We start from the raw sequence: 57671 nt of genomic DNA, 5'->3' as shown, positions 1-57671 counted from the left end.
ACGTCGCGACGACGCGTGAGGCGAGCTCCTGGCCCCCGAAAGGCGTGTTCGTGCTCGCGCTGAGCAGGCCGCGGGGGTCGACGGTCCACCGCGCGGCGGGGTCGACGAGCGTGACGTTGGCGGGCTCCCCGACCGCGAGCGGGCGGCCCTGTGCGAGCGGGCCGGAGTCGATGCGCCCGATGCGCGCGGGCGTCGCCGACAGCACGCGGGCGACCTCGGCCCACGTCATGCGGCCGGTCTCGACCATGGTCGTCGCGACGACGGGCAGCGCGGTCTCGAGCCCGGTCATCCCGAACGCCGCGGCGGCCCACTCGCAGTCCTTGTCCTCACGCGTGTGCGGCGCGTGGTCGGTCGCGACGACGTCGATCGTGCCGTCGGCGAGCGCGGCGCGCAGCGCCTCGACGTCCTCGGCGGTGCGCAGCGGCGGGTTGACCTTGTACAGCGGGTCGTAGGTGCGGGCGAGCCCGTCGGTGAGCAGCAGGTGGTGGGGCGTGACCTCGGCCGTGACGTCGATCCCGCGTGCCTTGGCCCAGCGCACGATCTCGACGGACCCGGCGGTCGACAGGTGGCACACGTGCAGGCGCGACCCGACGTGCTCGGCGAGCAGGACGTCGCGCGCGATGATCGCCTCCTCCGCCACCGCGGGCCAGCCCGCGAGCCCGACCTCGGCCGACACGACGCCCTCGTGCATCTGGGCGCCCTGCGTGAGGCGCGGCTCCTGCGCGTGCTGTGCGATGACGCCGTCGAACGCCTTGACGTACTCGAGCGCCCGGCGCATGAGGACCGGGTCGTGCACGCAGTGGCCGTCGTCCGAGAACACGCGCACACGGGCGGCCGAGTGCGCCATCGCGCCGAGCTCCGCGAGCTGCGTGCCCGCGAGACCCACGCTCACCGCGCCGACCGGCAGCACGTCGACCCAGCCGGCGTCGCGGCCGAGGCGCCACACCTGCTCGACGACGCCGGCGGTGTCGGCGACGGGCGACGTGTTCGCCATCGCGTGGACCGCGGTGAAGCCCCCGGCCGCCGCGGCACGCGTGCCGCTCGCGACGGTCTCGGCGTCCTCGCGGCCGGGCTCGCGCAGGTGGGTGTGCAGGTCGACCAGACCCGGGAGCGCGACGAGGCCCTCGGCGTCGACCGTGACGGTCCGGGCGTCCGCGCCGGATGCGGCGTCGGCGCCCGTCGCGGCGATGCGGCCGTCGGCGAGCAGCAGGTCGGTCGGAGCGCCGCCGAGGGGCGCCGCTCCGCGCAGCAGGTACGTCGTCATCCCCAGGTCTCCCTCTCCCCCGCGAGCAGCAGGTACAGCACGGCCATGCGGACCGCGACGCCGTTGGCCACCTGCTCGACGATCACGGCGCGGTCCGAGTCGGCGGCGTCGGCCGAGATCTCCAGGCCGCGGTTCATCGGCCCGGGGTGCAGGACGATCGCGTGCTCCGGGAGCATCCGCAGCCGGCGGGCGTCGAGACCGAACGTGCGCGTGTACTCCAGCGGGCTCGGGAAGAACCCCGTCGCGCCGTGACGCGCCGACCCTGCGGCCTGCTCGCCCGACCCGCCCATCCTCTCGCGCTGGACGCGCAGCATCATGATCGCGTCCGGCTGCTGGTCGGCGATGACCTCGTCCAGGTGGTACGACACCGCGCACGGCCACGCCTCGACGCCGACCGGCACGAGCGTCGGCGGCGCGACGAGCGTGACCCGCGCACCGAGCGTGGTCAGCAGCGCCACGTTGGACCGGGCGACGCGCGAGTGCAGGACGTCGCCCACGATCGCGACGTGCGTGCCCGTGAGGTCGCGGCCGACGCCCTCGGGCTCGTCGGCCGTCCGGACGAGGTGCCGACGCAGCGTGAAGGCGTCGAGCAGCGCCTGCGTGGGGTGCTGGTGCGTCCCGTCGCCCGCGTTGACGACCGCGGCGTCGACCCAGCCCGCGTGCGCGAGGCGGTGCGGCGCACCCGAGGCGTGGTGGCGCACGACGACGGCGTCGGCGCCCATGGCCTGCAGCGTCAGTGCGGTGTCCTTGAGCGACTCGCCCTTGGACACGCTCGATCCCTTGGCGGCGAAGTTGATGACGTCGGCCGAGAGCCGCTTGGCCGCGGCCTCGAACGAGATGCGCGTCCGGGTCGAGTCCTCGAAGAACAGGTTGACGACGGTCCGCCCGCGCAGCGTGGGCAGCTTCTTGATCTCGCGCGACTGCGTCGCGGCCATCTGCGCGGCGGTGTCGAGGATCGCGACGGCGGCGTCGCGGTCCAGGTCGGACGCGCTGAGCAGGTGCCTCATCGCGCACCTCCCGTGATGCGCACCGAGTCGACGCCGTCGGTCTCGGCGAGGCGGACCCGCACCTGCTCGGCGAGCGACGTCGGCAGGTTCTTGCCGACGTAGTCGGCGCGGATCGGCAGCTCGCGGTGGCCGCGGTCGACGAGGACCGCGAGCTGGACCGAACGCGGCCGGCCGAGGTCGTTGAGGGCGTCGAGCGCGGCCCGGACGGTCCGTCCGGAGAACAGCACGTCGTCGACCAGGACGACGACCCGGTCGTCGACCGAGCGACCCGGTGGCAGCTCGGTCGCGCCGATGCTGCGCGTCGGGTGCCGGTGGAGGTCGTCGCGGTACATCGTCACGTCGAGCGACCCGACGAGGCGCTCGGCGTCGGCGCCGGGCTCGACCTCGGCGATGCGCTGCGCGAGGCGGCGGGCGAGCGGGAGCCCGCGGGTCGGGATGCCCAGCAGGAGGAGGTCGTCCGCGCCCTTCGAGCGCTCGAGGATCTCGTGGGCGATGCGGGTCAGCGACCGGTTCACCTCGGCGGGGCCGAGGACCTCGGTCCCCTCGTGGTCGTCCCCTGCGGGGACGGCGGGACCGGGCGTGGGCACAGCAGGGCCAGAGGACATCTGGCGACCTCCTTCCCCGCCTCACAGGACGGGTCTTAAAGGATGTCCGACGGCGCCGACCCTACTGCACGGCCCGGCGCCGCGGGACGCGTGTCCACGGGCCGCTCGACCGCGCGGCGGAACTGGGCGGGCGTCTGCCCCGTGAGGTGTCCGAACGTCCGCGTGAACACCGCCTGGTCGTAGAAGCCCACCGCGGTCGCGACCTCGGCGATCGGGACGGACGTCGTCGTGAGGAGCACCGCGGCGCGGTCGATCCGGGCACGCAGGACGTACCGCCGCGGCGAGAGCGAGAAGACGCGCCGCATGCGCCGGTCGAGCACCGCGGTCGAGCACCCGGCGACGTCTGCCATCTCCGCGACGGACGGGGGGTCCGCGAGCCGCTCCTGGACCAGCGCGACCACGCGCGAGAGCGAGCTCACCGCGACGTCCGCCGGGTCGGACGTGCGCAGGTCCTCGGAGGTGCTCACCAGCCCGACGACGACGTCGTCGACCCGGACGGGCTCCTTGGACGTCAGGTACCAGCCGGGCGACCCGCCGGGCCGCAGGATGAGCTCGAGCTCGTGGTGCAGCGGCTCCCCCGTCGTCAGCACGTGCTCGTCCTGCGCGTCGTAGTGCTGCGCGAGCACGGGGTCGAACAGGTCCTCGGCGCGGCGGCCGACGACCGCGCGGCGCGAGCGCTCGTTGGTCCGGTCCACGAACACCTGGTTCACCGCGACGTACCGCCCGGTCGTGTCCTTGGCGCAGAACATCGTGCCGGTCAGGCCGTCCATGAGCCGCAGCAGCTCGGGGCTGAGTGCGCCGAGCAGGCGCGCGCCCTCGGGCCACAGGACGGAGGACGCGACGGTGGACATCGGGCCGAGCCTAGGACCGTCCGGCACGTCCCCTCGCGTGCGGCGGGTCGAGTTCGTACAAGACACGGCGCTCGCCGTGGGAACAGGATCGCCGGATGGACGTCACCGACCTGACCGACGGCGCGGTCGCGCTCGCGCACCGCTGGCTCGCCGCGACGAGCGCGGGCGAGACCGACGCCGAGCGCCGCACCACGGGTCGCCTCGCGGCCCTGGTCGGCGACCCCGACGGGCTCGAGCTCGCGCTGCGCTTCGTCGACCGCGTCGCCCGGCCCGAGGACGTGCGCGTCGCGGCGGCCGAGCTCGCCGCGCTGCGCCCGTGGACGCGCGCGGCGGGCTCCTTCCTCGGTCCGGTGGACCGCGCGATGCTGCTGGCCGGCACCGCGGTCGCCCCCGTCCTGCCGCACGTCGTCGTGCCCGCGGCCCGCGCACGACTGCGCCAGCTCGTCGGGCACCTCGTCGCGGACGCCGGGCCCGGGCTCGCACGGCACGTCGCGTCGCTGCGGTCCCAGGGGTTCCGCCTCAACCTCAACCTCCTGGGCGAAGCCGTGCTCGGCGAGCAGGAGGCCACCGCGCGGCTGGCCCGGGTGCGCGCCCTCGTCGAGCGCGACGACGTCGACTACGTGTCGGTCAAGGTCTCGTCGGTCGCGAGTCAGCTGTCGACGTGGGACACGGCCGGCTCACGCGACCGTGTCGTCGACCGGCTCCGGCCGCTCTACCTGACCGCGCTCGAGCACGGGACGTTCCTCAACCTCGACATGGAGGAGTACCGCGACCTCCAGCTGACGACCGCGGTGTTCGCGGAGCTGCTCGCCGACCACGCGCTGCACGGCGCCGAGATGGGCATCGTGCTCCAGGCGTACCTGCCCGACGCGCAGGCCGCGCTCGACGAGCTCACCGACCTCGCGCGACGGCGACGCGCCGCGGGCGGGGCGCGCATCAAGATCCGCCTCGTCAAGGGCGCCAACCTCGCGATGGAGCAGGTCGAGGCCGAGCTGCACGGCTGGCCGCAGGCGCCCTACCCCGACAAGCCGTCCGTCGACGCCGCGTACGTCCGCCTGCTCGACCGCGCCATGGACCCCGCGCGCACCGCGGACGTCCGCGTCGGCGTGGCGAGCCACAACGTGTTCCACCTCGCGCTCGCGCACCTGCTGGCCGAGGCGCGCGGCGTCCAGGACGACGTCGACGTCGAGATGCTCCAGGGCATGGCCCCGGCGCAGGCCCGCGCGGTGCAGGAGACGGTCGGCCGCGAGGTGCTCCTGTACACACCCGTCGTCGCACGCGACGACTTCGACGTGGCGATCTCGTACCTCGTGCGGCGGCTCGAGGAGAACGCCGCCGAGCAGAACTTCCTGCACGCGCTGTTCGCCGGCGGCCACGGCGGCGGGGACGGCATCGCCGCGCAGGAGAAGGCGTTCCTCGCGTCGGTCGAGGGCTCGGCGGTCGTGGACCCGACGCCGCGACGTCGGCCGCGACCCGCCGTCGACCTCGAGTCCCCCGGAGAGCCCGGCTTCACCAACGCGCCCGACACCGACCCGGCCGTCGAGGAGTCGCGCCGCTGGGCCGCCGAGCTCCTGACGCGACGCGTCGAGGCACCCGCGGCCGTCCCCGTGCACAGCGAGGCCGCCGCGGACGCGGTCGTGGGGCGGGCTGCGGCGGTCGCGGCCGCCTGGGCGTCCACGCCGCCCGCACGCCGCGGGGCCGTGCTGCGCCGCGCCGCGGTGCTGCTCGAGGCCGCACGCGGCGACCTCGTCGCCACCATGGTCGACGAGGCCGGCAAGACCGTCCCCGAGGCCGACCCCGAGGTGAGCGAGGCCGTCGACTTCGCGCGGTACTACGCGGTCCGCGCCGAGGAGCTCGAGGACGGTCACGACCCGCACGCGGTGTTCCGGCCCGACGGCGTCACGGTCGTCACGCCGCCGTGGAACTTCCCGGTGGCGATCCCCGTCGGCTCGGTGCTCGCCGCGCTCGCGGCGGGGTCCCCCGTCGTCGTCAAGCCCGCCCCGCAGACGCCGCGGTGCGTGCGCGTCGCGATGGCGGCCGTGCACCGCGCGATGGACGAGCTCGGCGTGCCCCGCGACGTGCTGCAGGTGGTCGACGCCCCCGAGGGTGAGGTCGGACGCCGCCTGGTGAGCCACCCGTCGGTCGCCCGGGTCCTCCTGACGGGCTCGATCGAGACCGCGCGCCTGTTCGAGGGCTGGCGGCCCGACCTCGACGTGATGGCGGAGACATCGGGCAAGAACGCGATCGTCGTGACGCCGTCCGCCGACGTCGACCTCGCGGTCGCCGACGTCGTGCGGTCCGCGTTCGGCCACGCGGGCCAGAAGTGCTCGGCCGGGTCGCTGCTCATCCTCGTCGGCTCGGCTGGTCGGTCGGCGCGCCTGCGTCGCCAGCTCGCCGACGCGGTGTCGTCCCTGCACGTCGGTCCGCCGAGCGACCTCTCGACGGCCGTCGGTCCGCTCACCGAGCCGGCGAGCGGCAAGCTGCTCGACGCGCTCACGACGCTCGGCCCGGGTGAGCGGTGGCTCGTCCGTCCGCGCCGGCTCGACGCCGAGGGCCGGCTCTGGACGCCGGGCGTCAAGCACGGCGTCCGTCCCGGGTCCGCGTTCCACCTGACCGAGTACTTCGGGCCGGTGCTCGGCGTCCTGCGCGCCGAGACGCTCGACGAGGCGATCGATCTGCAGAACGCCGTGCCCTTCGGCCTCACTGGAGGTCTGCACTCGCTCGACGAGCGCGAGATCGAGCACTGGCTCGACCGCGTCGAGGTCGGCAACGCCTACGTCAACCGGCACATCACGGGGGCGATCGTGCAGCGCCAGCCGTTCGGCGGCTGGAAGGCGTCGGTCGTGGGCCCGGGCGCCAAGGCCGGCGGACCGCACTACGTCGCACAGCTCGGACGGTGGGAGGACGCGGCCGACGCGCCGGGCGACGAGGCGGCGTGGCTCGCCGCCGCACGCGCCGACGACGCGCGCGTCTGGGCGTCGGTCTTCGCCGCCGAGCACGACCCCAGCGGGCTGCGCGCCGAGGCCGACGTCCTGCGGTACCGACCGGTCCCCCAGCTCACTGTCCGCGTCGGCGACGACGCGCGCGGCCGGGACGTCACGCGGGTCCTGGACGCCGCCGCGACGGCGGGCGTCCCGGTGACCGTGAGCACCGCGGCGCAGGAGGACCACGCGGCGTTCGCCCAGCGGGTCGCCGCGGGCGAGGTCACCGGCCGGGTGCGCGTCGTCGGCACGGCACCGGGGCTCCGCGAGGCCGCCCGGCGGCGTACCGGCGAGGTGACCGTGCTCGACGGGCCCGTGCTCCTCAGCGCGCGGCGCGAGCTGCTCACGGTCGTGCGCGAGCAGGCGGTCAGCCGCACGCTCCACCGGTTCGGCCACGTCGCCGCTGCGCGGCACTAGGCCGTTCGGGTCACGTACGGCACGCGTGGGGCTCGTGTGACGGGTGAACAGGACGGACGTCCTCAAGAATCGCCGGGAGCACCCCGATACTCCCGCTTGTGACCGGTTTCGTCCTGCTCACCCAGATCCTCGCCGTCGTGGGTCTCGGATCCCTGCTCGTGGGGATCCCGGTCATCACGGGCATGAGGTCGCTGGGCTCCCGCCGCGAGAGCGCACGCTCCGCCCGCATGCGCTCGGCGGTCGAGTCCGTCGCCGAGGCCGCGTGGTCCGCACCGTCGGCCGACGCGATCCTCGAGCACGCGCTCGCGCAGTGCCGCGCGGTCACCGCGGGCGACGTCGACGGCGAGCTCGAGCGCCTCGCGGGCGGCCGGTTCCGGGCGCGGATCACGACGAGCCGCCGCCTCACCGCCGACGCGCACCAGTTCCTGCGTGAGCTCGAGCGCGTCGTCGCCGACGCCGCCGAGCGGCACACCCTCAGCGCGCGCCTGCGTGCGGTCTCCTCGACCGACGCCCTGACCGGCCTGCCGAACGGCCAGGCCCTCGAGCACCACCTCGCCCGCGCCCTCGCCCGGGCCGCCGCCGGCACGCACCCCGTCGCTCTGCTGGCGTGCGACGTCGCGGGGCTCGCACGCGTCAACGAGCTGCACGGCCGCTCGGCCGGGGACCGCCTCCTCCTGCGCCTCGCCGAGCACGTCGGCGAGACGACGCGCGACATCGGCTTCGTCGCCCGCACGGGCGGCGACCAGTTCGTCGTCGTCGTCGAGGCGCCGCCGGACGAGACGACGCTCATCGAGCTCGCCCGCCGCCTGCGCCGCGGCGCGGGGGTCCGCGGTGAGGCCGGGCTGTCCGGCCGGCTCGCGATCGGCCTCACGGTGTGGGAGCCGGGCGACCCCACCGTCGTCGAGGACGTCCTGCGGGACGCGCACGTCGCGCTCGCCGTCGCCCGCTCCAACGCCTCGGGGCTCGCCGTCTTCGACGCCGAGCTGCGTTCGCGCACGCTCGCGGAGACCGAGCGCCGTGACGCGCTCGCCCAGGCCGTCGACGCCGGGCGCATCGTCACCGTGCTCCAGCCGCTCGTCGACGCGCGGACCCTGAGCGTCGTGGGCGTCGAGGTGCTCGCGCGCTGGCACTCGGGCGACCGCCTCGTCGGGCCGGCCGAGTGGCTCGACGTCGCCGAGGACACCGGGTTGATCGTCCCGCTCGGCGCCGACGTGCTGCGTCAGGCGCGCGCCGCGAGCGAGCGGTGGCGCGTCGACGTCGCCGTCAACGTCTCGGCGCGCCAGCTCGACCTGCCCGACTTCGCCGAGCGCCTCGAGGAGGCGTGGGGCGACGACCGCTGGGACATGCTGACCATCGAGGTGACCGAGAGCGCGCTGCTGTTCGACGCGGCCCACGTGCGCGACACCCTCGAGACGCTCGCCGCGCGTGGCGTGCGCATCTCGATCGACGACTTCGGGACGGGCTACAACTCGCTCGCGCGGCTCGGCCAGCTGCCGCTGCACGAGCTGAAGATCGACAAGTCCTTCGTCGACGAGGTCACGACCGTCGAGGGCGCAGCCGTGGTGCGCGCGATCGTGGGTCTCGCGGAGGCGCACGGGCTCGACGTCGTCGCCGAGGGCGTCGAGCGTCCCGCGCAGCTCGCGGCGCTCGTCGCCCTGGGCGTCCCGACCGTCCAGGGCTACATGTTCGGCCGGCCCCGCCGGGACATCAGCGACGTCGTCGACGGGCGCGCCCGCCCTCGGCGAGCGGCGGCGCGGATCCCGCAGCAGCGGCCTGCGGGCCCGGACGCCGAGCCGGCGCTCCGGGTGGTCCGGCCGGTCGCGTCCGCCTGAGCGAAGGCGGTCAGGCGAGCAGCGTCGGCTTCAGCTCGACGACGCGGCCGAGGAGGCCGTTCACGAACGTCGGCGAGTCGTCGGTCGAGAGCGCACGGGCGAGCTCGACGGCCTCGTCGACGGCCACCGCGTCAGGCACCTCGGTGTTCCAGAGGATCTCCCACACGCCGACGCGCAGCACCGCGCGGTCCACCGCGGGCATGCGCGCGACGGTCCAGCCGTGCGAGTAGGTCGTGAGGATCTCCTCGATCTGACCGGCGTGGTCGACGACCCCCTCGACCAGGTCGACCGAGTACTGCGGGAGTGCAGCCTCGGTGCCGGGCTCCTCGATGCGCTGCCGGAGCAGGTCGATCGGGTCCAGGCCGCGCTGGTCCGCCTCGAAGAGGACGTCGACGGCGCGCTTGCGCGCCTTGGTGCGAGCGCCCAACTCAGTCGTTCACGCGGCCCAGGTAGGACCCGTCGCGCGTGTCCACCTTGACCTTCGTGCCGGTCTCGAGGAACAGCGGGACCTGGATCTCGGCGCCGGTCTCGAGGGTCGCGGGCTTGGTGCCACCGGTCGAGCGGTCGCCCTGGAGGCCTGGCTCGGTGTAGGTGATCTCGAGGACGACCGACGGCGGGAGCTCGACGTAGAGGGGGTTGCCCTCGTGCGTCGCGACGAGCGCGTTCTGGTTCTCGAGGAGGTAGTTCACGGCGTCGCCGACGACGGCCTCGGAGACGTGCAGCTGGTCGTACGTCGACGTGTCCATGAAGACGAAGTCGGCGCCGTCCTTGTACAGGTACTGCATGTCGCGCTTGTCGACGTTGGCCGTCTCGACCTTGGTGCCCGCGTTGAAGGTCTTGTCGACGACCTTGCCGGACAGGACGTTCTTGAGCTTGGTGCGCACGAACGCGCCACCCTTGCCCGGCTTGACGTGCTGGAACTCGACGACGGCCCAGAGCTGGCCGTCGAGGTTGAGCACCGTGCCGTTCTTGAGGTCGTTCGTGGTCGCCACAGCTGTCCTTCGGTCGGGTTCGCGGGTGCCGGTCGGGCGGTACCCCGGTGCCGGCGTCGTGCGGCCCGGCCGCGCGACGCTCCCGCTCGCGGGGCCGTCGTCCTGCGCCGGCCCGGTCGGGCCCGCGCGGAGCGCCGCTCAGTCTAGCGGCCCGACGGCGGGCCGCCGCACGCGCCGCGGGTGCGGGTGCACCTGGTGCGCACGGCGCCTCAGACGACGAGCGCGCGTCCCGCGACCCCCACCGCGACCGCCCAGCCGAGCGACGCGAGCGTCCCGATGACGAACCGCTCGCTCAGGCCCGGATGCTCGCGGAGCTCGGGGTACCGGCCGAGCCCCTTGATCGCGATGACGTAGGCGATCGCGGACGGGTCGCCGAGCACGAGCGCTCCCGTGGTGCCGAGCCGCTCGAGGACGCCGATCCAGACGCCGCCGCGCAGCACCGCGCGGTCGGGGACGGGCTCGTCGTCCGTCGTGCGGGCCCCCTGGACCGCGCCGGGCGGCGGCGGCACGGGGGCCTCGTCGCGTCGGTGCCCGTGGCCCGACGGCGCCGGGCGCGAGGGCGTCTCAGGGGTGAGGGGCTCCTCGACGGGGCCGGTCTCGGCGTCGCTCGACCGGGCCGCCCAGCGCAGGATCGCCGCGGTGAGCGGCCACCCGCCGAGCGCGCTCAGCAGCAGCGCGCCGAGTCCGACGAGCACGTCCACCCACGTCATACGGCCTCCTCGAGCAGTCGTGCGGCGGCGGGACGCGCGTCCCGCTCCTCGGCCCACAGGGCCGTGCGCAGCCGTTGGCTCACGGCCTGCTGGGTGATGCCGAGCCGCTCGGCGACGGCGTCCTGCGTCGCCCCGTCCTCGACCGCGTCGACGACCGCCCACCCCGCGTCCGTCCGTCGGGCGCGCACCGAGGCGACGAGCGTGAGCACGCCCTCGCACAGCTCCGCGCGGTCGGCGGTCTCGCCCTCGACCGCCACGGCGGCAGGGCGGGTGCGCGTCTTGGCGCGCTCGACGGCGCGCCGTGCGTGCACGAAGGCCGGTCCGGAGCCTGCGCGGGCGGCGGCCGGCAGCGGCTCGTCGACCGCTCCTGCGCCGATGCCGACGGTCCACCCGCCGAGGCGGAGCAGATCGAGCGTCAGCCGCACGACCACGTCGGCGTCGTCGAGGACGCCCTGGACCTCGTCGCCGACGGTGCGGTCGAAGCCGATGCGCACACCGGGGCTTCCGGGCGCAGCCCACACCGCGAGCCGGTCGAGCAGCGCAGGCACCGCGTCGCCGCGCGTGCGGCTCCCCTGCTGGTCCACGGTCATCACGAACATAGGACAAGCCTAGCGGCTTGTTTCACTCAGAACCAGGTTGCAGGCTTGTGGGTGCCGGAACAAGGGCTGCCAGGGCCAGACGGTAGGAGTCCAGCCCGAAGCCGGCGATCGTGCCGGTCGCGACGGCCGACACGACGCTCGTGTGGCGGAACTGCTCGCGCGCCGCGGGGTTGGAGATGTGGACCTCGACCAGCGGGAGTCCCGCCGTACCGAGCTGCGCGGCGGCGTCCCGGAGCGCGTACGAGTAGTGCGTGAAAGCCGCGGGGTTGATCACGACGGCGCACCGAGTGTCGACCGCCTCGTGGAGCCAGCCGACGATCTCCGACTCGTCGTCCGTCTGGCGCACGTCGACCTCGAGGCCGAGCGCCTCGCCCCACTCACGGACGTGGGCGGACAGGTCCGCGAACGTCGCCGACCCGTAGACCTCGGGCTCACGGACGCCGAGACGGCCGAGGTTGGGTCCGTTGAGCACCAGGACACGCGTCATGGCGGCAAGGCTAGGCGATCCCCTCCGGTCGTCGGCGGACCGTGCCACGGACAGTCGGCCGCTCGGCGTCCCCTGGGTCCGCGGTGGGCGGAGGCGTCCGGTTTCACCCGTCTCGCGCCTCATGTCGGTCAGTCGTGGGACCGATGCCCTGGTGGTCGCGACCAGGCGGGACGGCCCGCCCCGGAGAAGGGTGCCCTGTGGAGCCGCACGACGACGACGTCCGAGGCCGTGTCCCGTCCGACCCCGTGGCGCCGCCGCCTCCCGACGCCGTGGCGGCCGACCACCTGCCCGACGACCGGATGCTCCCCGCCGCGGAGGCCTTCGCGGCCCTGCGCGAGTCCGCCGGTGCCGCGTCGGCGCTCCGGAGGGCGTCCGCGACGGCGGGGGCGGGTGGCTGGGCGCCGACGGAGGTGGAGCACGTCGCCGTGGGCTCGAACCCGGACGCGGCACGCACCTTCGCCGAGCTCGCGGCGGCTCGTCCGCGCACGGCCCACCGCACGGGCGCGGGCGCGCTCGCGCCCCCCACGGCGACGGGCTCCCCCGGGGCGGCTGGGACCGGGACGGGCGGTCCGGACGGTGCGGCGACGGGCGGTGCGGACGGTGCGGCACCCGCACCGGTCCCCGCGGGCACGGTGTTCCTGCCGTCCGACGACGCCTCGGCGCCACCCGTCCCCGGACCTCGTGCGCCGATGGAGCCCCCGCTCGGCGACCCGCTCGGTCACCCGCTGGGTGCGCCCTCCGCGCCGGCGACGCCGTCCTTCAGCGCGGATGGCAGGTGGTGGTGGGACGGGTCGCGCTGGCAGGAGGTGGCGGTCGCGGAGAGGCCGACGTCGGCGTCGGGTCGTCGCCGGCGCCCGTCGGTGCGGACGGTCCTCGTCGTCGCGGCGGTGGTCGTGGTCGTCGGCGTGGTGGCAGGGGCGGTCCGCTCGGTCGCGACGGGTGCCGGGCGCACGGACCCGGCGCGGGGTGGGCTGTCGGGGCTGGCCGCGGCGCAGGACGCGCACCGGTCGACGACCGGTGCGTACGCGTCATCGGTCGACGAGCTCGTGCGCGACTCGACGTGGTACGCGCCGGACGGTGTGGTGGTCGAGGTGCTGCGGGCCGGCGACGACGGCTTCTGCGCGTCGGCGTCGTCGCGCGGCCGGGTGACGCTCTACGTCACCGAAGCGGGCGAGGTCTCGCGCGACGCGTGCGCGTGAGCGCTCGTCAGAGGAGCACGGGTGCTGGAGCGCCGGCGACGTCGCGGCTGACCTCGGCGTAGGCGGCGGCGAGGAGCGTCGGGTCGGGGCCCTCGAGGCGCGTGGGCCGTGCGACGTCCTCGAGGACGACGAACCGCAGCAGGTCCCCGCGGGTCTTCTTGTCGCGGCGCATCGCGCCGAGCAGCTGTTCCCACTTGTCGCCGCGGTACGTCACGGGCAGGCCGAGCGACGTGAGGACGGACCGGTGACGGTCGGCGACGTCGTCGGCGAGCCGGCCGGCGAGGCGGGCCAGCTCGGCGGCGAACACCATGCCGACGGAGACGGCGGCGCCGTGGCGCCACTGGTAGCGCTCGACGAGCTCGATCGCGTGGCCGAACGTGTGGCCGTAGTTGAGGATCTCGCGCAGGTCGGCCTCGCGGAGGTCCTCCCCCACGACGCGTGCCTTGACGGCGACGGACCGCTCGACGAGCTCGCGCAGCGTCGCCCAGGCGGCGTCGTCGGGCTGCTCGGCGGTGAGGGCGGCGGGGTCGGCCTCGACGAGCTCGAGGATGCGCGGGTCGGCGATGAAGCCGGTCTTGACGACCTCCGCGAGCCCCGCGGTGCGGTCGTGGCGGGGCAGCGAGCGCAGCGTCTCGAGGTCGCACAGGACGCCTGCGGGCGGGTGGAACGCTCCGACGAGGTTCTTGCCCTCGGCCGTGTTGATGCCGGTCTTGCCGCCGACGGCGGCGTCGACCATCGCGAGCAGGGTCGTGGGCACCTGGACGACGCGGACCCCGCGGAGCCACGTGGCGGCGACGAACCCGGCGAGGTCGGTGGTGGCCCCGCCGCCCAGCCCGACGACGGCGTCGGAGCGCGTGAAGTCCGCCTGGCCGAGCACCTGCCAGCAGAAGGCGGCGACCTGCGCGGTCTTGGACTCCTCGGCCTCGGGCACCTCAGCCAGGTAGACCTGGTAGCCCTGCGCGGCGAGGTCCTCGCGGACGGCTTCCGCGGACGTGGCGAGCGCGCCCGGGTGGATCACGAGGACCCGGCGCACGCCGTCGCCGAGCAGGCGAGGGAGCTCGCCGAGCAGGTGGCGGCCGACGACGACGTCGTACGGGCGGTCGCCGGCGACGGTGATCGTCGTGGGGGCGTCGGTCACGGGGTCCCTCCGGGTCGAGTGCTGCTCGACGGCACCAGGCGCGAGACCTGCTGCACGACGCTCTCCGCGGCTGCCCGGGGCGTGAGGCCGTCGGTGAGGACGTGCACCGAGGCCAGCCGCTCGTAGACGGGTCGACGGGCCTGCATGAGCGCCTGCCACTGCGCGCGAGGGTTGCCGAGCAGGAGCGGCCGCGACTGGTTGAAGCCGACGCGGGGCGCCGCGTGGCTGAGGGAGACGTCGAGGAAGACGACGGCACCTCCACCCGCGCGGTAGTCCTCGAGGAGGGCCTGCGTCGCTGGGTCGAGCACGGCTCCCCCGCCCAGCGCGAGGATCCCGGTGTGCTCGGCCAGCGCGGTCGCGACGGCGTCGCGTTCGAGGGCCCGGAAGTGGGGCTCGCCGTGGTCGACGAAGATGTCGGACACGGATGCGCCGGCCGCGCGCTCGACGTCGCGGTCGGTGTCGCGGACGTCGAGCCCGGTGATTCCGGCGAGCGCGCGGGCGACGGTCGACTTGCCGGCTCCCGGCGGGCCCATCAGGACGACCGCGGGGCCGGACGGGGTGGTCTGGTCGGGGTGGGGCGCGTCCGTCACCGGAGGAGCTCCGGGACGGCGTCGAGGTAGGCGGCGACGTTCCGGGCGACCTCGCCGACGCTGTCGCCGCCGAACTTCTCGACGACGGCGTCCGCGAGGACGAGCGCGACCATCGCCTCGGCGACGACGGCGGCCGGCGGCACGGCGCACACGTCGCTGCGCTGGTGCTGGGCGCGCGCGGGCTCGCCGCTGGTGGTGTCGATCGTGCTGAGTGCGCGGGGCACGGTCGAGATGGGCTTCATGGCGGCGCGGACGCGGAGCACCTCGCCGTTGGTCATGCCGCCCTCGATGCCACCCGCGCGGTTGCTGAGGCGCCGGATGCGCCCGGTCGTGGGGTCGCGCTCGATCTCGTCGTGGGCCTGCGACCCACGTCGGGTCGCGGTGCGGAAGCCGTCGCCGACCTCGGTGCCCTTGATGGCCTGGATCCCCATGAGCGCGGCGGACAGGCGCGCGTCGAGGCGACGGTCCCAGTGGGTGTAGCTGCCGATGCCGCTGGGCAGGCCGTAGGCGAGGACCTCGACCACTCCCCCGAGCGTGTCGCCGTCCTTGTGGCACTGGTCGATCTCGGCGACCATCGCGGCCGACGTGGCGACGTCGGCGCAGCGCACCGGGTCCGCGTCGAGCCGCGGGACGTCGTCGGGCGTGGGCAGCGGGGCGTCGTCGGGGACGGTCACCGGGCCGATGCCGACGACGTGCGCCACGAGCCGGACCCCGACCGCCTGCTCGAGGAACTTCGCCGCCACGGTGCCGAGCGCGACACGCGTCGCGGTCTCCCGGGCCGAGGCCCGCTCGAGCACGGGACGCGCGTCGTCGAAGCCGTACTTGCGCATGCCGACGAGGTCGGCGTGACCGGGCCGGGGACGCGTCAGGGGACGGTTGCGCGCGATCTCGCGCTGGTCGCCCGTGCCGGCGTCGACCGCGAGCCGCTCGGGGTCCACGGGTTCGGCGCTCATGACGTCGACCCACTTGGGCCACTCGGAGTTCGCGATCTCGATCGCGACCGGGCCGCCCTGCGTCACGCCGTGGCGCAGACCGCCGAGGATGCGCACCTCGTCCTGCTCGAACTTCATGCGTGCGCCGCGGCCATGGCCCAGGCGGCGTCGCGCGAGCGCGTCGCGCACGTCCGCCGTGGTCACCTCGACGCCGGCCGGGAGCCCCTCGAGGATGCCGACGAGCGCCTCGCCGTGGGACTCACCTGCGGTCAACCAGCGCACCATGGTCGCGATCCTCCCATGAGCGACCGACACGACCCGGCCCCCGTCCGGGCAGCGGACGGGGGCCGGGTGTGGTGGTGCTGGTGGTGCTGGTGGTCAGCCGGCGGTGCCGCCGACCGGGATCAGCGGGTTCTTGCCGGGCACCGCGCCGGGCAGCGGCGTCGGTGCGGCCTCACCCTCGCCAGGGGCTGCTGCCGGTGTCGTGGTGTCCTGCAGGACGTAGACGTAGCCGGCGATCGCCATCTCGAGATCCCCGGGGACTGTGGCCGGTCGGCCGCCGCTCTCGGCCACCTCGGTCTGGGCCTGACCCACGAACGAGGCCACGAGGAAGAGGCGCGACGTGCCGGTCTGCGCGGCGTCGAGGAACGCCACAACGTTCTCGTAGGAGCCGAGCGCCGAGAATCCGACCGGGATGGCGACGAAGCCAGGTGGTGCCGGAACGGGCACGGGCTCCGCGGTCGTCGGTGCTGGTGCTGGCTCGGTGGTCGCAGGAGCCTGTTCGGAGGCGGCCTCGCCCGTCGTGCCGGACTCGGCGGCAGCGGTCGCGTCCGTGGTGGCGGCCTCGGCGGGTGGCGCGACCGGCGTCACAGGGACCACCGCCGGGAGCGCGGCACCGACCTCGGACTGGAAGGCGGTGATGGTCACCGACCGCTCGGCCGCGATCCGCTCGAGATCACGTAGGTACGCCGACAGCTGCGCGTCGGTCGGAACCTGGACCTGGAGCGAGGCGAGCTCGGCACGCATCGCCGGCAGCTCCTCGAACTGCTTGGCCAGCCGGTCGATCTTGATCTGCTGGAGGTCGTTGGCCTGCTCGACCGACTCGGCCTGGGCCTGGGCCTGGGCCGCCTCGTCGAGCACCGGTCCGATGCCGAGGAACCAGGACCCCGCGCCCATCGCGGCGACGAGAGCCACGGTGCCAAGCACCCAGCCGGTCGCCTTGGGGCCGGTGTTGCGTGCAGCCATGTCAGCTCTCCTCCTCTGCGTCGGCCGCGGCGAACCGCTGCGCGAGGGCCGCGTCGGTGATCTGCACCGAGGACGTCACGGCGTAGTACCGGCTGCCGGCCTCGGCCCCATCGAGCGTGGCCGTCGTGACCCACGCGTCGGCGAACCCGGGGACGGACTCAAGCGCGTCGACCCACGCCGCGACGTCCGGCACGGTCGCCGTGCGCCCGGTGAACGTCAGGCGACCGATCGACGGCTCCTCGAGCGGCCCGGCAGGAAGAGGCGCAGGCTCGGTGGGCGTCGCGCTCGTGAGCGACACGTTCTCGAAGCTCACGTCAGCGGGTAGCACCGCGGTGATCGCATCGAGGTACGGCTTCCACAGGACCTCGGTCGACATGCCCAACTCCCTTGCGGTGCGCGTCGCTTCGAGCTGGGTCTGCACCTGGGGCACCTCGGCGTACTTTGCCTCCTCCGCCTGGAGGCGCGCCGTCTCCTGCTGGGCCTGGGCGAGCTGGTCCTGCGCCGAGGAGCGCTGCATCACGCTCCACACGAAGACGAGCACGATCACGAGGGCCACGACGCCGACGGCGAGCGCGAGCATGCGCTTGACGACACGGAGCCCCCGAGCGGCCTTGACCTCGGGCGGGAGAAGGTTGACCTGCGGCAGGCCGCCGACGAGTGCGGCGCCCTTCGGTGCACGCGGCGTCTTCTTGGCCTGAGCCCCGGTGGCGCGGTCGATGGTCGCGGTCATGCTGCCACTCCGTACGCCAGGCCCACCGGCATCGCCGCGAGGGACTCGGCCCCCGCGAGCTGCGACCGGTCGAGCGACTTGTTGAGCTTGACGCCCGCGAGCGGGTCGCCGAGGGTGACGGGCAGCCGGCTCGCGCTCGCGAGGTACTGACCCAGACCCGCCAGGTGGCAGCCGCCGCCCGTCAGGACGACGACCTCGATGCCGGCACCCGGGTGGTTGCCCTGGTAGTAGACGAACGTGTTCCGGATCGCCTCGACGAGCGCACGGGTCGGCGTGGCCACGGCGTCCGCGGCGGCCTGGCGCTCGGGAGCCACCTGGAGGCCGACACCCGTCTCACGCTTGACGCGCTCGGCGTCCATCGCCGAGATCTGCATCGCGCTGGCGACGGCGTCGGTCGCATCCTGACCGCCCGACGGCAGCGTCCGGATGAACCGCGGGACGCCGTGCGCGGCGACGACGACGTTCGAGACGCGCGCACCGATGTCGACGAAGGCGACGACCTGCTCGGCGAGCGGGCCGCGAGCCATCGCCCGAAGCAGCGCGAAGGCGTTGAGGTCGACCATGGTGGGCCGCAAGCCAGCACCCTCCACGGCCAGGACGTTCGCCGTGACCGTGTCTCGCTGAGCGGCGACGAGCATCCCCGTGATCATGCGACCGGCGGGGCCCTGGCTCTCGCCGGTCGGGAAGTAGTCGAGCAGTGCCTCGTCGACCGACATGGGCAGTAGCTCCTGGACCTGGAACGCCAGTGAGCCGCGGATCTGCGCCGCGGGCATCCAGGGCAGCTCGAGCTCACGCACGAGCACCCGCTGGTTGCCCACCCCGATGACGACGTCGCGCGTGCTGAACTTGGTTCGCGCCCACAGGTCTCGCAGCGCGGCGGAGACGATCGCTGACTCGGCGACCTCGCCGCCCCGGACCGCGCCGAGGGGCAGCGGGACCTGGCCGTAGCGCACGAGCGTCGGCGTCTGGCGGGTCGTGCGCGGACCGCGACCGAACTCGAGCTCGGCGGCGCGGATGAAGGTCGTTCCGATGTCGAGCCCGACGACTCGCGATGTGGCCACAGACGGGTCCTCTCTTCGAAGAGTGCGTCTGACCTATCGACAGCGGTCGGCACCTTCTTGAGCATTTGCGGCGACCGCGACCACGTTCCCCTTCGCGAGGCGGAGGCGCGTCCCGCTCTTCACAGGACGAGGTCGAGATATGCGCGGAACAGCGCCTCTCCGGCGCCCATCCCGACCGCCGCGCCGAGCAGCATCCACGGGCCGAACGGGATCCCCGACTTCCGGGTCGCCCGCCGCGTCGCGAGCAGCCCGAGCGAGTACAGACCACCGAGCAGGAATGCGGCGAACCCCCCGATCGCGAGCGACCCCCAGCCCAGCCACGCGAGCCCCATGCCGAGGACCCCGGCGAGCTTCACATCGCCGAACCCCATGCCGGCCGGGTAGGCGACCGCGAGCGCGAAGTACGCGACGAAGAGCACGACGCCCCCGATCGCGGCACGCAGGAGCGCGGGCCAGTCCGTCTCTCCCCCGGGGTTCCACGACGCGAGCGCGAGCAGCGCGAGCACCACCGGGTACGACGGGAGCACGATCGCGTCCGGCAGGCGGTGTACGTCAAGGTCGATCAGCGCGAGGGCGACGGCGACCGCGCCGAGGTACAGGTACGCCGCGAGCGCCCATGACGGCCCGACGTGCCACGCGACCAGCCCGAAGACGACTGCGGTCCCCGCCTCGACGAGCGGGTACCGCGCCGCGATCGGCGCACCGCAGTCCCGGCACCGTCCGCGCAGCACGAGCCACGAGACGACGGGCACGTTGTCCCACGGCCGGATCCGCGTCCCGCACCGCGGGCAGGCGCTCGGAGGGGAGACGACGGACTCCCCGCGCGGCACACGCCACACGACGACGTTGAGGAACGAACCGACGAGCAGCCCGAGGACGACGCAGAACGTGATGACCACCGGCGCAGTCTCCTGCAGGACCGCGCTCACCCGCCCGAGTAGTCCAGCCAGAGCGCGGTCGTGATGACGCTTGCGAACGGGGCGTCCGCGTTGGGGTCGAAGTACACCGCGGGGTTCTTGACCTCGGACGTCGTGATGAGGCCGCCCGAGCCCGCCGGCGTGGGGCACTGGTTCGCGATGACGACCGACCCGACCGCACCCTGGCTCGACGTCTCCATCTGCATCTGGTCACCCGCCACGAACATCCCGCTCACGACCGGCGGGCTCGAGATGCCCGAGCCGGCCGAGAAGTTCGACGTCGTCACGACGTCGGAGTCCGCCATGAGGAAGAGGTTGTGGTACGCGGGGCTCGCGAGGTCGTAGTGGTCCCACGTGATGTTGCCGTACCGCTTGGTGCCGCACGTCGTCGGGTTCTCCGCCGACGCGACCACGGTGAACCGCGAGAACGTGGCGTTGCCCGTCCCGACGTCCACGTTCGCCTCGTGCGCGAAGTAGGTGCCCGGGAGCGCGTTCTTGGTCGACGTCCACAGGCGCTGCGACGGCGTGTACTCCCACCCGCGGACGGTCATCGAGGTAGCGGTGCCGATCACCGTCGACGACGAGCAGGGGACGCCGCTCGTCGAGTAGGGCCGGACCGTGCCGTCGGTGCAGAGGTCGTACCAGTCGAGCACGGCGCCGGGGTCGTTGAGCGCCGCCTGCGCGTAGAACGACGTCGCGTTGATCCTCGGGACCGCCACGGCCGGGGACGTCTCCACCTGGTTCGTGGGGTTGGCGTAGAACTTGTTCGAGCTGAACGTCGAGCTCCCGGTGCTCGTCACCTGCCCGTAGACGGTCGGGTTGCCGGTGCCGGTGATCGTCGCGTTCGAGTGCACCGCGGCGAGCGACGGATCGACGCCAGATGCAGCCGTCACCGTCGTGCTGGACGAGATCGATAGGGGCCCGGCCGACAGGATCGCGTGTGCGGGCCGGAAGGGCATGAAGACGTACTCGGACTTGATGAGGCGAGTCTCGTCCGCGTCGGCGAACGAAGGCATGGCCGACAGCGCGTACACCTTGCCGTACTTCGCGTTCGGTGAGACGGGCTTGAGCACGACGTACTCGTGATCACCGTCGCTCTGGATGCAGGAGCCGCCGGCGACGAGCGCCTCGAGCTGGGCCCGCGCCCACTGACGCTCGAGGTCCTCGGCGTCCGGCCCGGTCCACACGCCGCCCGCGCCCTGACCGGACGTCGGGAAGCTCACAGGTGTGCCTTGACACCAGGGAGCCGGCTCGGCGACGGACACCGGACCCGGGATCGGGTAGTCCGCACCGAGGGTGCTGTAGGCAACCTGAACCTCAGCGAGCGCGCGGTCGACGCCGGCCTCGGCCGCGGCAAGGGTCACCTCGAAGGCTGTCCGCTGACGGCTCTGCGAGATCCCGTTGACGGCAATGGCCGCAGCGCTCGCTGCGATCGTGAACACGAGGACCGAGATCCCGATGACCAGGATCATCCCAAGGCCAGACTCGCGGTCGGCCAGCGCGGCACGGACGCGTCGCTGCATTGTGCTCATCCCTTGTTCCGGAGGCGGGCGGAAAAGGCGACCTCGCGGTCACCGGTTCCACGGTCCCTGATGGCGTCATACCGCATGCGGAGATTCACCTGCTCCGCGTCCTCGACCGGGACGGGCGCACCGGGCGGGCCATACGTGAACGCCATCCGCACGATGAGCGAGGACGCCTGGCGCTGTTGGATCACTGGGGTCCCGCCGGCTCCGGTGCCTGCCGTCCGCCACACGTCGAAGTGCGCACCGTTGGTCTCGAGGCGCCACGTGATGACCTCCGTGGGGTCCTCGACGTAGTTCGAGTTGGCGTCGATCCACAGTTGGAGGTGCGCGGCGCAGTCCGGGTCTGCACTGGTCGGGTCACTCAAGTCGGCAAGACCCCCGTCGCACGTGACCGCGCGTGCCTCGCGGATATCGCGGCCGAGGCGGTCGAGGATGATCTTCGCATCGGAGAGACCGAGCGCCTCGTCGTCGGTCTGTCCGAGGATCCGGACCGACTGCGCAACGGCGGTCACGACCAGGGTCGACACGACCGCCAGGAGGATCATCGTCACGAGGAGCTCGATCAGGGTGAGGCCACGGTCGCCCTCGCGCCGCAGCCGTGCCCGCAGCGCGTTCACTTGATCCTCGTCACGAGCGTCGACGGGAACTGGGACGGGACGTCGTACGCAAGCCGGACGGGCGCCCCGCCGGCGACGACCCGGACGCCGAACCAGCCGTTCTTCGGCACGTTGACCGCACTGATCGCAGGAAGCTGCACGGACACCTCCTGGAAGCCGGCACAGGACAGAGCCCCGAGCGAGACGCTTGCCGTGGCGCGCTCGGTCCGGGTGAGCCCCGTGCCGTTGGACGCCGCGGTGTAGAGGATCACCTTCAGGTCGACGGGCGAGCCGGCCCCCTGACGAGCGACCCAGAAGCGAGCCGTCGCCTGGCCGTCGATCGTGCTCTTCTTGTTGAGTTGGACGGCCCAGTCGGAGTAGCGCGTCTTGTCGGTCGCCGCGAGCAGCGCGGAGGACGTGGCTGCGAGATTCGGGACCGGCTGCAGCACGCGCCCGGTCGCCGCGGCGTCCTGATCCGTCGAGTACGGCGTCAAGTAAGGCTCGTCTCCGGCGGATGTGCCGAGGTACATCTGCGTCTGCGTGGCGCTGGTGCCCACGCCCTCGTGCTGGAGCGTGTACTGACGGACCGTGTACCCACCAGTGCCTGACGGCGCGGGCGCGGTCGAGATTGCGGGGCAGGTCACCTCCGGAGCGGGAGTCGGCCCGGGCGGCGTCGTGGGACCGACGGGTGGCGTCGTCGGGACGATCACGCTGGTCGTGACGGTCGCGGTGCCCGTGACGCTCTTGGTGCCGCCGGTCGCCGTCGGCTGCCCCACCGAGCGGGCGGTCACCACGACCGCCGCGGTGCTCGACCCCTCGGACGAGCTCGTCGTACGCGCGAGGAAGAAGCGGAAGGTCGTGGCGGGGTCGAGGCGCCCCGTGTCGGGCTGGCCGTCGCTCGTCGTGTCGGCGAGCGGCTGGTCGACCGCGGGGTCGAAGTCGCCGTCGTCGTCGGTGTCGGCGTAGAAGGCCCACCCGAGCGCGCCGTTGTGCGAGAGGTTCCACCGGTCGGGTGCGCCCTGGTTGGTGACCGTCATCGTGAAGTCCAGGACTCCGCCCGGGTTCACGGCGATCGACGGGGAAGGCAGTTCGAGCCGGAAGTTCGGCAGCGGCAGTCCGCGTTGCGTGAAGGCGATGAGGGAGGAGGTGGAGCGGATGCGCTCGACACCGCCGTGCTCCCAGCTGATCACGATGGTCGCGCGACGCACTGTGTCGGTCGACTCCCCCGGCACTGCCGTGACGTAGCGAGAGACGGTGTAAGTCGTTGAGTTCGCCTCGGCCCCGCTCACCGTGGTCGATACGCTCGGGAGCCCACCGGACGCGACAGTCACAACCGGCTCCGGCACGCCGTTGACGTCCAGGCAGTACGTCCCACCGCAACTGGCGAGTCGCGGGTCGCTCGCCACCGTGCCGACGGTGTGGGCGAGCGCCCCGAACCCGGCAGCTCGCAACGTCTCGAGCTCACGGGTCATGAAGTCTGTTGCCTGCTGGTTCTGACGGCTGTAGAGAGACGCCTTCACCGCGGACACGAGGGACGCGGCGAGTGCGGCGAAGACCACTCCCGCGATCAGCATGGCGACGACAGCCTCGACCAGTCCGAAGCCAGAGTCCTCACGCCTCGCACGAGCCAGCAGCCGGCACATCTGTTTCCCTTCCGTCCGGTGGCGATGATGCGTGTGTACGCCCGATGGGGAGGGAAGGACGCGTCCTTCCCTCCCCTCGGGAGTCCCGGGCAACCCGTCTCACGGGCCCCCCGGGTCAGATCACGGGGTGCAAGCGTTGACCGTCGTCGGCTGGATGCCACCGGCCGCGCTGTCGTACACCCAGATCTCACCGGACGCCGACGTCGCGCTGAGGCAGAAGGAGTCCGAGTCCGCGGTGCCGCGGGCGATCGAAGCGATAGCCGGCGTCCCGGTCGAGTAGTTCGCGTTGGCCGAGAAGCGGAAGCCCTGCGCGCCGAGGTTGGCCGCCGCGACGGCACCGTCGAAGTAGGCACCCGTCTCGGTCAGGAGCGTCTCCTGCGCGGTCGCAGCGTTCTTGAGGTCCGACTGGACGGCGGCGTCCCAGCCCTTCTCCCGCTGGTTGAGGAAGACCGGGATCGCGATCGCCGCGAGGATGCCGATGATGATGATGACGACCAGGAGCTCGATGAGCGTGAAGCCCTTGTCCTTGTCGTTGAGGGCCTTGGTGACGCGAGCGATCATTGCGCTCTCCTTCGTTCTCAGTGTGAGCGGCCGGGGGCCGGTGAGTGGTGCTACAGCCGGTTCATCGACCGGGCCGCGGGCTCGCTTGAGGGAAGTGGCGCGGGCCACGCTGCTTTTCACCCGCTCAGCGCAGTCCCCGCTCGACGGCCGCATCCGCAAAATGCCCTAACTCGGACAGAACGGCATCGGCAAGAAGCCCGCGCGCCGTGAGGCAGCTCCGTGTCAACTGACCGGAACGGTGAGGAGCGTCGTGCTCGTGAACGTCGCAGGACGCGTCGAAGCCGGCACGGTCACCCGTGCCGGCTTCGAGAGCGGGAGATACTGGCGGACCGGGACGAAGGTCACCCGATCAGGTCGAACACCTTGAAGATAGGCATGTACATCGCGATGATCATCCCGCCGACAATCACACCGACGACGGCGATCATCAGCGGCTCGATGAGCGACGTGAGCGCCTCCGTCGTCGCCTCGACCTCCTGGTCGTAGAACTCCGAGATCTTGTGCAGCATCGTGTCGAGGGCACCCGTGTCCTCGCCGACGGCCATCATCTGCACCACCATGGGCGGGAACACAGCGTGGTTTGCGAGCGGACCCGAGAGCGACTGCCCGGTCCGGACGGATTCCCTGACGTCCTTTGCGGCTCGTTCAATGACGACGTTTCCGCTCGTCTCGCCGACGATGTCGAGCGCCTGGAGAATCGGAACGCCGGCATGGATCATCGTCCCGAAGTTTCGCGTGAACCGTGACATCGCGACCTTCTGGAACAGCGGCCCGAAGACGGGCATCTTGAGCTTGACCGGGTCGACCTTCTCACGAACCGCGTCGTCGTGCTTGTGCTTCGTCCACCAGAAGAAGAACACGATGAGAACGACGACCATGACGGGCGCCACGATCTTCATCGCCGCGGACATCCACACGAGGATCTGCGTCGGCAGCGGTAGCTCGCCGCCCAGGCCCTCGAACATCGTCTTGAAGACGGGCACGATGAACAGGAGCATCGCGGTGGTGGCGAGGATCGCCATGACGAACACCATGACGGGGTAGGTCATGGCACTCTTGATCTTCGAGCGCAGCTTGACCTCGGCCTCGAAGTTGCTCGCGACCGAGAGCAGCACCGTGTCGAGGAAGCCGCCGACCTCGCCCGCCTTGACCATGTTGACCATGAGCGGCGGGAACGCGTCGGGGTGCTTGCCGAGCGCCATCGAGAACGACGCGCCCGTCTCGACGTCCGACCGCACCTGGGCGATGATCTTGGCCAGTGCCTTGTTCTCGGTCTGCTCGGCGAGGATCGACAGCGACCGCAGCAGGGACAGACCGGAATTGATCATCGTCGCGAGCTGGCGCGACATGACCGCGGTGTCCTTGAGCGAGATCCGGTCCGAGAGACCGGGGATGGAGATCTCCTTGGACAGGCCGCCCGCCGACACCTCGTCGATGGACACGGGCGCCATGCCCATGGTGCGCAGCCGACTCGCGACCGCCGCCTGATTGGGCGCTTCGACCCGGCCCTTGACGAGCTTGCCGGACTTGTCGCGGACCGCGTACTCGAACGTCTTGGTAGCCGTGGCCATCAGCCTGCACTCCCGAACTTGTTGACACCGAGCGTGACCGCGCCGAGCGGGTCGCCGCCGCTCATCGCGCCGAGGGATGTGCCTCCCCCGCCGTCACCGAGCCGGCCCGTGAGCCGGTTGAAGTCGGCGATGTGGTGGCACTTCTCGGCGCCCTGCTCGTACGTGATGCGGCCGATCTTCACGAGCTCGGCGAGGTGCTGGTCCATGGTGTGCATGCCCATCTGGGCACCGGCCTGCATCGCCGAGTAGATCTGGTGCGTCTTGCCCTCGCGGATGAGGTTGCGGATCGCGGGTGTCGCGATCATGACCTCGGTCGCCACTGCTCGGCCCGGGCCGTCAGCACGCTTGGTCAGGGTCTGGCACACGACGCCCTGGATCGCGGTCGCGAGCTGCGTCCGGACCTGGGCCTGCTGGTGCGACGGGAAGACGTCGATGATCCGGTCGATCGTCTGCGCGGCGTCCTGCGTGTGGAGCGTCGCGAAGACGAGGTGACCGGTCTCGGCGGCCGTGAGCGCGACGGAGATGGTCTCGAGGTCGCGCATCTCGCCGACGAGGATGATGTCGGGGTCCTGCCGCAGCACGTGCTTGAGGGCCGCGGCGAACGAGTGCGTGTCCGCACCGACCTCGCGCTGGTTGATGAGCGACTTCTTGTGGCGGTGGAGGAACTCGATCGGGTCCTCGACGGTCATGATGTGGTCGGACCGCGTCCGGTTCGCCAGGTCGATGATCGACGCGAGTGTCGTGGACTTGCCGGACCCCGTCGGGCCCGTGACGAGCACCAGACCGCGCGGGAGGTTCGCGAAGTTGGCGACGACCGGCGGCACGCCGAGCGCCTCGAGCGGCTTGATCTCGTAGGGGATCACGCGGAAGGCCGCGCCGAGCGAGTCGCGCTGCTGGTACATGTTCACGCGGAACCGCGCAACGCCGCGCACCGCGTACGCGAAGTCGAGCTCGAGGTTCGCCTCGAAGACCTCCCGCTGCTTCTGCGTGAGGATCGAGTAGAGCGTGCGCTGCACGCTGTCCGGCACGAGAGCCGGGAAGCCCTCGAGGGGCTGGAGGCGCCCGTCAAGGCGCACGTTCGGCGGCGCGCCCACGGTGACGTGCAAATCCGAGGCGCCCATCTCGATCATCTTCTTGAGCGCGGTGTCGAGGTCGAGGTCGCCCTCACCCGGCAGCTGGGTCATGCCGATGCGCGCGTTGCGCTCGCGCGGCTGCGGTGCTCGCGCCGCCGGCGCCGCCGCCTGTCCCGCAGGGGGTGCCGGCGGTGCGGTCTGAGGCGCCCGTGCCGGGGCGGGAGCGGAGGCGCTCACGGGGGCGCCCTGCGGAGGCGCGGCGGCGGCGTAGCTCGCCGGGCCCGAGGGGCCGGGCTGAGCGGGCGCTCGCGGCGCGGGAGGAGCGGCCGGGTAGGCCGGCTGCGCGAGCGGCGCCGGCGGGAACGTCACCGCACCGGGCGGCTGCGGGGTCAGCGACGGCGGGAGAGGTCCGGCGACGGGCGACGCCGCAGGCGGCACGTGCGCGACCCCGGCACCCGCCGGCGCCCCCGCGTACCCGGGGAACCCACCGGGCGTCGGGGCGCCCTGCGCCTCGACCGCACGCACGTCGCGACGTGTCAGGCCGTGCTCGGCACGTCCACCGTCCTGCTCGGGGTGGAAGGTGTTCACAAGGGCCTCTCTCCTGGGCTGCTGCGCCGGTGCTCCGGCTTCCTATCGACCGCGGGAGCCGCGATCTTGAGTCGAACGGGTCGCCCGGCTCGTCAGGCGACGACGCGGAGGATCTCCTCGATCGACGTGTCGCCGAGGAGGACCTTCGTCCAGCCGTCCTCGCGGAGCGAGAGCATCCCCTGCTCACGAGCGGTGTGACCGATGTCCGCGGACGACGAGTGGGCGACCGCGTGGCGCTCGATCTCCTCGGTCACGCGCATGACCTCGTGGATCGCCATCCGCCCCTTGTAGCCCGTGCCCGAGCACGTCGAGCAGCCGGCGGGCCGGTACAGCGTCGGCAACGGCTCCCCCGGCGCCCACGGGAACCGCGCCGCGACGAGCTCGACCTCCGCGGGCGTGTACGCCTGCTTGCACTTGGCGCACAGGCGGCGCGCGAGCCGCTGGGCGACGACGCAGTCGAGCGCCGACCCGACGAGGAACGGCTCGATCCCCATCTCGACCAGGCGCGTCACGGCCGACGGGGCGTCGTTCGTGTGGAGCGTCGAGAGGACGAGGTGACCCGTGAGGGCCGCCTCGATCGCGATCTGCGCGGTCTCGTGGTCACGGATCTCACCGAGCAGCACGACGTCGGGGTCGGACCGCAGGATCGACCGCAGCGCACCGGCGAACGTCAGGCCCGCCTTGGGGTTGACCTGGACCTGGTTGATGCCGGGAAGTCGGTACTCGACCGGGTCCTCGACGGTGATGACGTTGATCTCGGGCCGCGAGACGGCGTTCAGCGTCGCGTAGAGCGTCGTCGACTTGCCGGAGCCGGTCGGGCCGGTCACGAGGATCATCCCGTAGGGCTTGGTGTACGACTCCTTGTACGTCTCGAGGTTCTCCTCGAGGAACGACAGGTCCCGCAGGTCCAGGCTCGCGGTCGAGTTGTCGAGGATTCGCATGACGACCTTCTCGCCCCACACCGTCGGCAGGGTCGCGACACGGAGGTCGATCTTGCGGCCGTTGTGCGTGACCGACATGCGGCCGTCCTGCGGCTTGCGCCGCTCGGCGATGTCGATGTCGCTCATGATCTTCAGGCGCGAGATGACGCCGCCCTGGATCTGCTTGGGCGCGCGCTGCATCTCGTGCAGCACGCCGTCGATGCGGTACCGGACGCGGACGTCGGCCTCGGACGGCTCGATGTGGATGTCTGAGGCGCGGTCCTGGATGGCCTGCTGGACGAGGATGTTCACGAACCGCACGATCGGCGCGTCGTCGTCGACGAAGTCACCGACGTTGGTGTCGATCGTCTCGGTGTGCGTCTCCTCGAGGGCGGACGCGAGGTCGTCCATCTCGTCGTCGGCGCGGCAGTACCGGTCGATCGCCGTGGTCAGGTCGTCGTGCGTCGCGACGAGCGTCCGCACGGGCATCCCGGACATCGTGCGGGCGTCGTCGACCGCGAGGACGTTGCCCGGGTCGGCCATCGCGAGCAGCAGGTACCCGTCCTGGATGCCGACGGGCAGCGCGGTGTAGCGCCGGCACAGGGAGCCGGGCAGGAGCGCGACCGCGGTCCGGTCGACCGGGTACTCGGTCAGCTCGACGAACTCCATGCCGACCTGGTTCGCGAGGGCGCGCACGAGCTGCGCCTCGGTCAGCATCCCGATCTCGACGAGCACACGGCCGAGGGACTCGCCCCGCATCGCCTGCTCGTCGAGGGCGGCCATCAGCTGACCCTCGGTCACCAGGCCCTCTTCGAGCAGGATGTCTCCGAGCTGCTTCACAAGGGTCCTTCCGGGTGGGGGGCTCCGGTACGTCCCGGCGCGCACGCGCGACCAGGACCGACGTCCCTCCCTATCGGCACGTCGGCGGTCACCCTGTAGGTGATCGCCGTCGCCGATTCACCCGAGTGCCGCGGCGAGCGCCCTCTCCATCGGCTCGCGCGGGGCCGCACGGCCCGTCATGAGGCGGACCTGCTCGGTCGCCTGGTGCAGCAGCATCCGCTCCCCCGTGACGACGACGCCGCCGAGCGCGGCCCACGCCGACCCGAGCGCCGTCGGCCGCGGGTCGTACGCGCAGTCGAGCAGCACACCGTCGAGCGAGCCCTCCGGCACCGCGCCGCGGAGCACCTCGGCCCACGGGTCGGCGGCGTGCGGCGGCAGCGTCGAGACGACGACGTCCGCCGAGCGCAGCGCGGACACGAGCCGCTCGGCCGGCTCGAACGTCACGAATCGCGGCTCGACGCCCATGCGGTGCGCGGCGCGCATCGTCGACCCGGCGCGCCCGACCGACCGGACGACGACGTCGGCGGTCGGGCACCCGAGCTGCGCGAGCGCGGCGAGCGTCGACGCGGCCGTCGCGCCCGCGCCGAGCACGACGGCGGTGGAGACGCGGCGCTCCCCCAGCCCCTCGCGCAGGGCCTCGACGACGCCGTGGACGTCGGTGTTGGCGCCCACGAGGACGGGCCGACGGCCCCGCGTCGGCTGCACGAGGACGGTGTTGACCGCGCCCACGACCTCGGCGAGCGGCTCGACGTGGTCGAGCATCGGGATGACCGTCGTCTTGAGCGGCATCGTCAGGCTGAGGCCGGCCCAGCGCTCGTCGAGGCCGTCGACGACGCCGCGCAGGCCCTCCTCGGTCACGTCGAGGGCGTCGTACTCCCAGCCCGACAGGCCGAGTGCCTCGTACGCGGCCCGGTGCAGGACCGGGGACAGCGAGTGCGCGATCGGGTGGCCCAGCACCGCCGCTCGTCGCGGTGCCGGGCCGGTGACGTGCCCGCTCACCCCTGCTCGGCCTCCCACTGGCGCAGGAGCGCGATGTTCTGCTGGTGCTCGGCGAAGGTCTCGGCGAACCGCGTCTCCCCCGTGTCGAGGTTGACCGTGACCCAGAACAGCCACGGGCCGTCGGCCGGCGCGAGCACCGCGTCGATCGCGATCAGGCTCGGGGACGCGATGGGCGTGGGCGGCAGACCCGCGTAGCGGTAGAGGTTGTACGGGGTGTCCGAGTTGGCCGTGTCGTCGCGCGTGAGCTCCGTGCCGGGCTTGTTGAGGCCGTAGGCCACCGCGGCGTCGATGTCGAGCTTCATGTCGATGTCGAGGCGGTTCTGGATCGCGCGGGCGACCTTCGCCTTGTCCTCCGCGGACCGCGCCTCGCGCTCGACGAGCGACGCGATCGTGAGCACGCGCTGCCGGTCCTGGGGCGCGACGCCGCGCTCGTCGAGCACCTTCACGGTCTCGGCGACCATCGCCGCGATCATCTCGGTGGGGGTGGTGCCCGGCTCGAAGCTGTACGTCGACGCGAAGAGCCAGCCCTCGTAGTTGCCGCCGGCCTCGGCGGGCAGTCCCGTCGCGGCCGTGTCGGCCATCGCGGTCTGGAACTCCTCGACGGGCACGGTCGTCACCGACGAGAGCCGGTCGAGGATCTGCGTCACCCGCAGTCCCTCGGGGATCGTGACGCGCGTCTGGACACGGTTGGACGTGTCGAGCAGCGCACCCACGGCCTCCGCCGCGGGCATCCCCAGCATGAGGCGGTACGTGCCGGGCTGGATGCCGGCCGCGTCGGGGTTCGCGGCGAACGCGCGCGTGAACGCGGTCTGCGACGCGACGACGCCCGCCTCGGCGAGCACCTGACCCATCTGCCCGCCGGTGGCGCCCGACTCGATCGTCACGTCGACGCTGCCGTGGCCCGGACCGGCGAAGTCCTCCGCCTCGGGCTGGCTCCGGCTGTCGCGGAAGTCGTCGATCATCGGTCCGACGAGCTTCCAGACGGCGAAGCCACCGCCGATGAGCAGCGCGAACGAGACGACGAGCGCGATGACGCCGCGCCGGCGCCGACGTCGGCGCTCACGCTCACGGTCCTCGCGGCCACCCCGCCGCGACGCGCGCCGTCCGCCGCCGCCCTGGGGCTCCGGTCGGATCACCTCGTCGAGGAACAGGTCGCTCACTGCGTCGCCTCCGTCGTGACGTCGTGGTCGGCCCCGTGGCTCACCGGACCGCCCCTTCCTCGATCAGCACCCGTCGGTGCGTCGCCCGCGGCCGGCGAACCGTCGACCGGTTCCCCGCACCGCGCCCCCGAGGCCCGCTCCGCGTCGAGCGCGGACTGCAGGATCACCACCGCGGCCGCCTGGTCGACGACCGTCCGGTGACGGCGTCCGGACCTCCCGGACGCGTACAGCGCCTGGTGAGCCGTCACCGTGCTCATCCGCTCGTCGACCAGCCGGACCTGCACCGGTGCGACGACCTGCGCCAGCACACCAGCGTACGTGCGGACCGCCTGGCTGGACCAACTCTCCTTGCCGGACAGGTGCCGCGGCAGGCCGACGTAGACGCACGCGACGTCGAACTCCCGCACGACGTCGGCGATCCGCCGCAGGTCGGCGGTCCCGGCGTCGACCGGAACCGGCTCGGCAGCCGCCGGGCCCTTCCCGCCGCGCCGCTCGGCGGCCTGCGGCTCAGGGGGTGCCGACGTGGCCCGGGCGACCGTCTCGACGGGGGTCGCGACGAGCCCGTCGGGGTCGCTCACGGCCAGCCCGATGCGCACCGTCCCGACGTCGACACCGAGACGCGCGCCACGCCCGACCGTGCCCACCGTCCCCTCCGTGCCGCCGGGTGCCGTCACCGCGCGCCGACGGTGTCGGCGACGCCCGCGGCGACCGCACGGAGCGCGTCGGGCATCGCGGCGGGGTCGGTCCCGCCGCCCTGCGCGACGTCGTCCTTCCCGCCGCCGCCACCGCCGAGCGCGGACGCCGCGGCCTTCGCGAGCGTCCCGGCCCGCAGCCCCAGCTCGCGGGCCGCGGGCGTGAGCGCGACGAGCACGACCGGACGCCCCTTGGCGACGCCGCCGACGGCGACCGCCGCGGGGCCCTCGCCGAAGCGCCCGCGGACCTCGAGGCCCAGCGTGCGCAGGTCGTCCGCGCCGGCGACCTCGCCCGCGTCGTGCGTGACGACGCGCACGCCGGACACGTCCAGCGCCGAGGCGGCGATGTCACCCGCCGCGGCGAGCAGGCGCGCCTGCCGCAGGCCCGCGAGCTCCTTCTCCGCCTCGCGCAGCCGCGTGACCAGGGACGAGACGCGCTCCGGCAGCTCTTCCGGGCGCGCCTTGAGCGCGTCGCTCAGCGTCGCGACCAGGGCACGCTCGCGTGCGAGGTGGTGGAACGCCTCGAGCCCGACCAGCGCCTCGACGCGGCGTGAGCCGGAGCCGACCGACGACTCGCCCGTGAGCGCGACGAGACCGATCTGGCTCGAGTGGTCCACGTGCGTCCCGCCGCACAGCTCGCGCGACCACGGCCCGCCGATCTCGACCACGCGGACCTGCTCGTCGTACGTCTCCCCGAACAGCGCGATCGCACCCCAGGCCTTCGCCTCGGGCAGCGTCATGTACTGCCACTGCACGCCGAGGTCCTGGCGGATCGCGCGGTTCGAGACGTCCTCGATCTCGCTGCGGGTCTCGGGCGAGAGCGCCTGGTTCCACGAGAAGTCCAGGCGAAGGTACCCGGGCTTGTTGTACGAGCCGGACTGCAGCGCGTCCGGGCCGAGCACCTCGCGCAGCGCCGCGTGGACGACGTGGGTGCCCGAGTGCGCCTGGCGCGCGCCGAGGCGCCACTCCGGGTCGACCTGCGCGAGCACGTCGGCGCCCGCGGCGACCTCGCCCTCGACGACGCGGACGGTGTGCACCACGAGCCCCTTGACGGGACGCTGCACGTCGACGACCTCGAGCCGGGCGCCGTCCGCGGTGATCACACCCGCGTCGGACTCCTGGCCGCCCGACTCCGCGTAGAACGGCGTGCGCTCGAGCACGACCTCGACGGTCTCGCCCTCGACCGCGGCCGGCACCGCGACACCGTCGCGGAGCAGACCGCGGACGGTCGACGGCGTCGTCAGCTCGGTGTAGCCCGTGAACTCCGTCGCCCCGCGGTCGCGCAGCTCGCGGTACGCCGTCGTCGAGGCCGCGCCGCCCTTCTTCGCCTTCGCGTCGGCCCGCGCACGCTCACGCTGGGTGCGCATGAGGTCGCGGAAGCCCTGCTCGTCGACCGCCAGCCCCTGCTCGGCCGCCATCTCCAGCGTGAGGTCGATCGGGAAGCCGTACGTGTCGTGCAGCGTGAACGCCTTGTCGCCGGGCAGCACCGTCCCGCCGGAACCCTTCACCTGCGCCACGGCAGTGTCGAGGATCGTCGTCCCGGACACGAGCGTGCGCCGGAACGCCTCCTCCTCCGCGTACGCGGCGCGCGCGATCCGGTCGAAGTCCGTCACGAGCTCGGGGTACGACGCGCCCATCGCGTCGCGCGACACCGGGAGCAGGTGCGGCAGCGCGGGCTCGTCGACCCCGAGCAGGCGCATCGCACGCACGGACCGGCGCAGCAGGCGCCGCAGGACGTACCCACGACCCTCGTTCGAGGGCGTGATGCCGTCGCCGATGAGCATGAGCGACGAGCGGACGTGGTCGGCCACGACGCGCATCCGCACGTCGTCGTCGTGGTTCGCGCCGTAACGACGCCCCGACATCTCCTGCGCCGCGGTGATGACGGGGAAGACCTCGTCGATCTCGTACATGTTGTCGACGCCCTGGAGCAGGTACGCGACGCGCTCGAGCCCCATGCCCGTGTCGATGTTCTTCTGCGCGAGGTCGCCGACGATCGTGAACTCCTCCTTGGAGCGCACGTCCTCGATCGCGTACTGCATGAAGACGAGGTTCCAGATCTCCAGGAACCGGTCCTCGTCCACGACCGGCCCGCCGTCGGCACCGAACTGCGGCCCGCGGTCGATGTAGATCTCCGAGCAGGGCCCCGCCGGGCCGGGCTGGCCCGTGTGCCAGTAGTTGTCCTTCTTGCCGCGCCGCTGGATGCGCTCGTCCGGCAGGCCCGCGATGCGCTTCCAGAGCGTCGCCGCCTCGTCGTCGTCGTGGTAGACGGTCACCCAGACCTTGTCCGGGTCGAACCCGTAGAAGCCCTCGGACGCCGGTCCCGTGACGAGCTCCCACGCGTACTCGATCGCGCCGGCCTTGAAGTAGTCGCCGAACGAGAAGTTGCCGTTCATCTGGAAGAACGTGCCGTGCCGGGTCGTCTTGCCGACCTCCTCGATGTCGAGCGTGCGCACGCACTTCTGCACGCTCGTCGCGCGGTTCCACGGCGGGGTCTGCTGCCCGAGCATGTACGGGATGAACGGCACCATCCCCGCGATCGTGAAGAGCGTCGACGGGTCGGGCGACACGAGCGACGCGCTCGGCACGACGGCGTGCCCGCGCTGCTCGAAGTAGTCAAGCCAGCGACGTCGGATCTCGGCGGTCCGCATGGTGTCCTCACGGGTCGGGGGCTGGTCGGCCCCGGGTCGGTCGTGCCGCTCGAGGCGGCGTGGGTGCGGCGGTGGCCGCTCAGAAGTCGTAGAGGGGTTCGTCCTCGTCGACGCGACCCGACGGTCGCGTGGCGGCGGTGGCGGCGACGGGTGCGTCCTCGGCCGCCGGACGCCGGCGTCGGAAGGCGTGCGGGTCCCCGCCCTCGGGCGTCACGAGCAGCGACGCGACGAGCTCGCGCTCGCGGCGCGCGCGGGCCTCCTGGAAGCGGGTCATCGCGCCGTCCACGGCGGCCCCGGTGCGCTCCCCCGCGTTCTCGAGGCGATCCGCGACACCGGCCGGCGTGTAGCGGCGCGCCGTCCGCTCGAGGCGTCGCACGGCGACGACGGCGGCGGCGGCTCCGACGCCCGCCCAGAAGAGGCGGCGCATCAGCCCCGGACCTTCCCGGCGAGCCCGGCGAGCGCCTCCCGGACGCCGTACGTGAACGCGGCGACCTTGATGAGCGGGCCGCCGACGGTGGCGGAGACGAGCGCCGTGAGCGCCGACACGTTCTGGCTGATCTCCGCGGCCGACGTCGTGACGGTGTCGACCTTGACGAGCTGCGCGTTGGTCGTCGCGACGGTCGTCGTCGCCTCGTCCAGCACCGGCACGGTGTGGGCGGTGATGTCCTTGACGGACTGCGTCGCGGCGTCGAGCACGCGCCCGAGCTTGATGAGCGGCAGGGCGAGGAACCCGACGAGCGCGACGAACGCGATCGCGGCGATCAGGCCGGCGACGTCTCCGAGGGACATCTGAGCACCCTTTCGGCGTGGGGCGGAGGACGGTCGAACACTACCGGGAGCACGGCCGCCGTCCGCGGACCCGTCGTCGGGTCCACGGGATCGCCCTGCGGGCCCGCGGAGGTGTCCGGGTGCAGGAACGCCCCGCAGCCGACGTGTGCGCGGCTGCGGGGCGTCCTGGGCGGGTCAGCGCGAGTAGTACTCGACGACGAGCTGGACCTCGCAGGTCACGGGGACCTCGGCACGCTTCGGACGACGCGTGAGGACCGCGCTCAGCTTCTCGAGCTGGACGTCCAGGTAGCCCGGGACGGCCGGCAGGACGTCGCGGTGCGCACCGGCGGCGGCGACGCGGAACTGGTCGCTCGTCTGGCTGCGCGGCTTGATCTGGAGCGTCTGGCCCGGCTTCACCTGGAACGACGGGCGGTCGACGATCTTGCCGTCGACCAGGATGTGGCGGTGCACGACGACCTGGCGCGCCTGGAGGATCGTGCGGGCGAAGCCGGCACGCAGCACCAGGGCGTCGAGACGGGTCTCGAGGTTCTCGACGAGCGCCTCACCGGTCAGGCCGGGGGTCTTGCGGGCGTCCTCGAACGCGCGGGCGAGCTGCTTCTCGCGGAGCCCGTACTGGGCGCGCAGACGCTGCTTCTCGCGCAGACGCACGGCGTAGTCGGACTCGGTGCGACGGCGCGCACGGCCGTGCTCACCGGGCGGGTAGGGCCGCTTCTCGAAGTGCTTGACGGCCTTGGGCGTCAGGGCCAGGCCCAGGGCGCGGGAGAGGCGCACCTGGCGGCGCGAACGGGTCACAGAGGACACGCGGTTTCTTCCTGTTCTGTCGTGGCACGCCCGCGACGGCTGACTGCCGGCGGGTGTGGGACCGACCATCGTGCTGCGGCTGAGGTCCCCAGGGTGGTCGTCCGTGAGCGGACAACCCCACGATCCTACACGGGTCGGGCCGTCCCCCGGCCGCGCGGGTGGACCACCACCGTGCGCAGGCCGCGCCGCGCCGTCCACGAGCCACCGTCGTCGGCCGCCCTCGGCCACCCGTGCCCTGCTCACGCGCACCCGCCGGCGCCGGTCGGCTCACCCGCCGCGGAGGATCTGGCGGATCCGGGCGAGCCTCGTCGAGATCTCCCGCTCCTGGCCGCGGTCGGACGGCTCGTAGTACACGGTGCCCGCGAGCTCGTCGGGTGCGTACTGCTGCGTCGCGACGGCGTGCGGCGCGTCGTGGGCGTACCGGTAGCCCGCGCCGTGACCGATCCGCTGCGCACCGGAGTAGTGCGCGTCGCGCAGGTGCGCCGGCACGGGGCCCGCCCGCCCGGCCCGCACGTCGGCGATCGCCGCGTCGACCGCCCGGTACGCCGCGTTGGACTTGGGTGCGGTCGCGACGTGCACGACCGCCTCCGCGAGGATGATCCGGGCCTCGGGCATCCCGATGAGCGCGACCGCCTGGGCCGCCGCGACCGCGGTCTGCAGCGCCGTCGGGTCGGCCATCCCGACCTCCTCGGCCGCCGCGATGACGACGCGTCGAGCGATGAACCGCGGGTCCTCCCCCGCGACCACCATCCGCGCGAGGTAGTGCAGCGCGGCGTCGACGTCCGAGCCGCGCATCGACTTGATGAACGCGCTCGTCACGTCGTAGTGCTGGTCGCCGGCCCGGTCGTACCGGACCGCCGCGACGTCGACGGCACGCTCGACCGCCGCGAGGTCGACCGACGGCGACGCGTCGTCCTCGTCGGTCGCGGCCGCCTCGAGCGAGGCGCCCGCCGCGGCCTCGAGGATCGTGAGCGCCTTGCGCGCGTCCCCGCCGGACAGCCGCAGCAGGTGGTCCTCGGCGTCGGGCTCGAGGACGACGCTGCCGTCGAGGCCCCGCGGGTCCTCGACCGCGCGGCGGACGAGCAGGCGCACGTCGTCGTCGTCGAGCGGTCTGAGCGTCAGGAGCAGGGACCGTGACAGCAGCGGCGAGTTCACCGAGAAGCTCGGGTTCTCGGTCGTCGCCGCGACGAGGGTGACCCACCGGTTCTCGACGCCCGGCAGCAGGGCGTCCTGCTGCGTCGTGGAGAAGCGGTGCACCTCGTCGATGAAGAGCACGGTCTCGCCGCCGCCCGTCGCGAGCCGCCGTCGCGCGTCCGTCACGACCGCACGCACGTCCTTGACGCCGGAGGTCACGCCCGACAGCTCGACGAACCGTCGTCCCGACGTCAGGGCGACGAGGTAGGCGAGGGTGGTCTTCCCGGTCCCGGGCGGGCCCCAGAGGACCACCGACGACGGCACCGCGCGTCCGGCCGCACCCTCGGGCTCGACCAGGCGCCGCAGGGGCGAGCCCGGTGCGAGCAGGTGCGACTGCCCCGCGACCTCGGCGAGGGTCCGCGGCCGCATCCGGACGGCGAGCGGCGCGCCCTCCTCGACCGCGGGCAACCCCTCGGCCGTCGAGGTCGTCGCGTCGAACAGGTCCATGACCGGCGAGCCTACGCACGTGCACCGACAGGCGGGCCCGAGCGCGTGGCCGCCTGTCGCCGCCCAGAACGCGCGCCCGCGCGCACCGGCGTCGTGCCGGCACCTGTCGTGCGTGTCCCCGCACGGCACGCGGCGCGTCCGGACGAGCGTGCGGCGCGGCCGTGGCACCTGCGAGGATGCACGTCGTGTTCGACTCCCTGGGTCGCCTCGCGGCTCGCGCGCCCCGGACCGCGATCGCCGTCTGGGTCGTCGTCACCGTCGCGTGCTTCGCGCTCGCCGTCGTCGGGGTGGGTGGCGAGACGCTCTTCGAGCGGCTCTCGACCGGCGCACCGGCCGTCCCGGGCTCGGAGAGCACGCGCGCCGACGAGATCGTCGCCGACAACGCGACCGGTGGGCCGTCGCTGAGCCTGGTCGTCGAGGGCGTGCCCGTGGGGACCGAGGGGCTCGCGGAGCCGCTCGCCGACGCGCGCGCCGAGCTCGCTGCGGTCGACGGCGTCGAGCTCGTGATCGACCCGTTCGCCCTGCCCGAGGGCCCGACGAGCCCGGCCGCCGCGCCGCTGGTCGCCCAGGGCGCCGACGGATTCCTCGTCGTGGTCGAGCTCGCCGCCGACCTCGAGGAGGAGACCGAGGACGCCGCCCTCGAGGAGGTCGAGTCCCTCCTGCGCGACGTGCCCGCGTCGCTGCGCGACGTCGCCCCCGACGCGACGGGCCAGGTGGGCGGCACGTCGCTCATCGTCGAGGAGATCACCGAGCAGGTCGAGGAGGACCTGCGGACCGGGGAGACGGTCGCGCTGCCCGTCGCGCTCCTGGTCATGGTGCTGGTGTTCGGCGGCTTCCTCGCCGCGTCGATGCCGATGGCCGGCGCGGTCGCCTCGATCGCGGCGGGCCTGGGTGCCGTGTACGGCCTCACGAACCTGCTCGACCTCGACTCGTCCGTGGTCAACGTCGTCACGCTGCTGGGGCTGGGGCTGTCGATCGACTACGGCCTGCTCATCGTCTCGCGGTACCGCGAGGAGCTGCACCTCCTCGTCGACGACGACGACACGGCGCCCCACCGCCGGCGCCGCCACGACCCCGTGGTCGAGACCGCCCTGCGACGCACGCTCAGCACGGCGGGCCGCACCGTCGCGTTCAGCGCGGTCACGGTCGCGATCTCGATCAGCGGCCTCATCGTGTTCCGGCCCGACATCCTCCGTGGCTTCGGGGCGGCGGGCGTCTCCGTCGTGCTCGTCGCCGTCGCCACCGCGCTGACGCTCGTGCCCGCGCTCCTGCGCCTCACGGGGCGTCGCCTGATCGCGCCGGGACTCCTCGCGCGGGTGCCCGGGCTGCGTGCGGTGCTCGCCCGCACCGGGGACGTCGCCTCCGAGGAAGGCCTCTTCTCGCGTCTGGCAGGGCGGGTGCAGCGGCACCCCTGGTGGGTTCTCGCGGGCTCCCTGGCCGTGCTCGCGCTGCTGGCCGTCCCGGTGGCGCACATGGAGCTGCGCAACTCCGCGATCGAGCTCCTGCCCGCCGGCAGCGACCAGCGGACCTACGTCGCGACCATCGCCGCCGAGTACCCCGCGTCGGAGGCCCCCGCGATCCAGGTCGTCGCACGGACGTCCGCCGAGGAGCTGACCGCCTGGTCGCAGGAGGTCGCCGGGCTCGACGACGTCGTCGCGGTCGACCCGGCCGCAGCGCTCGGCGACTACGCGGTGCTCGGCGTGCGCCCCGACACCGAGGACGCCGGCGGCGCCGTGGCGAGGGACGTCGTGCAGGCGGTGCGTGACCTCGAGGCACCGTTCCCGACGTGGGTCACGGGGCAGGCCGCGAACCAGATCGACTTCGTCGACGCGCTGGTCGACCGCGCACCGCTCGCGGTCGCCATCGTGGTCCTCGCGACCTTCGTGCTCCTGTTCCTCATGACCGGCTCCGTCGTCATCCCGCTCAAGGCGCTGCTGACCAACGCGGTGTCGCTCGCCGCGTCGCTCGGCGTCCTGGTCTGGGGCTTCCAGGACGGCCACCTCGAGGGGCTGCTCGGCTTCGCGTCCACGGGCGGGATCGAGACCTACGTCGTCGCGCTCATCGTGGCGTTCGGCTTCGGCCTCGCGATGGACTACGAGGTGTTCCTCCTGTCCCGCATCAAGGAGCTGTACGACGCCGGCGCGTCCAACGACGACTCGGTGCGACTGGGTCTGCAGCGCTCGGGCCGGATCATCACGTCGGCCGCCGTCATCATCGTCGTGGTCTTCGCGGGCTTCATCTTCGGTGAGCTGCTCGTGATCAAGGAGGTCGGCTTCGCGCTCGCCGTCGCGGTCGTCATCGACGCGAGCCTCGTCCGGATGCTCCTCGTGCCGGCCACCATGACGCTCCTGGGCCGCTACAACTGGTGGGCCCCGGGCCCGCTCCGACGCGTCCACGAGCGGTTCGCCATCACGCACTGAGACGGCGCCCGCCGGGCCGCCGTCGACCGCCGCCCGGACAGGTCGGCTCGGCGCGAGCCGACGCGACGGACCCACGCGTCGTCGTCAGGCCACGGGCCTCCGGGAGGCGAACTCGTGCCGCAGCCGGAACCCGTGCCGCAGGTACACGCGGCGGGCGGGCTCGTTGTCGGCGTACATGCCGAGGCTCACCATCGGCTCGCCGACCTCGGGCCTGACGGCGAGGCAGTCGGAGACCGTCGCGGCGAGCACCGCTCCCGCGAGCCCGCGGCCACGGTGGTCCGGGTCGACGCCGAGCGAGACGACGTGCGGCGAGAGCCCCGGGCCGAGCGTCACCGCCCCGGCGACGGCGACGAGCCGCCCGTCGTGCCGTGCCCCCCACCAGCCGAGCAGGCGCTCGTCGTCGGGCGGCGTGCTCGCGGTCGGGTGCGCGCGCCCGAGGCACTCGGCGACCGCCGCGGTCGTGCCCGGCGTGAGCGGGAGCCGCTCGGCCCGCGAGCGGTCCGTGCCGACGAGCGGCGCGTCGGTCCAGAACCAGTCCCAGTGCGACGCGCCGTCGGCGAGCCCGAGCGCCGCTCGGTCGTCGCACCCCAGCAGGTCCCACGCGCCGCGGGTCAGCGTCGCGAAGCGCACGCCCACCATCAGTCCGGGCTCGTGCCCGACCGCAGCCGCGAGCGGGGCGAGCGCTGCGGGCGCCCCGAGCCCGACGAGGCCGCGGTCGCGGCCCCGCTGCTCGACGACGACCGCGAGGGCGTCGTCGGACGCGAAGCCGCCCAGGACCACGCCGGCACCGAGCTCGCCGAGCAGGTACGGCTCGGTGCACCACGGCCCCGGGAGGTCGACGACCGGCCCGGGGCCCAGCGGCGACCCGCTCACCTCGCGGCGGCGGCCTCTCCCTGCGCGGCGCCGGTGCCGGCCGGCCCCGCCTGCGCCGCCGCGCCACGCGGCTCGGGTGCGGCGTCGACACCCGCCTCCTTGCGCTGCTGCGCGCTGATCGGCGCGGGAGCGCCCGTCAGCGGGTCGAAGCCGCCACCGGACTTGGGGAACGCGATGACCTCACGGATCGACTCCGACCGTGTGAGCAGCGCGACGATCCGGTCCCAGCCGAAGGCGATGCCACCGTGGGGCGGCGCGCCGAACTGGAACGCGTCGAGCAGGAAGCCGAACTTCTCCTGCGCCTCCTCGGGCCCGATGCCCATGACCTCGAACACGCGCTGCTGCACGTCGCGGCGGTGGATACGGATCGACCCGCCGCCGATCTCGTTGCCGTTGCACACGATGTCGTAGGCGTACGCGAGCGCGTTGCCCGGGTCCTCCTCGAACCGGTCGACCCACTCGGGCGTCGGGGACGTGAAGGCGTGGTGGACCGCGGTCCACGACCCCGACCCGACCGCGACGTCGTCGTCCTCGCCCGTGGGCTTGAACAGCGGTGCGTCGACGACCCACACGAACGACCACTGGTCCTCGTCGACGAGCCCACCGCGGCGACCGATCTCCAGGCGCGCGGCGCCGAGGAGCGCACGCGCCTCCGACGGCTTGCCGGCCGCGAAGAAGACCGCGTCACCGGGCGACGCGCCGACCGCGGCGACCAGCCCGGCGCGCTCGGACTCGGAGATGTTCTTGGCGACGGGACCGCCCAGCTCGCCGTCGGCGCCCACCGTCACGTAGGCGAGGCCCTTCGCGCCGCGCTGCTTGGCCCACTCCTGCCACGCGTCGAAGCCGCGGCGCGGCGTGGAGGCGCCGCCCGGCTGCACGACCGCGCCGACGTAGGGCGCCTGGAAGACACGGAACGGCGTGCTCGCGAAGAACTCGGTCAGCTCGACTAGCTCGAGCCCGAAGCGCAGGTCGGGCTTGTCGGTCCCGTAGCGGGCCATGGCGTCGGCGTACGTCATGCGCGGGATCGGCGTCGGGATGGTGTAGCCGATGAGCTCCCAGAGCGCGACGAGCACTTCCTCGCCCACCGCGATGACGTCGTCCTGCTCGACGAAGCTCATCTCTACGTCGAGCTGGGTGAACTCGGGCTGCCGGTCCGCGCGGAAGTCCTCGTCCCGGTAGCACCGCGCGATCTGGTAGTAGCGCTCCATGCCGGCGACCATGAGCAGCTGCTTGAAGAGCTGGGGCGACTGCGGGAGCGCATACCAGGAGCCGGGCGACAGCCGCGCCGGCACGACGAAGTCCCGCGCCCCCTCGGGCGTGGACCGCGTGAGCGTGGGCGTCTCGACCTCGACGAACTCGTGCGCGTCGAGCACGCGGCGCGCGGCGGCGTTCGCGCGGGCCCGCAGGCGCAGCGCGGCGGCGGGGCGCGGACGGCGCAGGTCGAGGTAGCGGTGCTGGAGCCGGGCCTCCTCGCCGACGTGCTCGTCGAGCGCGGACGAGACCTGGAACGGCAGGGGCGCCGCCTCGTTGAGCACCGTGACGGACTCGGCGGTGACCTCGACCTCACCCGTGGCGAGGTTGCTGTTCTCGTTGCCCTCGGGACGGCGACCGACCGGCCCCGTCACCTGGAGCACGTACTCGTTGCGCAGGCCGTGCGCGACCGCCTCGTCCCGGATGACGACCTGGGCGATGCCCGACGCGTCGCGCAGGTCGATGAACGCCACACCGCCGTGGTCCCGACGCCGGTCGACCCACCCCGTGAGCGTGACGGTCTGGCCGATGTGCTCGGCTCGCAGCGAGCCGGCGGTGTGGGTGCGGAGCACGGAGGGTCCTTCCGGGCGGGTCGGGGAGAGGGGCACCGGTCGCGTCGGCGCCCCGCCGAGTGTAGTCGCGGCGACGACGCCGGGACGCGCGTCCTGGACGAGACTGGAGCCCGTCCACGACGACGAGGAGACCCCATGCCCCGGAAGATCGCCACCACCGACCGCGTCACGCGCGACGAGCTCGTCGCGTTCCTGCGTCCGCGCCACCACGCCGTCCTCGCGACCCGGCGGCGAGACGGCTCACCGCAGATGTCCCCCGTCACGTGCGGCGTGGACGACCAGGGACGCGTCGTCGTCTCGACGTACCCGGACCGCGCGAAGGCGGTCAACGCCCGGCGCGACCCGCGCGTGAGCCTGTGCGTCGTGTCGGACGAGTGGGACCCGTGGGTCCAGGTCGACGGCGTCGCGGAGGTCATCGACCTGCCGGACTCGGTCGAGCCGCTGGTCGACTACTACCGCAGCATCGCGGGCGAGCACCCCGACTGGGACGAGTACCGCCGCGCGATGGTCGACCAGGGCAAGTCGCTCATCCGCGTCACGATCGAGTCGTGGGGTCCGGTCGCGACGGGCGGCTTCCCCGCGCGGCTCGCGGACGGCTGAGGAGGCCCGGCACGCTGAGGAGGCTCGGCGCGCTGAGGAGGCTCGGCGCGCTGAGGAGGCTCGGCGCGGCTGAAATGGCTCGGCCCGGCGCGTCGGGTGCACGCCGCCCTGGTGCGAGCCCGGGGAGCCCGACGCAGGATGGGGTCATGACCGAGACACCCGGAACCCACGAGCACGACGACGACACGACCGACGCGCCCAACCCCGAGTCCGGGGTGGGCGTCGGCGCAGGTGAGCCCAGCACCTTCGAGCCGGAGGAGGACCCGGGTTCGGTCGACCCCGGCGCCTGACCGGTCGGACCACCGTCAGAACAGCGTCGGCTGCGGCCCCACCCCGGACGCGACCGTGACGTCGTCGTCGCCCGGGGTGCGCCACGGCCGCGGCGGGACGAAGCCGTGGCGTCGTCTCAGGTCGGCGACGCGGTTCCTCAACCAGGACGCGTACTCGGTGCTGACGTACGCCCCCCGGCCGTACAGCCGCCGGTACCGCCCGACGAGGGCCGGGTGCTCGCGGGCGAGCCACTGCAGGTACCACGGCTTCACGGCGCCGCGCAGGTGCAGCGGCAACACCGTGACCTCGTTCGCTCCCGCGGCCGCGAGCTCCCCGAGGAGCGCGTCGAGCGCCTCGTCGGAGTCCGTGAGCCACGGCAGCACGGGGGCGACCAGGACCTTGCACTCGAGCCCTGCGGCCCGGACCGCCCTGATGAGGTTGAGGCGCGCGCGCGGGTCGGGCGTGCCGGGCTCGACCGACGCCTGGAGCGCGGGGTCGAGGACCGCGAGCGAGACCGCGACCGACACGGGTACCCGCCGGGCGGCCTCGCTCAGGATCGGCAGGTCCCGACGCAGGAGCGGACCCTTCGTCAGGATCGACAGCGGCGTGCCGGACGCGGCGAGCGCGCCGATGATCCCCGGCATGAGCTCGTAGCGTCCCTCGGCGCGCTGGTAGGGATCGGTGTTCGTGCCGAGCGCGACGTGCTCGCGTCGCCACGACCGACGGGCGAGCTCCGCGGAGAGCACCTCGACGACGTTCGTCTTCACGACGATCTGCGTCTCGAAGTCCCGTCCCGCGTCCAGGTCGAGGAACTCGTGCGTGGGCCGCGCGAAGCAGTACGTGCACGCGTGGAGGCATCCGCGCATCGGGTTGACGGTCCACCGGAACGGCATCCGCGACGCCTCGGGGACCCGGTTGAGGGCACTCTTCGCGGCGACCTCGTGGAACGTGACGCCGGCGAAGTCCGGCGTGCGCACGCTGCGCACGAGGCCCTGGAGGGTCAGGCCCGGCAGCGCGCGCTCCTCCGACGAACCGATCCGCTGGCCGTCCCACCGCATGCCGCCAGTCGAACACGTGTTCGAGCGGCCGTCAAGCGCGTGTACCGTGCGCGGGCGAGCGCCGGGACCGAGCGCGGCGGCGCGGGTGCGCGCGGATCCGGGGAGGGGCCGCTCAGCGTCGCAGGTACGGGTTCACCCGCAGCTCGTCGGCCACGGTCGACGCGGGTCCGTGGCCGGGCAGCACGGCGACGGCGCCGGGCAGGTCGGCGAGGCGTGCGAGGGACGCCGCCATCAGCGACGCGTCGCCGCCGGGGAGGTCCGTCCGCCCGATGGTCCCCGCGAACAGCACGTCCCCCGTGAGCGCCGCACGGGGCGTGCCGCCGTCGTCGACGAGGTAGACGGTCGAGCCCTCGGTGTGACCCGGGCAGTGCACGGCGCGCAGCGGGAGCCGGTCCAGCCCCTCGACGGGGAGCGACCCGTCCGCCCGGACCAGCACGACGTCCGTGGGCTCCTCGTACGGCCCGGCGACGGTCGTCCCGAGGGGCTCGAGCTGACCCCCCAGCGGGCCGAGCGACCCGAACGGGTCGGCGAGCCGGTAGGCGTCCGCCTCGTGCACGACGACGGGCGCCGCCCACGCACGTGAGAGCGCCCCGGCGGACCACGTGTGGTCGACGTGGCCGTGCGTCACGAGGACGGCCCTGGGCACGAGCCGGTCGTCGTGCACGGCGGCGAGCAGCTGGTCGAGCGCGCCCGCGCCCGGGTCGACGACGACGCACGACCCGTCCTCGTCGTGCAGGAGGTAGCAGTTGGTGCCCAGCAGCGGGGCGACGACGGTGCGGATCATCACGCCGCGACGATAGCCCGGCGGCACGCCCGACCCGCCCGGGCATCGCCGCTGCCCACGCGCCTAGACTGTGCGAGGCCCGGCGCAGTGGTGCGCCGTGCCGGCACGGCCCGAGGCCCGCAGGAGGTGACCCCGCATGCTCCCGTCCGAGACGCCGCACATGGCGCCCGCGCACGGCGGCGCCCCGCGCCGGTCGCCCTCGCGGGCCCCCCGGACCCGTCGCCACCGTCGCATCGCGGGCGCCCACGGTGCGCCCGCGTTGGTGACCCTCGTCCCGGCCGGGCCGCGCTGCGGTCCGGGCGCACCGGGCGCGAGCCGTCAGACTCCCCCGCGAGTCGCCATCGAAGGAGCGCAGACCCCGTGAGCCACGACGAGCCCCAGGTCGAGGAGCAGACCGTCGACCAGCCCGACACCGACGCCGTCGCCCCTGCGGACGCCGAGACGGTCGCGCGCACCGACTCCCCCGCCCAGGAGGCGTCGTCCGAGGAGGGTGCGCCCGCAGCGGCCACGTCGGACGACGCCGTGCCTCCCGCCCCCGCGGACGACGACGCACCTGGCGAGGACACCGCACCCGCGGAGGAGGCCGCACCCGCGGACGACGACGCGCCCACGGGCGAGGCCAGTGCGCCGGAGCCAACGCCGCCGGCCGCCGAGGATGAGCCCGCCACGCAGGACGACACCACCCCGGTCGTGACCGACGCGACGACGGCCACCGCACCGACGCCGGGACCGACCCCCGGCAGCGTCCCGCGTCCGCGTGCGGTCCCGCGCCCGCCGGCCGGGAACCGCCCCGCGACGCCCGCGGCCGCCGCGCCCGTCGCGCCCGCACCGCCCGCGCTGTCGCCCGCCGAGAGCGCCGAGGCGGCGCGCTGGGGCCGTGTCGACGACGACGGCACCGTGTGGGTCCGGGAGGCATCCGGGGAACGTGTCGTCGGCCAGTACCCCGACGCCGACCCGGGCGACGCGCTCGCGTTCTACGTCCGCCGCTACGCCGACCTCCACGCCAAGGTCGTGCTGTTCGAGGCTCGCCTGTCGGCGACCGACCTCGCGGTCAAGGAGATCGACTCGACCCTCGCACACCTCACCGAGGAGCTCGCGGAGCCCGCCGCCGTCGGCGACCTCCAGGGTCTGCGCGACCGGCTCGACGCGCTCCGCTCCGTCGCCGCCGAGCGTCGCGCCGCAGCCGAGGCCGAGCGCGCCGCGGCACGTCAGGCGGCCGTGGAGCAGCGCACCGCGATCGTCGAGGCCGCGGAGAAGATCGCCGCGACCGACCCGGAACGCATGCAGTGGCGCCCGGCGGGCGAGCAGCTCCGCACGCTGCTCGACCAGTGGAAGGAGGCGCAGCGCCACGGACCGCGCCTCGACCGCGGGACCGAGGACTCCCTCTGGAAGCGCTTCAGCCACGCCCGGTCCTCGTTCGACCGCGAGCGTCGCCGGTGGTTCTCCGAGCTCGAGAAGCGCAACAGCTCGGCGAAGGCCGAGAAGGAGCAGCTCGTGGCCGAGGCCGAGCGCCTGTCGACGAGCACCGAGTGGGGTGCGACGTCGGCCGCCTACCGCGAGCTCATGACGCGCTGGAAGAGCGCCGGCCGTGCGAGCCGCAAGGACGACGACGCGCTCTGGGCGCGCTTCCGCTCCGCGCAGGACGTCTTCTTCGCCGCGCGCGACGCGAGCCAGCGGCAGACCGACGAGGAGTTCGGCGCGAACCTCCAGGTCAAGCTCGGGCTGCTCGAGGAGGCCGAGCGCCTCGTCCCCGTCCGCGACCTCGCGGCCGCGAAGTCCGCCCTCCGCGACATCCAGGAGCGGTGGGAGCAGGCCGGCAAGGTGCCGCGCGGTGACGTGCAGCGCGTCGAGGGGCGCCTGCGCGCCGTCGAGCAGGCCGTGCGCGACGCGGACCAGGCCCAGTGGCAGCGCACCAACCCCGAGACGCGTGCCCGCGCGGAGGGTGCCGCCGCCCAGCTGGTCGCGGCGATCCGCTCGCTCGAGGAGGACCTGGCGCGCGCCGAGGCGAGCGGGGACGCGCGTCGCGTCGCCGAGGCCCGTGCCGCGCTCGACGCGCGCAGGTCGTGGCTCGAGCAGGTCGAGCGTGCGGCTCAGGAGGCACGCGGCTGACCTCCGTCACCGCGACGAGAGGGGGCCACCCGGAACGGGTGGCCCCCTCTCGTGCTGCCGGGGACGTCCTGCGGCTCCGGCCGCTCAGGTCGGGAACTCGGCGGGCTCGGCCGCCCGGGTCCCCGTGATCCGGTAGACGTCGTACACGCCGTCGACCTTGCGGACCGCGGCGAGGACGGAGCTGAGGTGCGTCGGCTCGGCCATCTCGAAGACGAACCGCGAGATCGCGACGCGGTCGCGCGACGTGGAGACGCTCGCCGAGAGGATGTTGACGTGGTGGTCCGAGAGGACGCGGGTCACGTCCGACAGGAGCCGGCTCCGGTCGAGCGCCTCGACCTGGATCTGCACGAGGAACAGCGTGTTGGCGCCGACGTCCCACTCGACCTCGACCATGCGTTCCGGCTGGGCACGCAGCGACGCGACGTTGTCGCAGTCCGCGCGGTGCACGCTGACCCCGAAGCCGCGGGTCACGAACCCGATGATCGAGTCGCCGGGGACCGGCGTGCAGCACTTCGCGAGCTTCGCCCAGACGTCGCTGACGCCCTTGACGACGACGCCCGCATCACCCGCGCGCAGGCGGCGTGACGTGCGGGCACCGGGCCGCGCGACCTCCGCGACGTCCTCCTCCGTGCCCTCCTCGCCGCCCATCGAGTGCACGAGCCGCTGCACGACCGTCGCGGCCGAGACCTGCCCCTCACCGACGGCGGCGTACAGCGCCGACACGTCGCCGTAGCGCATCTCGTCCGCCAGCCCGACGAGGGACTCGTGCGAGAGCAGCCGTTGGATCGGCAGGTTCTGCTTGCGCATCGCCTTGGCGATCGCGTCCTTGCCGTGCTCGATCGCCTCCTCGCGGCGCTCCTTGGAGAACCACTGGCGGATCTTGTTGCGCGCGCGCGGGCTCTTGACGAACGTCATCCAGTCCCGGCTGGGTCCGGCCGTCTCCGACTTGGAGGTGAGCACGTCGACGACGTCGCCGTTGTCGAGGGTGCTGTCGAGCGGCACCAGCCGGCCGTTGACACGCGCGCCCATCGTGCGGTGGCCGACCTCGGTGTGGACCGCGTACGCGAAGTCGACGGGCGTCGACCCGGCGGGCAGCGCCATGACGTCGCCCTTGGGCGTGAAGACGAAGACCTCGGCGCCGCCGATCTCGAACCGCAGCGACTCGAGGAACTCGGTCGGGTCCGCGGTCTCGCGCTGCCAGTCGACGAGCTGGCGCAGCCACGCCATGTCGCTGCCCGCGTCGACCGCCGCACCGCTCCCCTGCTTCGCGGTCTCCTTGTACTTCCAGTGCGCGGCGACGCCGTACTCGGCGCGGCGGTGCATGTCGTGGGTTCGGATCTGGATCTCGACGGGCTTGCCGCCCGGACCGATCACCGTCGTGTGCAGCGACTGGTACATGTTGAACTTCGGCATCGCGATGTAGTCCTTGAACCGCCCCGGCACGGGGTTCCACCGTGCGTGGAGCGAGCCCAGCGCGCCGTAGCAGTCGCGGACCGAGTCGACGAGGACGCGGACGCCCACCAGGTCGTAGATCTCCGCGAAGTCCCGACCGCGGACGATCATCTTCTGGTAGATCGAGTAGTAGTGCTTGGGGCGCCCCGTGACGGTCGCCCGGATCTTCGCCGCGCGGAGGTCGGCCATGACCTGCTCGCGGACGACCGAGAGGTACTCGTCGCGTGCCGGCGCGCGCTCGGCCACGAGGTGCACGATCTCCTCGTAGACCTTGGGGTAGAGCGTCGCGAACGAGAGGTCCTCGAGCTCCCACTTGATGGTGTTCATCCCGAGGCGGTGCGCGAGGGGCGCGTAGATCTCGAGAGTCTCCCGCGCCTTCTTCTCGGCCGACGCCGCGGGGACGAACTTCCACGTGCGCGCGTTGTGGAGCCGGTCGGCGAGCTTGATGACGAGCACGCGGATGTCACGCGACATCGCGACGACCATCTTGCGGACCGTCTCGGCCTGCGCCGCTGCGCCGTAGGTCACCTTGTCGAGCTTCGTCACGCCGTCGACCAGCATCGCGACCTCGGCGCCGAAGTCGCGGCGCAGGTCGTCGAGCGAGTACTCGGTGTCCTCGACCGTGTCGTGCAGCAGCGCCGCGGCGAGCGTGGGCGGCGTCATCCCGAGGTCGGCGAGGATCGTGGCGACGGCGACCGGGTGCGTGATGTACGGGTCGCCGGACCGGCGCAGCTGCCCACGATGCGCCTTCTCCGCCACCGCGTACGCCCGCTCGAGCACCGAGAGGTCGGCCTTGGGGTGGTTCGCGCGGACCGCGAGCAGCAGCGGCTCGACGGCGGGCGAGGCCGAGGAGCCACGCGTCCCGAGCCGGGCGAGGCGCGAGCGGACCTTGTGACCGGCCGCGCCGAGGTCGCTCGACCGGCGCGGCGCCGGTGCAGCCGTGGAGCTGCCCGCGGACGCAGGGGCGCCGTCGGCCGTCTGGGGACCCACCGTCGCGCCGGACGGGTCGGGCGCCGGGGTCCCGGTAGCCGGGGCGCCGGGCGTGGCCGTGCCGGGACCGGGGCGTGCCGCGTCGGCCATGGTCACCTCCCGTCAGGGTCCGGAGCACACCAGTCTAGGTCCGCCTCCCGCACCACCCGGATCTGGGACGGTGCGCACCGCCCCGTCAGTACGAGAGCAGGGCGTCGAACGGACGGCCCGCGAGCCGTGACCGCCCCTCGAGGTAGGTGAGCTCCATCAGGAAGCTCACCCCGACGACCTCGGCACCGGCCTGCTCGAGCAGCTCGATCGTCGCCGCCGCGGTGCCGCCCGTGGCGAGCACGTCGTCGACGACGAGGATCCGCGCGCCCGGCCAGACCGTGTCCGCGTGGACCTCGAGCACCGCGCTGCCGTACTCGAGGTCGTAGGCGCCCGCGACGGTCTCGCGCGGGAGCTTGCCGGCCTTGCGCGCAGGGATGAACCCCGCGCTCAGCGTCGTCGCGACGGGGGCCCCGAGGATGAAGCCCCGGGCCTCCATCCCGACCACCAGGTCGACGGGTCCGTGCGCACCACCGGCGATGTGGTCGACGACGGCGCGGAACGTCGGCCCGTCCGCGAGGAGCGGCGTGATGTCCTTGAAGACGACGCCCGGCTCGGGGTAGTCGGGCACGTCGTGCACGAGCGCGGCGGCGCGACGGCGCAGCTCCTCGAGCTCAGGCGTCACGGTGCTCACGAACGACCTCCCGGTCCGGACGGACGAGACTGCGGACGACGACGACGCGGCTGGGCGCGCGTCCCGAGGTGCTGCCCGGGGACCAGCGCGCCGACGCGCACCGACCCGGTCGAGGGGCCCGCCTCCGCCGCGGCGACCGCGGCCTCGCGGCGACGGCGCACCTCGGCCTCGTGCGCCGCGCTGCGCGCGTCGCGCTGCTTGAGCCAGGCCAGGAGCGGCGTCGCGACGAAGATCGAGGAGAACGTGCCGACGACGATCCCGATGAACAGCGCGAGGGCGATGTCCCGCAACGTGCCCGCCCCGAGGAGGAACGCACCGATGAAGAGGATCGACGCCACGGGCAGGACCGCCACGACGGACGTGTTGATCGAGCGGACCAGCGTCTGGTTGACGGCCAGGTTGGCGAGCTCGCCGTACGTGTATCGGTGCTGCTCCCCCACCCGTTCGGTGTTCTCGCGCACCTTGTCGAAGACGACGACGGTGTCGTACAGCGAGTACCCCAGGATGGTGAGGAACCCGATGACCGTGGCGGGCGTGACCTCCCAGCCGACCAGCGCGTACAGCCCGACCGTGATGACGACGTCGTGCAGCAGCGCGACGATCGAGGCGACGGCCATGCGCCAGTCGCGGAAGTACACCGTCATCGTGAGGGCGACGAGGCCGAGGAAGATCCCGAGCGCGCGCAGAGCCTTGCTCGTGACGTCCTGACCCCACGTGGGCCCGACCGTCGAGTAGCTCACGGCGGCCTCGTCCACGTCGTACGCGGCGGCCAGGCCCGTGCGCACCTCGGCGATCTCGTCGTCGTCGAGCGGGAGCGTCTGCACGCGCACGGAGTCGCCGCCGAGGACCGACACGCGCGGCACCTCCTCGGTGACGACGCGCTCGACCGCGTCCACGGCGGGCTGCTGCGTCGCCTCGGCGACACCCTCGACGACGAGCTCGGTCCCGCCCCGGAACTCGATGCCGCCGTTCAGCCCTCTGCCGAGCAGCGCGACGATCGTCAGGAGGAGGATCACCGCACTCACGGTGAACCACCGGCGTCGGCGGCCGACGATGTCGTACGACCGACGGCCGGCGTACAGGTCGTTGCCCCACTGGGCCATGCGGCTGGGCATCAGGCGTCCTTCCGCTCGTCGTGGGACGACGCGCTCGTGCTCGAGGACGCGCGGCGCTCCGCCGCACGACGCTCGGCGATCGTCGTGCGTCGCTCGTCGGCCCCGACCGGGACCGCGGTACGCCGCGGGACCTCACCCTCCGGGGGTCCGGACCGGGCGCCAGCCCGCTCACCGGCCCGGGCGACGCCGCCTCGACCCGTGTAGCGGGTCTTCGCCTGCAGCAGGCGGGGGTCGAGCCCGGACAGCGCGTGCCCGGACGAGAAGAAGCGCGTGCGAGCGAGGAGTGCCATGACCGGGTGCGTGAACAGGAACACCACGAGCAGGTCGACGAGCGTCGTGAGGCCCAGCGTGAACGCGAAGCCGCGCACGCCACCGACGGCGAGCACGTACAGCACGACCGCGGCGAGGAAGCTGACCGCGTCCGACGCGAGGATCGTGCGCCGGGCACGCGCCCAGCCGACCTCCACCGCCGCCGCGAGCGGCCGGCCGTCGCGCAGCTCGTCCTTGATGCGCTCGAAGTAGACGATGAACGAGTCCGCGGTGATGCCGATCGCGACGATGAGGCCCGCGACGCCCGCGAGGCTCAGCCGGTACCCGTAGGTCCACGAGAGCACGGCGATGACGCCGTACGCGACGGCCCCGGCGATGACCAGCGAGGCGATCGTCAGCAGCCCGAGCGCCCGGTACTGGACCAGCGAGTAGAGCCCGACCAGGAGCAGGCCGATCGCGCCCGCGAGGATGCCCCGCTGGAGCTGCTCGGTGCCGAGCGTCGCGGACACCTGCTGCTCGCTCTGCACCTCGAAGGTCAGCGGGAGCGCACCGAAGCTCAGCTGACGGGCGAGCGTGCCCGCCGACTCGCGGTCGAACGTGCCGGAGATCTCCGCCTGGCCGTTCGTGATCGGCTCGTTCACCGACGGGGCGGAGATGACGAGTCCGTCGAGCACCATGGCGAACTGGTCGCGCGGCGACTCGAGCGACGACAGCCGCGTCGTCACCTCGCGGAAGAGGCGGCCGCCCTCGCCGTCGAACTCGATGTTCACGACCCAGTCGTTCGTGACGGCACCGGTCGAGCTGACCCGCAGCCCCGACTCGGCGCGCTCGACGTCGTCGCCGCGCACCTCGACCGGACCGAGGACGTACTTGGCGAAGCCGTTCTCGTCGCACGCCACGACCGCCGCGTCCGGGTCGCCGACGAGCGACGAGCCGCCCGTGAGGTTCTCCGGGAGCGTGCAGTCGTACGCGTCGAACTCGGCCTGGAGCTCGGGCGTGATCCACGCGAGGTCGCTCGGGTCGGTGGGCTCGACCTGGGGCGCCTCGGCGGCAGGCTCCTCCGCGGCAGGCTCCTCGGCGGTCGGCTCCTCCCCGGCCGGCTCCTCCGCGGCAGGCTCCTCGGCCCCGGCCGCGTCGTCAGCACCCTCCTGGGCCTCGGGGACCGCGGTCGGACCGCTCACCGCGAGGACCGGACGGAAGAGCATCTGCGCCGACTCGCGCACGAGCTCGAGCGTCTCGGGGCTCGGCCGACCCGGCAGCGCGACGACGATGTTGCGCCCGCCCTGGCTGGTGATCTCGGCCTCGGCGACGCCGGACGCGTCGACACGCTGGCGGATGATCTCGATCGTCTGCTCGATCGTGTCGTCCGTGACCTCCTCGTCGCCGTCGGCGACCGGGGTGAGGATGATCTGCGTGCCGCCCTCGAGGTCGAGCGCGAGGGCGGGCGTCATCGACGCGTCGGACCACCGGTTGCCGGCGAGCAGCGCCCCGAAGAGCCCGACCAGGACGACGAGCAGGGTCACGAGCGAGCGGACCGGGCGACGACGCCGGGGAGGTGTGGCCAAGGTTCAGTCTCTCTCTGTGGTGGCCGACCTCGGGTCGGCCGGCTCACGGACGAGCCGCAGCGTCAGCGCGGGCCCTCGTCGTCACGTCGACGCTCGTCGACGTCGTCGGGCGCGACGAGCGACGACGCGTCGTCGGGGACCTGCAGCTCGTCGTCGCCGTCGTCCTCGACCGCCCCGTCGTCCTCGGGCTCGTCGGTCGGGACGGCCTTGGCGATCGCCGCGTGGACCCACCGCGTCGTCACGCCGGGGGCGATCTCGAGCTCGACCGCGTCGTCGTGGACCGCGACCACGGTGCCCAGGAGGCCGCTCGCGGTCATGACGCGCTGACCGGGGCCGAGGTTGGACCGGAACGAGGCGGCCTCGCGCTGCATCTTCCGGGTACGGCCGGTCATGAGCCAGAGCAGCGCCAGCGCGACCGCGAGCGGGAGCAGGAATTCCATGGTGTCTCTCGTCCTTGTCGATGGGACCGCGCGAAGTCTAGGTGACCTCACCCCGCTGCCCAACGTGCCGCCGCGGTGACGGGTTCCAGCGGAGGACCCTACTCCTGCGTCGCGCCCGCCGGGCGGGACCGATGGCGCTCCCGGTGAGGCGCGGTCCGTGGTCAGCCGAACAGCGTCGGCGCGTTCTCCGGGGGACGCATTCGCAGGTGCTGCCACGTGCGCGTGGTCGCCACGCGCCCGCGCGGCGTCCGGCCCATCAGCCCCTCGCGGACCAGGAACGGCTCGGCGACCGTCTCGACCGTCTCCGGCTCCTCGCCGACCGCGACGGCCAGCGTCGTCAGCCCGACGGGCCCACCGCCGAACCGCACGCACAGCGCCTGCAGGACGGCGCGGTCGAGCCGGTCGAGGCCCAGCTCGTCCACCTCGTACACCTCGAGCGCGGAGCGCGCCGCCGCCCGGTCGAGGGTGCCGTCGCCGCGGACCTCGGCCCAGTCCCGGACCCGTCGCAGCAGACGGTTGGCGATGCGCGGCGTGCCGCGCGACCGCCGCGCGATCTCGACCGCGGCCGGCCGGTGCAGGTCGAGACCGAGCAGCCGGGCCGAGCGCGTGAGCACCTGCTCGAGCTCGTCGTCGTCGTAGAACTCGAGGTGGCCCGTGAAGCCGAAGCGGTCCCGCAGCGGAGCCGGGAGGAGCCCTGCGCGCGTCGTCGCCCCGACCACCGTGAACGGCGGCAGCGTGAGGCCGATCGCGTTCGCCCCCGCCCCCTTGCCCACGACGACGTCGACCCGGAAGTCCTCCATCGCGACGTAGAGCAGCTCCTCGGCGGGCCGCGCGATGCGGTGGATCTCGTCGAGGAACAGCACCTCGCCCTCCTCGAGCGACGAGAGCACCGCCGCGAGGTCGCCCGCGTGCTGGATCGCCGGGCCGGACGTGACCCGGACGGTCGTGCCCAGCTCGGCCGCGATGATCATCGCGAGCGTCGTCTTGCCGAGGCCCGGCGGCCCCGAGAGCAGCACGTGGTCGGGTGCGCGGCCGCGCGCGACCGCCGCCTCGAGCACGAGGCCCAGCTGCTCGCGCACGACCCGCTGACCGACGAACTCCTCGAGGCGCTTGGGTCGCAGCGCCGCCTCGGCCGCGCGCTCCGCGTCCTCGGCCCCCGCGGACACGAGCCGGTCGAGGTCCTCAGCCACGCGCGCCGCCGAGCACGCGCAGGGCACCGCGCAGCACCGCCGCCACGTCGTCGGCCTCGACCGCGACCTCGGTCGGCACGACCCGCGCGACCGCGTCCTCGGCCGCGCGCACGTTCCACCCGAGGCCGACGAGCGCCTCCACGACCTGTCCGCGCTGGTCGCCCGCCGCGGCCGACGGCTGCGCACCCCCCGCGGCGGCGGGCGCCGGGGCGCCGAGCCGGTCGGCGAGCTCGAGCACGATGCGCTGGGCACCCTTGCGCCCGATGCCCGGGACGCGCTGGAGGGCCGCGAGGTCCTCGTCGGCGACCGCGCGCCGCAGAGCGTCGGGCGTGTGCACGGCGAGCATCGCGAGGGCGAGCCGCGGCCCGACGCCGCTCACGGTCTGCACCGTCTCGAACACGTCGCGCTCGTCGTCGTCGGTGAACGCGTAGAGCGTGAGGGAGTCCTCGCGCACCACGAGGGTCGACGCGAGGCGGGCCTCGTCGCCGACCCGGAGGCCCGCGAGCGTCGTCGGCGTCGCGTACGCGAGCAGACCGACCCCCCCGACCTCCACGACGACGGCGTCGAGTCGGACGGACGCGACGCGTCCGCGCAGGCTCGCGATCACACGCACTCCTCAGGGCTGGGCGGCGGCTCGTGACGGTGCGGACGTGGCCGCGTCCGAACACCTGTACGACGCAGAACGCTAGCAGCGACCGCCGTCAGCGGCCGGGACGACGCGCTGCCGCCTCGGCCATCGCCCACGCCTGCTGCGCCGAGGTCCGCGCCGCGCGGTGGGGCGTCACCACGCCCCCGTCCGCACCGGGCGCGATGCCGACCGACGGCCGCCACAGGTGGCAGATGCCGAGGGCGAGCGCGTCGGCGGCGTCCGCGGGTCCCGGGACGGTGTCGAGCCCGAGGATGCGCGCCACCATGAGCTGGACCTGCGGCTTGGCCGCGCGGCCGTTGCCCGTGACGGCGGCCTTCACCTCGCTGGGTGTGTGCAGGGCGACCGGGATGCCGCGGCGCGCGGCGGCGACCATGACGACGCCCGAGACCTGAGCGGTCCCCATGACCGTCCGGACGTTGTGCTGCGCAAACACGCGCTCGACGGCGACGCCGTCGGGACGGTGCTCGTCGAGCCAGCGCTCGACCTCCGCGCCGATCGTGAGCAGCCGGTGGGCTGGGTCCGCGTCGGGCGCCGAGCGCGCGACCCCGACGGCGACGAGCGACACGCGGCGTCCGGGCGCGGAGTCGACGACGCCGAGGCCGCACCGGGTCAGGCCGGGGTCCACGCCCAGAACACGCACCGCAGGAGTCTGTCAGGACGCGGACGCGCCGCCGGGCAGGACGCGCCGCACGGTCACTCCTCCTCGTCGAGCTCCCGCATGACCTCGTCCGACGCGTCGAAGTTCGCGAAGACGTTCTGCACGTCGTCGCTGTCCTCGAGGGCGTCGATGAGCTTGAGGATCTTGCGTGCGCCCTCGACGTCGACCTCGACCTGGGTCGCCGGCACGAACTGCGCCTCCGCCGAGTCGTAGTCGATGCCCGCGTCCTGCAGTGCCGTGCGCACCGCCACCACGTCGGTCGCCTCGCTCATGACCTCGAACGCCTCGCCGAGGTCGTTGACCTCCTCGGCGCCCGCGTCCAGGACGGCGCCCAGGACGTCGTCCTCCGTGAGCCCGTCGGTCTTCGGCACGACGACGACGCCGCGACGCGAGAACAGGTAGGACACCGAGCCGGGGTCGGCCATCGTCCCGCCGTTGCGCGTGAAGGCCACGCGCACGTCGCTCGCCGCTCGGTTGCGGTTGTCGGTGAGGCACTCGACGAGGACCGCGACACCGCCCGGGCCGTAGCCCTCGTACATGATCGTCTGGTAGTCGGCGCCGCCGGCCTCCTGGCCGGAGCCCCGCTTGACCGCGCGGTCGATGTTGTCGTTGGGGACCGACGACTTCTTGGCCTTCTGGATCGCGTCGAACAGCGTCGGGTTGCCGGCCGGGTCACCGCCGCCGACGCGGGCCGCCACCTCGATGTTCTTGATGAGCTTGGCGAAGAGCTTGCCCCGACGCGCGTCGATGACGGCCTTCTTGTGCTTGGTGGTGGCCCACTTGGAGTGACCCGACATTCAACGAACCCCTCAACCGCGGTCGGAGACGATCTGGACGAACAGGCGGTGCAGTCGCAGGTCCCCCGTGATCTCGGGGTGGAAGGACGTCGCGACGACGTCGCGCTCGCGCACCGCGACGATCCTACCGGCGGCCTCCCCCGACGGGACGCGCGCCAGCACCTGCGTGCCGGGACCGACCTCCTCGACCCACGGCGCCCGGATGAACACCGCGTGCACCGGCCGGTCGACGCTGTCCGGGACGCCCTCGACGACGAGGTCGGTCTCGAACGAGTCGAC

General features: G+C 73.4%; 52 protein-coding genes (2 of these 52 running past the window's edge). 7 read left to right on the top strand and 45 right to left on the bottom strand.

What is annotated here, in order from left to right; all coding sequences use genetic code 11:
* The 4 genes in view from IEV86_RS01825 to IEV86_RS01810 are tightly spaced (at most 35 nt apart) and all read right to left on the bottom strand, a layout consistent with a single transcriptional unit that may run on beyond the window.
* Positions 1-1264: the 5' portion of a dihydroorotase gene (locus IEV86_RS01825; RefSeq protein ID WP_043609094.1), read on the bottom strand. The gene continues 65 nt to the left of window position 1, outside the view; the window shows 1264 of its 1329 coding nt (coding positions 1-1264); it begins with the start codon at positions 1262-1264; its stop codon lies off the left edge, out of view.
* A complete protein-coding gene (locus tag IEV86_RS01820; protein ID WP_043609097.1) occupies positions 1261-2271 on the bottom strand; it encodes an aspartate carbamoyltransferase catalytic subunit in 1011 nt (336 codons plus the stop codon). Before IEV86_RS01820 ends, IEV86_RS01825 begins: the two co-directional genes overlap by 4 nt.
* A complete protein-coding gene (gene pyrR / locus IEV86_RS01815; protein WP_043609103.1) occupies positions 2268-2876 on the bottom strand; it encodes a bifunctional pyr operon transcriptional regulator/uracil phosphoribosyltransferase PyrR in 609 nt (202 codons plus the stop codon). Before pyrR ends, IEV86_RS01820 begins: the two co-directional genes overlap by 4 nt.
* A gap of 35 nt (positions 2877-2911) precedes the next feature.
* Positions 2912-3727 carry a helix-turn-helix domain-containing protein gene (locus IEV86_RS01810; RefSeq protein ID WP_052426486.1) on the bottom strand — a complete coding sequence of 272 codons (816 nt, stop codon included), beginning with the start codon at positions 3725-3727 and terminating at the stop codon, positions 2912-2914.
* 95 nt (positions 3728-3822) lie between these two features.
* Here IEV86_RS01810 and IEV86_RS01805 point away from each other — a divergent pair, with 95 nt between their 5' ends.
* Positions 3823-7125, top strand: a complete 3303-nt coding sequence (locus IEV86_RS01805) for a proline dehydrogenase family protein (RefSeq protein WP_188484524.1) — start codon at positions 3823-3825, stop codon at positions 7123-7125.
* Positions 7126-7223: 98 nt separating this feature from the next.
* A complete protein-coding gene (locus tag IEV86_RS01800; protein ID WP_052426313.1) occupies positions 7224-8957 on the top strand; it encodes a putative bifunctional diguanylate cyclase/phosphodiesterase in 1734 nt (577 codons plus the stop codon).
* Between the two features lie 10 nt (positions 8958-8967).
* On the opposite strand, the gene nusB is transcribed toward IEV86_RS01800, so the two are convergent.
* The 5 genes from nusB to aroQ all read right to left on the bottom strand — a co-directional run bounded on the left by nusB (position 8968) and on the right by aroQ (position 11745).
* On the bottom strand, positions 8968-9384 hold the full coding sequence (nusB, locus tag IEV86_RS01795; protein WP_043607650.1) for a transcription antitermination factor NusB: 417 nt from the start codon (positions 9382-9384) through the stop codon (positions 8968-8970).
* Between the two features lies 1 nt (position 9385).
* On the bottom strand, positions 9386-9949 hold the full coding sequence (gene efp / locus IEV86_RS01790; protein ID WP_043607649.1) for an elongation factor P: 564 nt from the start codon (positions 9947-9949) through the stop codon (positions 9386-9388).
* A gap of 209 nt (positions 9950-10158) precedes the next feature.
* The gene (locus IEV86_RS01785; protein WP_043607648.1) at positions 10159-10659 is read right to left on the bottom strand and encodes a hypothetical protein; all 501 of its coding nucleotides are present in this window, start codon (positions 10657-10659) and stop codon (positions 10159-10161) included.
* The gene (locus tag IEV86_RS01780; RefSeq protein WP_043607646.1) at positions 10656-11258 is read right to left on the bottom strand and encodes a hypothetical protein; all 603 of its coding nucleotides are present in this window, start codon (positions 11256-11258) and stop codon (positions 10656-10658) included. Before IEV86_RS01780 ends, IEV86_RS01785 begins: the two co-directional genes overlap by 4 nt.
* 22 nt (positions 11259-11280) lie before the next feature.
* The gene (aroQ, locus tag IEV86_RS01775; RefSeq protein ID WP_043607645.1) at positions 11281-11745 is read right to left on the bottom strand and encodes a type II 3-dehydroquinate dehydratase; all 465 of its coding nucleotides are present in this window, start codon (positions 11743-11745) and stop codon (positions 11281-11283) included.
* Between the two features lie 197 nt (positions 11746-11942).
* Here aroQ and IEV86_RS01770 point away from each other — a divergent pair, with 197 nt between their 5' ends.
* Positions 11943-12944, top strand: coding sequence for a hypothetical protein (locus IEV86_RS01770; RefSeq protein WP_043607644.1), 1002 nt, complete (start codon positions 11943-11945; stop codon positions 12942-12944).
* Between the two features lie 7 nt (positions 12945-12951).
* On the opposite strand, the gene aroB is transcribed toward IEV86_RS01770, so the two are convergent.
* From aroB to IEV86_RS01660, 22 genes are all read right to left on the bottom strand, one after another.
* Positions 12952-14082, bottom strand: coding sequence for a 3-dehydroquinate synthase (gene aroB, locus IEV86_RS01765; RefSeq protein ID WP_043607643.1), 1131 nt, complete (start codon positions 14080-14082; stop codon positions 12952-12954).
* Positions 14079-14615, bottom strand: coding sequence for a shikimate kinase (locus IEV86_RS01760; RefSeq protein WP_052426316.1), 537 nt, complete (start codon positions 14613-14615; stop codon positions 14079-14081). Before IEV86_RS01760 ends, aroB begins: the two co-directional genes overlap by 4 nt.
* A gap of 53 nt (positions 14616-14668) precedes the next feature.
* The gene (gene aroC, locus IEV86_RS01755) at positions 14669-15889 is read right to left on the bottom strand and encodes a chorismate synthase (RefSeq protein ID WP_043607642.1); all 1221 of its coding nucleotides are present in this window, start codon (positions 15887-15889) and stop codon (positions 14669-14671) included.
* Between the two features lie 93 nt (positions 15890-15982).
* On the bottom strand, positions 15983-16849 hold the full coding sequence (locus IEV86_RS01750) for a hypothetical protein (protein WP_043607641.1): 867 nt from the start codon (positions 16847-16849) through the stop codon (positions 15983-15985).
* A 1-nt stretch (position 16850) separates the two neighbouring features.
* A complete protein-coding gene (locus IEV86_RS01745) occupies positions 16851-17579 on the bottom strand; it encodes a PilN domain-containing protein (RefSeq protein WP_043607640.1) in 729 nt (242 codons plus the stop codon).
* Positions 17576-18640, bottom strand: a complete 1065-nt coding sequence (gene pilM, locus IEV86_RS01740; RefSeq protein ID WP_043607638.1) for a type IV pilus assembly protein PilM — start codon at positions 18638-18640, stop codon at positions 17576-17578. Before pilM ends, IEV86_RS01745 begins: the two co-directional genes overlap by 4 nt.
* A gap of 119 nt (positions 18641-18759) precedes the next feature.
* Positions 18760-19539, bottom strand: coding sequence for a prepilin peptidase (locus tag IEV86_RS01735; protein WP_043607652.1), 780 nt, complete (start codon positions 19537-19539; stop codon positions 18760-18762).
* 26 nt (positions 19540-19565) lie between these two features.
* Positions 19566-21089: a hypothetical protein gene (locus tag IEV86_RS01730; protein WP_152605684.1), complete on the bottom strand. Its 1524-nt coding sequence runs from the start codon at positions 21087-21089 to the stop codon at positions 19566-19568.
* On the bottom strand, positions 21086-21700 hold the full coding sequence (locus IEV86_RS01725; RefSeq protein ID WP_043607634.1) for a PulJ/GspJ family protein: 615 nt from the start codon (positions 21698-21700) through the stop codon (positions 21086-21088). The genes IEV86_RS01730 and IEV86_RS01725 overlap by 4 nt, the downstream gene beginning before the upstream one ends.
* Positions 21697-23322: a prepilin-type N-terminal cleavage/methylation domain-containing protein gene (locus tag IEV86_RS01720; RefSeq protein WP_161784060.1), complete on the bottom strand. Its 1626-nt coding sequence runs from the start codon at positions 23320-23322 to the stop codon at positions 21697-21699. Before IEV86_RS01720 ends, IEV86_RS01725 begins: the two co-directional genes overlap by 4 nt.
* 120 nt (positions 23323-23442) lie before the next feature.
* Positions 23443-23883 (bottom strand): prepilin-type N-terminal cleavage/methylation domain-containing protein, encoded by a 441-nt coding sequence (locus IEV86_RS18160; protein WP_043607630.1) that lies wholly within the window; start codon positions 23881-23883, stop codon positions 23443-23445.
* A 341-nt stretch (positions 23884-24224) separates the two neighbouring features.
* A complete protein-coding gene (locus IEV86_RS01710; RefSeq protein ID WP_043607629.1) occupies positions 24225-25454 on the bottom strand; it encodes a type II secretion system F family protein in 1230 nt (409 codons plus the stop codon).
* On the bottom strand, positions 25454-27115 hold the full coding sequence (locus tag IEV86_RS01705) for a type IV pilus twitching motility protein PilT (RefSeq protein ID WP_229734432.1): 1662 nt from the start codon (positions 27113-27115) through the stop codon (positions 25454-25456). Before IEV86_RS01705 ends, IEV86_RS01710 begins: the two co-directional genes overlap by 1 nt.
* A 92-nt stretch (positions 27116-27207) precedes the next feature.
* Positions 27208-28875 (bottom strand): GspE/PulE family protein, encoded by a 1668-nt coding sequence (locus IEV86_RS01700; protein ID WP_043610075.1) that lies wholly within the window; start codon positions 28873-28875, stop codon positions 27208-27210.
* 117 nt (positions 28876-28992) lie between these two features.
* Complete coding sequence (locus tag IEV86_RS01695; RefSeq protein ID WP_043610076.1) at positions 28993-29874, bottom strand: shikimate dehydrogenase; 882 nt, start codon at positions 29872-29874, stop codon at positions 28993-28995.
* The gene (gene mltG / locus IEV86_RS01690) at positions 29871-31034 is read right to left on the bottom strand and encodes an endolytic transglycosylase MltG (protein ID WP_043610078.1); all 1164 of its coding nucleotides are present in this window, start codon (positions 31032-31034) and stop codon (positions 29871-29873) included. Before mltG ends, IEV86_RS01695 begins: the two co-directional genes overlap by 4 nt.
* Positions 31031-31678, bottom strand: a complete 648-nt coding sequence (gene ruvX / locus IEV86_RS01685; RefSeq protein ID WP_081978942.1) for a Holliday junction resolvase RuvX — start codon at positions 31676-31678, stop codon at positions 31031-31033. The genes mltG and ruvX overlap by 4 nt, the downstream gene beginning before the upstream one ends.
* Positions 31679-31704: 26 nt before the next feature.
* The gene (alaS, locus tag IEV86_RS01680; RefSeq protein ID WP_188484523.1) at positions 31705-34377 is read right to left on the bottom strand and encodes an alanine--tRNA ligase; all 2673 of its coding nucleotides are present in this window, start codon (positions 34375-34377) and stop codon (positions 31705-31707) included.
* Positions 34378-34456: 79 nt separating this feature from the next.
* Entirely contained in the window at positions 34457-34804 is a 348-nt protein-coding gene (locus IEV86_RS01675) for a hypothetical protein (protein WP_052426410.1), read from the bottom strand.
* Entirely contained in the window at positions 34804-35166 is a 363-nt protein-coding gene (locus IEV86_RS01670) for a DUF948 domain-containing protein (protein ID WP_043608347.1), read from the bottom strand. The genes IEV86_RS01675 and IEV86_RS01670 overlap by 1 nt, the downstream gene beginning before the upstream one ends.
* A 174-nt stretch (positions 35167-35340) precedes the next feature.
* Positions 35341-35967: a 30S ribosomal protein S4 gene (rpsD, locus tag IEV86_RS01665; protein ID WP_052426409.1), complete on the bottom strand. Its 627-nt coding sequence runs from the start codon at positions 35965-35967 to the stop codon at positions 35341-35343.
* Positions 35968-36234: 267 nt separating this feature from the next.
* A complete protein-coding gene (locus IEV86_RS01660) occupies positions 36235-37608 on the bottom strand; it encodes a replication-associated recombination protein A (RefSeq protein ID WP_043608343.1) in 1374 nt (457 codons plus the stop codon).
* A 176-nt stretch (positions 37609-37784) separates the two neighbouring features.
* On the opposite strand from IEV86_RS01660, the gene IEV86_RS01655 reads away from it, so the two are divergent.
* The gene (locus IEV86_RS01655) at positions 37785-40028 is read left to right on the top strand and encodes an MMPL family transporter (protein ID WP_043608341.1); all 2244 of its coding nucleotides are present in this window, start codon (positions 37785-37787) and stop codon (positions 40026-40028) included.
* An 84-nt stretch (positions 40029-40112) separates the two neighbouring features.
* On the opposite strand, the gene IEV86_RS01650 is transcribed toward IEV86_RS01655, so the two are convergent.
* Positions 40113-40901, bottom strand: coding sequence for a GNAT family N-acetyltransferase (locus tag IEV86_RS01650; protein ID WP_052426408.1), 789 nt, complete (start codon positions 40899-40901; stop codon positions 40113-40115).
* The gene (gene aspS, locus IEV86_RS01645) at positions 40898-42724 is read right to left on the bottom strand and encodes an aspartate--tRNA ligase (RefSeq protein WP_052426407.1); all 1827 of its coding nucleotides are present in this window, start codon (positions 42722-42724) and stop codon (positions 40898-40900) included. Before aspS ends, IEV86_RS01650 begins: the two co-directional genes overlap by 4 nt.
* Before the next feature lie 135 nt (positions 42725-42859).
* On the opposite strand from aspS, the gene IEV86_RS01640 reads away from it, so the two are divergent.
* On the top strand, positions 42860-43324 hold the full coding sequence (locus IEV86_RS01640) for a PPOX class F420-dependent oxidoreductase (RefSeq protein ID WP_043608339.1): 465 nt from the start codon (positions 42860-42862) through the stop codon (positions 43322-43324).
* 146 nt (positions 43325-43470) lie between these two features.
* On the top strand, positions 43471-43614 hold the full coding sequence (locus tag IEV86_RS01635; protein ID WP_161784067.1) for a hypothetical protein: 144 nt from the start codon (positions 43471-43473) through the stop codon (positions 43612-43614).
* A 15-nt stretch (positions 43615-43629) separates the two neighbouring features.
* On the opposite strand, the gene IEV86_RS01630 is transcribed toward IEV86_RS01635, so the two are convergent.
* Positions 43630-44652, bottom strand: a complete 1023-nt coding sequence (locus IEV86_RS01630; protein ID WP_043608336.1) for an Rv2578c family radical SAM protein — start codon at positions 44650-44652, stop codon at positions 43630-43632.
* 112 nt (positions 44653-44764) lie between these two features.
* Positions 44765-45436 carry an MBL fold metallo-hydrolase gene (locus IEV86_RS01625; RefSeq protein WP_306460084.1) on the bottom strand — a complete coding sequence of 224 codons (672 nt, stop codon included), beginning with the start codon at positions 45434-45436 and terminating at the stop codon, positions 44765-44767.
* A 360-nt stretch (positions 45437-45796) separates the two neighbouring features.
* Here IEV86_RS01625 and IEV86_RS01620 point away from each other — a divergent pair, with 360 nt between their 5' ends.
* Positions 45797-47545 (top strand): DUF349 domain-containing protein, encoded by a 1749-nt coding sequence (locus IEV86_RS01620; RefSeq protein ID WP_188484522.1) that lies wholly within the window; start codon positions 45797-45799, stop codon positions 47543-47545.
* Between the two features lie 84 nt (positions 47546-47629).
* On the opposite strand, the gene IEV86_RS01615 is transcribed toward IEV86_RS01620, so the two are convergent.
* The 10 genes from IEV86_RS01615 to pdxT form a co-directional block, all read right to left on the bottom strand.
* Positions 47630-50077 carry a RelA/SpoT family protein gene (locus IEV86_RS01615; RefSeq protein WP_081978427.1) on the bottom strand — a complete coding sequence of 816 codons (2448 nt, stop codon included), beginning with the start codon at positions 50075-50077 and terminating at the stop codon, positions 47630-47632.
* 85 nt (positions 50078-50162) lie between these two features.
* On the bottom strand, positions 50163-50708 hold the full coding sequence (locus tag IEV86_RS01610; RefSeq protein ID WP_202595129.1) for an adenine phosphoribosyltransferase: 546 nt from the start codon (positions 50706-50708) through the stop codon (positions 50163-50165).
* Entirely contained in the window at positions 50705-51823 is a 1119-nt protein-coding gene (gene secF / locus IEV86_RS01605) for a protein translocase subunit SecF (protein ID WP_043602329.1), read from the bottom strand. The genes IEV86_RS01610 and secF overlap by 4 nt, the downstream gene beginning before the upstream one ends.
* On the bottom strand, positions 51823-53658 hold the full coding sequence (gene secD / locus IEV86_RS01600; RefSeq protein ID WP_043602331.1) for a protein translocase subunit SecD: 1836 nt from the start codon (positions 53656-53658) through the stop codon (positions 51823-51825). Before secD ends, secF begins: the two co-directional genes overlap by 1 nt.
* Positions 53659-53720: 62 nt before the next feature.
* Positions 53721-54098, bottom strand: coding sequence for a preprotein translocase subunit YajC (gene yajC / locus IEV86_RS01595; protein WP_043602333.1), 378 nt, complete (start codon positions 54096-54098; stop codon positions 53721-53723).
* Between the two features lie 161 nt (positions 54099-54259).
* Entirely contained in the window at positions 54260-55288 is a 1029-nt protein-coding gene (gene ruvB / locus IEV86_RS01590; RefSeq protein WP_043602460.1) for a Holliday junction branch migration DNA helicase RuvB, read from the bottom strand.
* Entirely contained in the window at positions 55281-55895 is a 615-nt protein-coding gene (gene ruvA, locus IEV86_RS01585; protein ID WP_043602335.1) for a Holliday junction branch migration protein RuvA, read from the bottom strand. The genes ruvB and ruvA overlap by 8 nt, the downstream gene beginning before the upstream one ends.
* Before the next feature lie 94 nt (positions 55896-55989).
* Positions 55990-56577, bottom strand: a complete 588-nt coding sequence (gene ruvC, locus IEV86_RS01580) for a crossover junction endodeoxyribonuclease RuvC (RefSeq protein ID WP_043602337.1) — start codon at positions 56575-56577, stop codon at positions 55990-55992.
* 53 nt (positions 56578-56630) lie between these two features.
* Entirely contained in the window at positions 56631-57392 is a 762-nt protein-coding gene (locus IEV86_RS01575; RefSeq protein WP_043602339.1) for a YebC/PmpR family DNA-binding transcriptional regulator, read from the bottom strand.
* Between the two features lie 12 nt (positions 57393-57404).
* On the bottom strand, positions 57405-57671 hold the end of the coding sequence (gene pdxT, locus IEV86_RS01570; RefSeq protein ID WP_043602341.1) for a pyridoxal 5'-phosphate synthase glutaminase subunit PdxT. The gene runs 351 nt beyond the window's last position; the window shows 267 of its 618 coding nt (coding positions 352-618); the start codon falls outside the window, past its right edge; the stop codon is at positions 57405-57407.

This window comes from Cellulomonas carbonis, from assembly GCF_014636275.1.
Classification (GTDB): domain Bacteria; phylum Actinomycetota; class Actinomycetes; order Actinomycetales; family Cellulomonadaceae; genus Actinotalea; species Actinotalea carbonis.
The sequence above is the reverse complement of the archived record's forward strand: the minus strand, read 5'-3'. Positions and strand labels throughout refer to the sequence as shown.

Bases quoted from the DNA above. Each gene is read 5' to 3' on its own strand.
- IEV86_RS01750 (WP_043607641.1), bottom strand. From the start codon at position 16,849: ATGGCTGCACGCAACACCGGCCCCAAGGCGACCGGCTGGGTGCTTGGC.
- IEV86_RS01630 (WP_043608336.1), bottom strand. From the start codon at position 44,652: ATGCGGTGGGACGGCCAGCGGATCGGTTCGTCGGAGGAGCGCGCGCTG.
- yajC (WP_043602333.1), bottom strand. From the start codon at position 54,098: ATGGAATTCCTGCTCCCGCTCGCGGTCGCGCTGGCGCTGCTCTGGCTC.
- IEV86_RS01720 (WP_161784060.1), bottom strand. From the start codon at position 23,322: ATGTGCCGGCTGCTGGCTCGTGCGAGGCGTGAGGACTCTGGCTTCGGA.
- pyrR (WP_043609103.1), bottom strand. From the start codon at position 2,876: ATGTCCTCTGGCCCTGCTGTGCCCACGCCCGGTCCCGCCGTCCCCGCA.
- IEV86_RS01575 (WP_043602339.1), bottom strand. From the start codon at position 57,392: ATGTCGGGTCACTCCAAGTGGGCCACCACCAAGCACAAGAAGGCCGTC.
- IEV86_RS01745 (WP_043607640.1), bottom strand. From the start codon at position 17,579: ATGACCGCGACCATCGACCGCGCCACCGGGGCTCAGGCCAAGAAGACG.
- IEV86_RS01760 (WP_052426316.1), bottom strand. From the start codon at position 14,615: ATGGGCCCGCCGGGAGCCGGCAAGTCGACCGTCGCCCGCGCGCTCGCC.
- aroC (WP_043607642.1), bottom strand. From the start codon at position 15,889: ATGGTGCGCTGGTTGACCGCAGGTGAGTCCCACGGCGAGGCGCTCGTC.
- IEV86_RS01675 (WP_052426410.1), bottom strand. From the start codon at position 34,804: ATGCGCCGCCTCTTCTGGGCGGGCGTCGGAGCCGCCGCCGCCGTCGTC.
- aroQ (WP_043607645.1), bottom strand. From the start codon at position 11,745: ATGACGCGTGTCCTGGTGCTCAACGGACCCAACCTCGGCCGTCTCGGC.
- IEV86_RS01615 (WP_081978427.1), bottom strand. From the start codon at position 50,077: ATGGCCGACGCGGCACGCCCCGGTCCCGGCACGGCCACGCCCGGCGCC.
- IEV86_RS01655 (WP_043608341.1), top strand. From the start codon at position 37,785: ATGCACGTCGTGTTCGACTCCCTGGGTCGCCTCGCGGCTCGCGCGCCC.
- alaS (WP_188484523.1), bottom strand. From the start codon at position 34,377: ATGCGGACCGCCGAGATCCGACGTCGCTGGCTTGACTACTTCGAGCAG.
- IEV86_RS01785 (WP_043607648.1), bottom strand. From the start codon at position 10,659: ATGACGTGGGTGGACGTGCTCGTCGGACTCGGCGCGCTGCTGCTGAGC.
- secF (WP_043602329.1), bottom strand. From the start codon at position 51,823: ATGCCCAGCCGCATGGCCCAGTGGGGCAACGACCTGTACGCCGGCCGT.
- IEV86_RS01660 (WP_043608343.1), bottom strand. From the start codon at position 37,608: ATGGACCTGTTCGACGCGACGACCTCGACGGCCGAGGGGTTGCCCGCG.
- IEV86_RS01730 (WP_152605684.1), bottom strand. From the start codon at position 21,089: ATGAGCACAATGCAGCGACGCGTCCGTGCCGCGCTGGCCGACCGCGAG.
- IEV86_RS01670 (WP_043608347.1), bottom strand. From the start codon at position 35,166: ATGTCCCTCGGAGACGTCGCCGGCCTGATCGCCGCGATCGCGTTCGTC.
- IEV86_RS01805 (WP_188484524.1), top strand. From the start codon at position 3,823: ATGGACGTCACCGACCTGACCGACGGCGCGGTCGCGCTCGCGCACCGC.
- IEV86_RS18160 (WP_043607630.1), bottom strand. From the start codon at position 23,883: ATGATCGCTCGCGTCACCAAGGCCCTCAACGACAAGGACAAGGGCTTC.
- IEV86_RS01780 (WP_043607646.1), bottom strand. From the start codon at position 11,258: ATGTTCGTGATGACCGTGGACCAGCAGGGGAGCCGCACGCGCGGCGAC.
- IEV86_RS01810 (WP_052426486.1), bottom strand. From the start codon at position 3,727: ATGTCCACCGTCGCGTCCTCCGTCCTGTGGCCCGAGGGCGCGCGCCTG.
- IEV86_RS01625 (WP_306460084.1), bottom strand. From the start codon at position 45,436: ATGATCCGCACCGTCGTCGCCCCGCTGCTGGGCACCAACTGCTACCTC.
- IEV86_RS01710 (WP_043607629.1), bottom strand. From the start codon at position 25,454: ATGGCCACGGCTACCAAGACGTTCGAGTACGCGGTCCGCGACAAGTCC.
- IEV86_RS01640 (WP_043608339.1), top strand. From the start codon at position 42,860: ATGCCCCGGAAGATCGCCACCACCGACCGCGTCACGCGCGACGAGCTC.
- IEV86_RS01820 (WP_043609097.1), bottom strand. From the start codon at position 2,271: ATGAGGCACCTGCTCAGCGCGTCCGACCTGGACCGCGACGCCGCCGTC.
- IEV86_RS01635 (WP_161784067.1), top strand. From the start codon at position 43,471: ATGACCGAGACACCCGGAACCCACGAGCACGACGACGACACGACCGAC.